The 54,767-nt window shown below is 64.9% G+C and carries 58 protein-coding genes (2 of these 58 cut by a window edge); 20 read left to right on the top strand and 38 right to left on the bottom strand.

The genetic code is table 11. The annotated features are described in order from the left end of the window. Nucleotides 1-597, top strand: partial view of a transglutaminase family protein gene (locus MnOB_RS08195; RefSeq protein WP_077523731.1) — the 3' portion only. Its footprint begins 339 nt before the window's first position; only the last 597 of its 936 coding nucleotides appear in the window; its start codon lies off the left edge, out of view; it ends in the stop codon at nt 595-597. 181 nt (nt 598-778) lie between these two features. After that, entirely contained in the window at nt 779-1,627 is an 849-nt protein-coding gene (locus MnOB_RS08190; RefSeq protein ID WP_077523730.1) for a mechanosensitive ion channel family protein, read from the top strand. Between the two features lie 318 nt (nt 1,628-1,945). On the opposite strand, the gene MnOB_RS08185 is transcribed toward MnOB_RS08190, so the two are convergent. The 4 genes from MnOB_RS08185 to MnOB_RS08170 form a co-directional block, all read right to left on the bottom strand. Then, on the bottom strand, nt 1,946-2,392 hold the full coding sequence (locus MnOB_RS08185; protein WP_077523729.1) for a GNAT family N-acetyltransferase: 447 nt from the start codon (nt 2,390-2,392) through the stop codon (nt 1,946-1,948). Between the two features lie 5 nt (nt 2,393-2,397). Continuing rightward, a complete protein-coding gene (locus MnOB_RS08180) occupies nt 2,398-2,769 on the bottom strand; it encodes a thiol-disulfide oxidoreductase DCC family protein (protein ID WP_077523728.1) in 372 nt (123 codons plus the stop codon). 57 nt (nt 2,770-2,826) lie between these two features. After that, nucleotides 2,827-3,414, bottom strand: coding sequence for an LOG family protein (locus MnOB_RS08175; RefSeq protein ID WP_077523727.1), 588 nt, complete (start codon nt 3,412-3,414; stop codon nt 2,827-2,829). A gap of 203 nt (nt 3,415-3,617) precedes the next feature. Further along, nucleotides 3,618-4,241, bottom strand: a complete 624-nt coding sequence (locus MnOB_RS08170; RefSeq protein WP_077523726.1) for a LysE family transporter — start codon at nt 4,239-4,241, stop codon at nt 3,618-3,620. 124 nt (nt 4,242-4,365) lie between these two features. Between MnOB_RS08170 and azu the strand changes: the two genes are divergently transcribed. Then, nucleotides 4,366-4,815, top strand: coding sequence for an azurin (gene azu / locus MnOB_RS08165; RefSeq protein ID WP_077523725.1), 450 nt, complete (start codon nt 4,366-4,368; stop codon nt 4,813-4,815). A 179-nt stretch (nt 4,816-4,994) separates the two neighbouring features. Here azu and MnOB_RS08160 read toward each other — a convergent pair whose 3' ends face one another. Further along, a complete protein-coding gene (locus MnOB_RS08160) occupies nt 4,995-6,020 on the bottom strand; it encodes a DUF1338 domain-containing protein (RefSeq protein WP_077523724.1) in 1,026 nt (341 codons plus the stop codon). A 268-nt stretch (nt 6,021-6,288) separates the two neighbouring features. Next, entirely contained in the window at nt 6,289-7,182 is an 894-nt protein-coding gene (locus MnOB_RS08155) for a LysR family transcriptional regulator (protein ID WP_077523723.1), read from the bottom strand. A gap of 206 nt (nt 7,183-7,388) precedes the next feature. Here MnOB_RS08155 and amaB point away from each other — a divergent pair, with 206 nt between their 5' ends. From amaB to lhpI, 8 genes are all read left to right on the top strand, one after another. After that, nucleotides 7,389-8,879 (top strand): L-piperidine-6-carboxylate dehydrogenase, encoded by a 1,491-nt coding sequence (gene amaB, locus MnOB_RS08150; RefSeq protein ID WP_077523722.1) that lies wholly within the window; start codon nt 7,389-7,391, stop codon nt 8,877-8,879. A gap of 29 nt (nt 8,880-8,908) precedes the next feature. Beyond that, nucleotides 8,909-10,192 (top strand): L-pipecolate oxidase, encoded by a 1,284-nt coding sequence (gene amaA / locus MnOB_RS08145; RefSeq protein ID WP_077523721.1) that lies wholly within the window; start codon nt 8,909-8,911, stop codon nt 10,190-10,192. Nucleotides 10,193-10,676: 484 nt separating this feature from the next. Beyond that, nucleotides 10,677-11,798 (top strand): branched-chain amino acid ABC transporter substrate-binding protein, encoded by a 1,122-nt coding sequence (locus tag MnOB_RS08140; protein ID WP_077523720.1) that lies wholly within the window; start codon nt 10,677-10,679, stop codon nt 11,796-11,798. A gap of 228 nt (nt 11,799-12,026) precedes the next feature. After that, nucleotides 12,027-12,941: an ABC transporter permease subunit gene (locus MnOB_RS08135; protein ID WP_077523719.1), complete on the top strand. Its 915-nt coding sequence runs from the start codon at nt 12,027-12,029 to the stop codon at nt 12,939-12,941. Between the two features lie 2 nt (nt 12,942-12,943). Then, the gene (gene livM, locus MnOB_RS08130; RefSeq protein WP_077523718.1) at nt 12,944-14,230 is read left to right on the top strand and encodes a high-affinity branched-chain amino acid ABC transporter permease LivM; all 1,287 of its coding nucleotides are present in this window, start codon (nt 12,944-12,946) and stop codon (nt 14,228-14,230) included. Further along, nucleotides 14,227-15,102: an ABC transporter ATP-binding protein gene (locus tag MnOB_RS08125; RefSeq protein WP_077523717.1), complete on the top strand. Its 876-nt coding sequence runs from the start codon at nt 14,227-14,229 to the stop codon at nt 15,100-15,102. The genes livM and MnOB_RS08125 overlap by 4 nt, the downstream gene beginning before the upstream one ends. Beyond that, nucleotides 15,099-15,815, top strand: a complete 717-nt coding sequence (locus MnOB_RS08120) for an ABC transporter ATP-binding protein (protein WP_077523716.1) — start codon at nt 15,099-15,101, stop codon at nt 15,813-15,815. Before MnOB_RS08125 ends, MnOB_RS08120 begins: the two co-directional genes overlap by 4 nt. A gap of 103 nt (nt 15,816-15,918) precedes the next feature. Then, nucleotides 15,919-16,851: a bifunctional Delta(1)-pyrroline-2-carboxylate/Delta(1)-piperideine-2-carboxylate reductase gene (gene lhpI, locus MnOB_RS08115; protein WP_077523715.1), complete on the top strand. Its 933-nt coding sequence runs from the start codon at nt 15,919-15,921 to the stop codon at nt 16,849-16,851. Between the two features lie 113 nt (nt 16,852-16,964). On the opposite strand, the gene MnOB_RS08110 is transcribed toward lhpI, so the two are convergent. Next, nucleotides 16,965-17,288: a putative quinol monooxygenase gene (locus MnOB_RS08110; protein ID WP_077523714.1), complete on the bottom strand. Its 324-nt coding sequence runs from the start codon at nt 17,286-17,288 to the stop codon at nt 16,965-16,967. 491 nt (nt 17,289-17,779) lie between these two features. Between MnOB_RS08110 and MnOB_RS08105 the strand changes: the two genes are divergently transcribed. Then, nucleotides 17,780-18,544, top strand: a complete 765-nt coding sequence (locus tag MnOB_RS08105; protein WP_077523786.1) for an SDR family oxidoreductase — start codon at nt 17,780-17,782, stop codon at nt 18,542-18,544. Here the strand turns inward: MnOB_RS08105 and MnOB_RS08100 are convergent. The 6 genes from MnOB_RS08100 to MnOB_RS08075 all read right to left on the bottom strand — a co-directional run bounded on the left by MnOB_RS08100 (nt 18,525) and on the right by MnOB_RS08075 (nt 22,956). Continuing rightward, the gene (locus MnOB_RS08100) at nt 18,525-19,436 is read right to left on the bottom strand and encodes a glycerophosphodiester phosphodiesterase family protein (RefSeq protein ID WP_077523713.1); all 912 of its coding nucleotides are present in this window, start codon (nt 19,434-19,436) and stop codon (nt 18,525-18,527) included. The two genes, MnOB_RS08105 and MnOB_RS08100, sit on opposite strands and share 20 nt — an antisense overlap. Nucleotides 19,437-19,684: 248 nt before the next feature. Continuing rightward, a complete protein-coding gene (locus MnOB_RS08095; RefSeq protein WP_077523712.1) occupies nt 19,685-20,257 on the bottom strand; it encodes a HupE/UreJ family protein in 573 nt (190 codons plus the stop codon). Nucleotides 20,258-20,352: 95 nt separating this feature from the next. Beyond that, the gene (gene ureG, locus MnOB_RS08090; protein ID WP_077523711.1) at nt 20,353-20,964 is read right to left on the bottom strand and encodes an urease accessory protein UreG; all 612 of its coding nucleotides are present in this window, start codon (nt 20,962-20,964) and stop codon (nt 20,353-20,355) included. A 14-nt stretch (nt 20,965-20,978) separates the two neighbouring features. Next, entirely contained in the window at nt 20,979-21,653 is a 675-nt protein-coding gene (locus MnOB_RS08085) for an urease accessory protein UreF (RefSeq protein WP_077523710.1), read from the bottom strand. Continuing rightward, the gene (gene ureE / locus MnOB_RS08080) at nt 21,650-22,150 is read right to left on the bottom strand and encodes an urease accessory protein UreE (protein ID WP_077523709.1); all 501 of its coding nucleotides are present in this window, start codon (nt 22,148-22,150) and stop codon (nt 21,650-21,652) included. The genes MnOB_RS08085 and ureE overlap by 4 nt, the downstream gene beginning before the upstream one ends. 170 nt (nt 22,151-22,320) lie before the next feature. Beyond that, entirely contained in the window at nt 22,321-22,956 is a 636-nt protein-coding gene (locus tag MnOB_RS08075; RefSeq protein ID WP_077523708.1) for a TetR family transcriptional regulator, read from the bottom strand. Between the two features lie 139 nt (nt 22,957-23,095). On the opposite strand from MnOB_RS08075, the gene MnOB_RS08070 reads away from it, so the two are divergent. Beyond that, nucleotides 23,096-24,199, top strand: coding sequence for a ferredoxin reductase (locus tag MnOB_RS08070; protein WP_077523707.1), 1,104 nt, complete (start codon nt 23,096-23,098; stop codon nt 24,197-24,199). Between the two features lie 8 nt (nt 24,200-24,207). Then, complete coding sequence (locus MnOB_RS08065; protein ID WP_077523706.1) at nt 24,208-25,269, top strand: fatty acid desaturase family protein; 1,062 nt, start codon at nt 24,208-24,210, stop codon at nt 25,267-25,269. A 231-nt stretch (nt 25,270-25,500) separates the two neighbouring features. Here MnOB_RS08065 and MnOB_RS08060 read toward each other — a convergent pair whose 3' ends face one another. Further along, nucleotides 25,501-25,869, bottom strand: coding sequence for a phage infection protein (locus tag MnOB_RS08060; RefSeq protein WP_077523705.1), 369 nt, complete (start codon nt 25,867-25,869; stop codon nt 25,501-25,503). A gap of 283 nt (nt 25,870-26,152) precedes the next feature. On the opposite strand from MnOB_RS08060, the gene MnOB_RS08055 reads away from it, so the two are divergent. Beyond that, a complete protein-coding gene (locus MnOB_RS08055; RefSeq protein ID WP_077523704.1) occupies nt 26,153-28,201 on the top strand; it encodes an AsmA family protein in 2,049 nt (682 codons plus the stop codon). A gap of 46 nt (nt 28,202-28,247) precedes the next feature. On the opposite strand, the gene osmE (MnOB_RS08050) is transcribed toward MnOB_RS08055, so the two are convergent. The 3 genes from osmE (MnOB_RS08050) to MnOB_RS08040 form a co-directional block, all read right to left on the bottom strand. Beyond that, nucleotides 28,248-28,586, bottom strand: coding sequence for an osmotically-inducible lipoprotein OsmE (gene osmE, locus MnOB_RS08050; protein ID WP_077523785.1), 339 nt, complete (start codon nt 28,584-28,586; stop codon nt 28,248-28,250). A 224-nt stretch (nt 28,587-28,810) separates the two neighbouring features. Continuing rightward, on the bottom strand, nt 28,811-29,176 hold the full coding sequence (gene osmE / locus MnOB_RS08045; RefSeq protein ID WP_077523703.1) for an osmotically-inducible lipoprotein OsmE: 366 nt from the start codon (nt 29,174-29,176) through the stop codon (nt 28,811-28,813). A gap of 130 nt (nt 29,177-29,306) precedes the next feature. Continuing rightward, complete coding sequence (locus MnOB_RS08040; protein WP_077523702.1) at nt 29,307-30,572, bottom strand: Hsp70 family protein; 1,266 nt, start codon at nt 30,570-30,572, stop codon at nt 29,307-29,309. Between the two features lie 119 nt (nt 30,573-30,691). On the opposite strand from MnOB_RS08040, the gene MnOB_RS08035 reads away from it, so the two are divergent. Further along, nucleotides 30,692-30,961, top strand: coding sequence for a PsiF family protein (locus MnOB_RS08035; RefSeq protein ID WP_077523701.1), 270 nt, complete (start codon nt 30,692-30,694; stop codon nt 30,959-30,961). 18 nt (nt 30,962-30,979) lie between these two features. Here MnOB_RS08035 and MnOB_RS08030 read toward each other — a convergent pair whose 3' ends face one another. The 3 genes from MnOB_RS08030 to MnOB_RS08020 form a co-directional block, all read right to left on the bottom strand. Then, nucleotides 30,980-31,465 carry a hypothetical protein gene (locus tag MnOB_RS08030; RefSeq protein ID WP_234358219.1) on the bottom strand — a complete coding sequence of 162 codons (486 nt, stop codon included), beginning with the start codon at nt 31,463-31,465 and terminating at the stop codon, nt 30,980-30,982. Between the two features lie 4 nt (nt 31,466-31,469). Further along, nucleotides 31,470-31,823, bottom strand: coding sequence for a DUF6152 family protein (locus tag MnOB_RS08025; protein WP_077523700.1), 354 nt, complete (start codon nt 31,821-31,823; stop codon nt 31,470-31,472). 203 nt (nt 31,824-32,026) lie between these two features. Then, a complete protein-coding gene (locus MnOB_RS08020; RefSeq protein ID WP_077523699.1) occupies nt 32,027-32,473 on the bottom strand; it encodes a YqaA family protein in 447 nt (148 codons plus the stop codon). Nucleotides 32,474-32,664: 191 nt separating this feature from the next. On the opposite strand from MnOB_RS08020, the gene MnOB_RS08015 reads away from it, so the two are divergent. Next, nucleotides 32,665-33,531 (top strand): isocitrate lyase/PEP mutase family protein, encoded by an 867-nt coding sequence (locus tag MnOB_RS08015; RefSeq protein WP_077523698.1) that lies wholly within the window; start codon nt 32,665-32,667, stop codon nt 33,529-33,531. 97 nt (nt 33,532-33,628) lie between these two features. Then, complete coding sequence (locus MnOB_RS08010) at nt 33,629-33,895, top strand: DksA/TraR family C4-type zinc finger protein (protein WP_077523697.1); 267 nt, start codon at nt 33,629-33,631, stop codon at nt 33,893-33,895. A gap of 18 nt (nt 33,896-33,913) precedes the next feature. On the opposite strand, the gene MnOB_RS08005 is transcribed toward MnOB_RS08010, so the two are convergent. From MnOB_RS08005 to MnOB_RS07935, 15 genes are all read right to left on the bottom strand, one after another. Next, on the bottom strand, nt 33,914-34,198 hold the full coding sequence (locus MnOB_RS08005) for a type II toxin-antitoxin system RelE family toxin (protein ID WP_077523696.1): 285 nt from the start codon (nt 34,196-34,198) through the stop codon (nt 33,914-33,916). Continuing rightward, complete coding sequence (locus MnOB_RS08000; protein ID WP_077523695.1) at nt 34,188-34,433, bottom strand: type II toxin-antitoxin system Phd/YefM family antitoxin; 246 nt, start codon at nt 34,431-34,433, stop codon at nt 34,188-34,190. The genes MnOB_RS08005 and MnOB_RS08000 overlap by 11 nt, the downstream gene beginning before the upstream one ends. 94 nt (nt 34,434-34,527) lie before the next feature. After that, nucleotides 34,528-36,228 (bottom strand): urease subunit alpha, encoded by a 1,701-nt coding sequence (gene ureC, locus MnOB_RS07995; protein WP_077523694.1) that lies wholly within the window; start codon nt 36,226-36,228, stop codon nt 34,528-34,530. Between the two features lie 77 nt (nt 36,229-36,305). Next, nucleotides 36,306-36,611, bottom strand: coding sequence for an urease subunit beta (locus tag MnOB_RS07990; RefSeq protein WP_077523693.1), 306 nt, complete (start codon nt 36,609-36,611; stop codon nt 36,306-36,308). Between the two features lie 4 nt (nt 36,612-36,615). Continuing rightward, on the bottom strand, nt 36,616-37,110 hold the full coding sequence (locus MnOB_RS07985; protein ID WP_077523692.1) for a GNAT family N-acetyltransferase: 495 nt from the start codon (nt 37,108-37,110) through the stop codon (nt 36,616-36,618). Between the two features lie 155 nt (nt 37,111-37,265). Next, nucleotides 37,266-37,568, bottom strand: coding sequence for an urease subunit gamma (ureA, locus tag MnOB_RS07980; protein WP_077523691.1), 303 nt, complete (start codon nt 37,566-37,568; stop codon nt 37,266-37,268). After that, complete coding sequence (locus MnOB_RS07975; protein WP_077523690.1) at nt 37,568-38,407, bottom strand: urease accessory protein UreD; 840 nt, start codon at nt 38,405-38,407, stop codon at nt 37,568-37,570. Before MnOB_RS07975 ends, ureA begins: the two co-directional genes overlap by 1 nt. Before the next feature lie 74 nt (nt 38,408-38,481). Beyond that, nucleotides 38,482-39,180 (bottom strand): urea ABC transporter ATP-binding subunit UrtE, encoded by a 699-nt coding sequence (gene urtE / locus MnOB_RS07970; RefSeq protein WP_077523689.1) that lies wholly within the window; start codon nt 39,178-39,180, stop codon nt 38,482-38,484. 95 nt (nt 39,181-39,275) lie between these two features. Beyond that, nucleotides 39,276-40,136 carry an urea ABC transporter ATP-binding protein UrtD gene (gene urtD / locus MnOB_RS07965; protein ID WP_077523688.1) on the bottom strand — a complete coding sequence of 287 codons (861 nt, stop codon included), beginning with the start codon at nt 40,134-40,136 and terminating at the stop codon, nt 39,276-39,278. Further along, the gene (gene urtC, locus MnOB_RS07960; RefSeq protein WP_077523687.1) at nt 40,137-41,225 is read right to left on the bottom strand and encodes an urea ABC transporter permease subunit UrtC; all 1,089 of its coding nucleotides are present in this window, start codon (nt 41,223-41,225) and stop codon (nt 40,137-40,139) included. After that, on the bottom strand, nt 41,225-42,793 hold the full coding sequence (urtB, locus tag MnOB_RS07955) for an urea ABC transporter permease subunit UrtB (protein WP_077523686.1): 1,569 nt from the start codon (nt 42,791-42,793) through the stop codon (nt 41,225-41,227). The genes urtC and urtB overlap by 1 nt, the downstream gene beginning before the upstream one ends. Before the next feature lie 193 nt (nt 42,794-42,986). Beyond that, nucleotides 42,987-44,252, bottom strand: a complete 1,266-nt coding sequence (gene urtA, locus MnOB_RS07950) for an urea ABC transporter substrate-binding protein (protein ID WP_077523685.1) — start codon at nt 44,250-44,252, stop codon at nt 42,987-42,989. Nucleotides 44,253-44,338: 86 nt separating this feature from the next. Continuing rightward, nucleotides 44,339-45,055: a GntR family transcriptional regulator gene (locus MnOB_RS07945; protein WP_077523684.1), complete on the bottom strand. Its 717-nt coding sequence runs from the start codon at nt 45,053-45,055 to the stop codon at nt 44,339-44,341. A 4-nt stretch (nt 45,056-45,059) separates the two neighbouring features. Beyond that, nucleotides 45,060-46,862: an allophanate hydrolase gene (gene atzF / locus MnOB_RS07940; protein ID WP_199824496.1), complete on the bottom strand. Its 1,803-nt coding sequence runs from the start codon at nt 46,860-46,862 to the stop codon at nt 45,060-45,062. A 376-nt stretch (nt 46,863-47,238) separates the two neighbouring features. Further along, nucleotides 47,239-47,835 (bottom strand): MarC family protein, encoded by a 597-nt coding sequence (locus tag MnOB_RS07935; RefSeq protein WP_077523682.1) that lies wholly within the window; start codon nt 47,833-47,835, stop codon nt 47,239-47,241. Between the two features lie 139 nt (nt 47,836-47,974). On the opposite strand from MnOB_RS07935, the gene MnOB_RS07930 reads away from it, so the two are divergent. Next, nucleotides 47,975-48,244, top strand: a complete 270-nt coding sequence (locus tag MnOB_RS07930) for a ubiquitin family protein (protein WP_077523681.1) — start codon at nt 47,975-47,977, stop codon at nt 48,242-48,244. 20 nt (nt 48,245-48,264) lie between these two features. After that, nucleotides 48,265-49,344, top strand: coding sequence for a WD40/YVTN/BNR-like repeat-containing protein (locus MnOB_RS07925; RefSeq protein WP_077523680.1), 1,080 nt, complete (start codon nt 48,265-48,267; stop codon nt 49,342-49,344). A gap of 239 nt (nt 49,345-49,583) precedes the next feature. Here MnOB_RS07925 and MnOB_RS07920 read toward each other — a convergent pair whose 3' ends face one another. From MnOB_RS07920 to purH, 3 genes are all read right to left on the bottom strand, one after another. Then, nucleotides 49,584-52,361: a hybrid sensor histidine kinase/response regulator gene (locus MnOB_RS07920; protein WP_107504044.1), complete on the bottom strand. Its 2,778-nt coding sequence runs from the start codon at nt 52,359-52,361 to the stop codon at nt 49,584-49,586. 111 nt (nt 52,362-52,472) lie between these two features. Further along, complete coding sequence (purD, locus tag MnOB_RS07915; protein ID WP_077523678.1) at nt 52,473-53,762, bottom strand: phosphoribosylamine--glycine ligase; 1,290 nt, start codon at nt 53,760-53,762, stop codon at nt 52,473-52,475. A 226-nt stretch (nt 53,763-53,988) separates the two neighbouring features. Further along, nucleotides 53,989-54,767: the 3' end of a bifunctional phosphoribosylaminoimidazolecarboxamide formyltransferase/IMP cyclohydrolase gene (purH, locus tag MnOB_RS07910; protein WP_077523677.1), read on the bottom strand. The gene runs 829 nt beyond the window's last position; only the last 779 of its 1,608 coding nucleotides appear in the window; its start codon lies beyond the right edge, outside the window; its stop codon occupies nt 53,989-53,991.

The raw sequence follows: 54,767 nt of genomic DNA, 5'->3' as shown, positions 1-54,767 counted from the left end.
CCGGCTACGCTCGGCTTCACCGGCCGCGCCCTGTCGCCCATTGAACTGGACGCCTGTCGCTATCGCGTGGAATCGCCCTATGTGCGCATCAAGCGCCAGTTCGGCGAATTCGCTACGGGCTGTTTCCCGGCCGGCCGGCCCCTGCTACAGGGCACGGCGGCGCTGATGGAGAAGATCTTCAGCGAGTTCGCTTTCGATGCCGAAGCCACCCAGGTGGCGACGCCGCTGACCGAGGTGCTGGAGCGGCGGCGTGGCGTCTGCCAGGACTTCGCGCACCTGATGCTGGCCTGCCTGCGCTCCCGTGGGCTGGCGGCGCGCTACGTCAGCGGCTACCTGCTCACCCAGCCGCCACCCGGCCAGCCACGCCTGATCGGCGCCGACGCCTCGCACGCCTGGGTATCGGTCTACTGCCCGCGCAATGGCTGGGTGGACTTCGACCCCACCAACAACATCCTGCCCAACCTGGAACACATCACCCTGGCCTGGGGCCGCGATTTCTCCGATGTCTCGCCCCTGCGCGGGGTCATTCTCGGTGGCGGCAGCCACGACCCGGAAGTCCGCGTAACCGTCATGCCGCTCTGGGAACTCGCCGTCTGACCCTCTTGCCGCTCTTGTAGGTTGGTCCGAGCGTAGCGAGGCCCAACGTCGTACCCATATCAAGCACCGAATTGTTGGGTTTCGTACCTCTACCCAACCTACGGGGATCTGCCTGCCGAGCACTTTGCCGGCGCCGTGCTAGCTTTTTCGGGGCCACTTCTCTCCTGCAAGGTGCTTTGCCATGGATGAAACAACCATCGTTAATGTGGGTACTGAGAAGGTCAGCGCGTTTATGACCACGGTCATGCAGTACGCCACAACCTTCGGCGTCAAGATTCTCGCGGCCATCGCCTTCTGGGTGGTGGGGCGCTGGCTCATCGGTTTTGCGGTTGGCCTGGTCCAGCGCTCCCTGGAGCGACAGAAAGTGGACCCGACCGTGCTGCGCTATGTCGGGTCGTTCATCACCGTCACCCTGAACGTCCTCCTGGTGGTGGGCATCCTCGGCTTCTTCGGCATCCAGACCACCAGCCTCGCGGCATTGATCGCGGCGGTCGGCCTGGCCATCGGCATGGCCTGGTCGGGGCTGCTGGCCAACCTGGCGGCCGGCGGATTCATCATCGTCCTGCGGCCGTTCAAGGTGGGCGACATGATCAGCGCTGGCGGCGTGACCGGCACGGTGAAGGAGATCGGTCTGTTCGCCACCACGATCAACACGCCGGACAACGTGATGACCCTGGTGGGCAACAACAAGATCTTCAGCGACACCATCCAGAACTTCAGCCACAACGACTTCCGCCGTGTGGAACTCAAGGCCCAGCTCTCCGGCGCCGCCGACTGGCACGCAGCCGCGGCTGTTCTCAAGGCGCGCATCGCCGCCATCCCCAATGTGCTCACCGAGCCGCCGGTGGATGTGGAAATCCTTGAGTTCAACCTGGTGGGACCGGTGCTGGCGGTACGACCTTATTGCCACAACGACAACTACTGGCAGGTGTATTTCGATACCAACCGCACCATCAAAGAAGCCCTGGGTACGGACTTCCCGGCGCCCATGCCGGCGCAGACCATTATCGTGCAACAGCCGCAGGGGTGATCTCGGGCAGGCCTTCGGCCTGCTTGGCGAATGAATTCGCCCCTACAGGTGAAGCACCTGGCCAATCTCCCGCACGAACTGCCCCCTCTCCCTTTGGGAGAGGGTTGGGGTGAGGGGCTGTGCGAGGCAGCGAGCTCGGTGCTGAACCTTTTCGCGAATGAATTCGCCCCCACAGGAAGAGCGCTTAGTTGAGTAGGGTGGATCACGCTTCACCGATCCACCGTCGGAGCAAGGCTTGGCCCAACAGGTGGATGTAAAGAGCGACATCCACCCTACGACACTGGGGTGCAGGTCTGGGTTGGGGAGAGGGAAGCCCGATCAGTCCTTGCGCAGATGCAGGATCGGGAACGGCTTGCCCGAACCATCCACTGGCGAACGGTCGTACTGCACGAATCCCAGGCGCAGGTAGAAACCCACCGCCTGCGGATTCTGTTCGTTCACATCGACCGATCGCGCACCGTGGGCCATCGCATGCTCCATCAGCGTGCGACCAATGCCCTGGCCGCGAAGAGCAGGGTCGACAAAAAGCATTTCCACCTTTTCCCCATCGGTCCCGACGAACCCGGTGATGCTGCCGGCCGCATCACGCAGGCAGGCCAATTGCACCGAGTCTAGGTAGGCATCGCGCACCAGGGGTTTGAAGAACTGGATGTCGTCCTCAGTGAGGAAGTCATGGGTGGCGCGCACGGCGCCTTCCCAGATTTCGATCAGTCGCTGGCGGTCGGCAGGGGAAAGGGTATTCAGGGTTTCGACAGCAGGGGTCATCCATGTCACCAGTGATGCTTGGCTTTGTTCCAGCGGTAGAGCAGGCGGGCGAATAGCTTGTAGCCGAGCTGCGCAAGGCCGTGGATCAGCGGCAGGGAAAAGAGTCGGGCTTTCCAGCGTTCCCCAGGTGAGTGGCGCCAGAGCACGATGAAGGCATCCACGCCCATGCGCTTGATGCCTTGTTCGTCCACCAGGTGAAGGCGCTCGCGGACGTATTCCAGGTTCTCGCCGATTTCGTCCACCGCGCTGTTGTCCTGATGGACATCGGCCCATTCCACCTGGCAGGCGGTGGTCTTGCCTTTCTGGCCTTCGATGCCAGCCTTGCACACCGGGCATGCGCTGTTGAAATAGACCTTGATCCGCTCTTCGCCTGCCATGGGCCGCTCCTGGCCGTGGGTTCGCCCGGACAGTGTAAGGCCGGGACGGGTGCAGGGTCAGTGGGGCTTGCGGTCGACCCATTTGGGCGCGCTGCTCGGGCGCCAGGCTTCCAGGCGGTCGAGCAGGATTTCCGGGTGGCCGCCGACCTGCAGCATGCCGCGGTGCTGGTCGCGAACGAAGCGCTCTTCCACCAGATGGTCGAGGAAGTCGGTGAGCTTGTCGTAGAAGCTGTTCACTTCCAGCAGGCCCAGCGGCTTGCTGTGGTAGCCCAGTTGGCCCCAGGTCCAGATCTCGAACAGCTCTTCCAAGGTACCCAGGCCACCGGGCAGGGCGATGAAGGCGTCGGACAGCTCGGCCATGCGGGCCTTGCGTGCGTGCATGCCGTCCACCACTTCCAGGCGGGTCAGACCCTTGTGGCCGATCTCGGCGTCCATCAGGCTCTGCGGAATCACCCCGATGACTTCGCCACCGGCAGCCAGGGCCGCATCAGCCACGGTGCCCATCAGGCCAACTGCGCCTCCGCCGTAGACCAACGTGATACCGCGCTCGGCCAGGGTGTGGCCCAGCAGGGCGGCTGTTTCACGGTAGATCGGCTTGGCGCCTGGGCTGGCACCGCAGAACACGCAGATGGAACGCAAGGACATGGGGGACTCCTCGGGCGAAAAAAGCGCGCAAGGGTACCGATTTAGTGCCTGAGCTCCAAGCTGTTCGAGCGGTCAGCTTCCGAACGGTCGGCGCTGGAATCAGCCGGCGCGGCCGCCGTAAGCCCCGCGGCATGGGCGGCGAGCAGGCTTTGCAGGAATCTCATGGCGCATCGCCTTCTGGACGAATGGCGCCATGCGACAGATCAAGCCAGCTTCAGCAATTCCGCCGCCGTCATCCCTGACAGGCCCAGCAGGCACAGGCCGCAGGCCAGGTAGGTGAGGCGGTGCCAGAGGGTGGAGGCGGCGCGGCGGAACCAGTCCACCAGGCCGGCGCAGATGAAGCACCAGAGCAGCGACGACAGCATGAAGCCGCCGAAGAACACCGCCAGGTGGGTCGGTGTCGGCTCGGCCACGCCCACTGCGGCCATGGCCCCGCCCATGGCTGCCCAGTAGACGATGTTCTGCGGGTTGGTCAGTGACAGGGCGGCGCCAGAGGCGAAGGCACCGCCGCTGGCCCCTTGCTCTTCGGTCGACGGTTGCGGCGGACGTTGGGCATCCCGCAATGACTGCAGGCCGAGCCAGCCCAGATACAGGGCACTGGCGATGGTCAGGGGGTAACGCACTGTGGCGCTGTCCAGCAGCAGGGCAAGGCCGGTAAGGCCCAGCGCGGCCCAGGTGGCATCGCCCACGAGCGAACCGATCTGCACCATAAGGGCCGGCTTGTAGCCGTCGCGCAGGCCGCGCCGCAGGGTTTCGCTGAAAACCGCGCCGGGGGCCGCGTTGAACACGAATCCGAGAAGCATCGCGGCAATGAAGAAGGACAACATGAGTCTTGAAATTCCTTGTTTCAGACGGGTTGCGGCCTGTTGCCGCACGATATGGGAACTCGTGGATAAATGGTGCAGTCTCCCTTCTTGGGGCATTTCTGCCCTTTCTGCCAAGGAGACTCCCATGATTCGCAAGCTCGTCGTTGCATCCGTGCTGGCCCTGGCCAGTGCACCTCTGCTGGCTGCTGAATGTACCGTGGATGTGCAAGGCACTGACCAGATGACTTTCGATACCAAAGAGATCAAGGTCAGCAAAAGTTGCAAAACCTTCACCGTGAACCTGAAGCACTCCGGCAAGTTGGCCAAGAACGTGATGGGCCACAACTGGGTGCTGAGCAAGACCGCCGATGCCCAGGCCATTGCCACCGAAGGCATGACCGCAGGCCTCGACAAGGACTACATCAAGGCCGAAGACCCCCGCATCATCGCCCACACCAAGATGATCGGCGGTGGCGAGAGCGCCAGCGTGACCTTCGACGTGTCCAAGCTGGCTGCCGGTGAGGGCTACGAGTTCTTCTGCTCGTTCCCGGGGCACGTGTCGATGATGAAGGGCACCCTGGCCCTGGTCGACTGACCTTCAGGTGAATGCAAAAAGGCCGCTCCGTGTAGCGGCCTTTTTTATTGCCTGGGCCGTATGGGCATGCATCTCTGTAGGGGCGAATTCATTCGCCAAGGGCAGCGAAGCTGCCCCCGAAAGACCCAGGGGCAGACCTTCGGCCTGCTTGGCGAATGAATTCGCCCCTACAACTGTTCCTAAGCGCTCTTCCCGGCGGTCATCTTGAAGATGCCCTGGGCATTGCCGCTGTCGAAATTCAGGTCCAGCCGGGCTTCTTCCGGATCGATCTCCCGCTGGATGAACTCCACGAACGACCCCGGCACTTCGCGCTGCACGGCACGTCCGCTGTTGTCGATGAAATCGCGCTGTACCTGCACGGCGCGGTAGGCGGTCTGCATCACCCGGCCGGACGCCGAGACCTCGATGCTGGCCTTCATCGGCCGGCCCTTGGCATTTTGCTCATCCACGACCGACTGCAGATTGGCGACGCGGTCGGTGAGGTGGTTGAACATGTTGCCTTCTGTGGCGATCCAGGCCATCTCCACGCTTTCTTCGCGCAGGATCTGGTAGTCGTTTTCATGCGCCACGCCGTGCTGGCGGTCGAAAGCGCGATAGAGCGCCGGCAACAGGTGCCGAGCCTCGACTTCGCTGCATTGGCGCTGGCGCCAGAGGGTGTCGAGGATGGTCTTGTGACTGGCGTCCAGCGGGTCGCGGCTGTCACCCACCACGCGGCTCACCGCCAACTGGAAGCTCTCGCCGAAGCGGCCCGGATGGAGTTCGGAAACGAAGAACTGGGCGATGTCCTCGGGAAGGTCCATCTGCCGGTAGGCATATCCGGTCATCTTCAGCCGGGTGAGTGGGTAGGTGCGCACATCGGCGAACCCCAGGGGCTCCAGCAACCGGGCGAAGGCCTGGCGGCCACGGGGCAGGGCGCCGTTGTCCGGCCAGTCGACGGTGCGAATGGCGCCGTGATCGAACACCACCTGACGCCCCTTCGCCTGCTGCTCCTCCACATAGGTGCGACCAATCGGCACCGCCTCCACCAGCTTGTGGAACAGGCAGAGATTCAGCGCTTCGGCCAGCCAGGCGCGATGCACGGCGGTCTCGCTGAAGGGTAAAGCGGACAGGCCGGCGGGAACTTCCACATGGGATTCGACCCAGCGGGCGGCGGGTTCGCCGATCACGCTGGCGACCAGGGCAAACAGGCGTTGGTTGGCGGACATGGAGCGATTCCGGGATGAAGTAAAGGTGAGCCTATCCAAGCAGCCCAACGGCGGCGGGGCAAACGAAAAAAACCGGTGGGTTCATTCCGTTTTTTCCTGAAGCCCAGAACGGGATGGATCGCATCACTTGTAGGGGCGAATTCATTCGCCAAGGGGCGCGAAGCGGCCCCAGGGGAATCCGAGTTGGGGCAAGCCTGCGGCCTGCTTGGCGAATGAATTCGCCCCTACGGAAGAGAAGTCCGCATTTGTCCGGTCAGGGCAACGCTCGTCATTCCTGGTCCAACTGCTCCAGCATCCAGCGCACGAAGTCCTTCACCTTCGGCACTTCCGCGGCGTGTTCGGAGTAGGCCAGGTAGTAGGCGTTGCGGCTGGGCATGGGGTGATCCCAGGGGATCACCAGCTTGCCTTCGGCCAGCTCCTCCTCCACCAGAAATCGCGGCAGCAGGGCCACGCCGCAGCCGGCCTGGGCGGCGCGGATGCACATGTAGGACGTGTCGAAGCGCGGCCCGTGGTAGCTGTGCTCGGTGTGCCGGTCCTGGCTCTGGAACCACTCGTGCCAGGCTTCCGGGCGGGTGGCGTTTTGCAGCAACACCAGGTCGGTGAGCTGGGTCGGCTCAGTGAAAGGTTCGTCCGGCATCGCCCCGGGTGCGCAGACCGGCACCACCTCCTCGCTGAACAGGCGAATGCACTCGGCACCGGGCAGGGCGCCATGGCCGAAGTAGAAGGCTACGTCGCAGCGGCCCTGGACCAGGGCGTTGGGCTCAAGCTCATTGCGCAGGTCCAGATGCACGTTCGGGTGGCGCAAGCGCCAGCCCTTGAGCCGAGGGATCAGCCAGCGCGCGCCAAAGGTCGGCGGAGTGGCCACGCGTAGCACTTCGGTATCGCCGCCGTAGGACAGCATGTAGTGGGTGGACATCTCCACCTGGGCGAGGATCTTGCGTACCTCGGTCAGGTACAGCGAGCCCGCCGGGGTCAGTTGCAGGCGTCGGCGTACGCGGCGGAACAGCAGGTGCTGGAGCAGTTCCTCCAGCTGCGCCACCTGCTTGCTCACTGCACTCTGGGTCAGGTTCAGCTCTTCGGAGGCGCGGGTGAAACTGAGGTGCCGCGCCACCGCTTCGAAGCATTGCAGGGCGGTGATCGAGGGCATGTGGCGTTTGAGCATCGCGGATTCTCGGGGCGGGCCGGAACATGAATAAACGGAATGATATGTGTCGGAAAGGTCGTTTGTTGGCAAGCCCTTTTCGCGGCTATTACTGGTGCCATTCCCATCTGGCTCCCAACCTGTAGGAGTCAGCTTGCTGGCGAACGCTTCGCGAGCAAGCTCGCTCCTACAGAGGGCGCTATAAGTTCGTTGAGACAGGAGTTCCCATGGTTGCCGCACTGCTTGACCGCCTCGGTGTCGATTCATCCCTCTACCAGCAAGGCGATCACGCCGTTCATTCGCCCATCGACGGCAGCCGCATCGGCAGCGTACGCCTGGAAGGCCGCGACGAAGTCGAAGCGAAGATCGCCCGCGCTGCCGAAGCCTTCCAGGCCTGGCGCAAGGTGCCGGCGCCGCGTCGTGGCGAGCTGATCCGCCAGTACGGCGAAGTGCTGCGCCAGTACAAGGCCGAGCTGGGCGAACTGGTGTCTTGGGAAGCCGGCAAGATCACCCAGGAAGGCCTGGGTGAAGTGCAGGAAATGATCGATATCTGCGACTTCGCCGTCGGCCTGTCGCGGCAGCTCTACGGTCTGACCATCGCCTCCGAGCGCCCCGGCCACCACATGCGTGAAACCTGGCACCCGCTCGGTGTGGTCGGCGTCATCAGCGCCTTCAACTTCCCGGTCGCCGTGTGGTCGTGGAACACCGCGCTGGCGCTGGTATGTGGCAACCCGGTGGTGTGGAAACCCTCGGAGAAGACCCCGCTCACCGCGCTGGCCTGCCAGGCGCTGTTCGAGCGCGTGGCGAAGAATTTCAGCGAGGCCCCGGCCAACCTCAGCCAGGTGGTGATCGGTGCTCGCGAAGCCGGCGAGGCCCTGGTGGATGACCCGCGCGTGGCACTGGTCAGCGCCACCGGCAGCACCCGCATGGGCCGTGAAGTCGCACCCCGCGTGGCGGCGCGCTTCGCCCGCAGCGTGCTGGAGCTGGGCGGCAACAACGCGATGATCCTCGCTCCCAGCGCCGATCTCGACCTGGCGGTACGCGCCATCCTTTTCAGCGCCGTCGGCACCGCCGGCCAGCGCTGCACCACGCTGCGTCGCCTGATCGCCCATGAATCGGTGAAGGCCGAGATTGTCGAGCGCCTGAAGGCCGCCTATTCCAAGGTGCGCATCGGCCACCCTCTGGAGGGCAACCTGATCGGTCCGCTGATCGACAAGCAAAGCTTCGAGGGCATGCAGCGCGCGCTGGAGCAGGCCCGCGCCGAAGGCGGCAAGGTCTTCGGCGGTGAACGCCAGCTCGAACGGCAATTCCCGAACGCCTACTACGTGTCCCCGGCCATCGTCGAAATGCCCGGCCAGAGTGCCGTCGTCTGCCACGAGACCTTCGCCCCGATCCTCTACGTGGTCGGCTACCGCGACTTCGAAGACGCCATCGCCCTCAACAATGCCGTGCCCCAGGGCCTGTCGTCCTGCGTGTTCACCACCGATGTGCGTGAAGCCGAGCTGTTCCAGTCGGCGGTCGGCAGCGACTGCGGCATCGCCAACGTCAACATCGGCCCGAGCGGCGCGGAAATCGGCGGCGCCTTCGGTGGCGAGAAGGAAACCGGTGGTGGTCGTGAGTCCGGCTCGGATGCCTGGAAGGCCTATATGCGCCGTCAGACCAACACCGTGAACTACTCCCACGAACTGCCGCTGGCCCAGGGCATTACCTTCGACTGAGCGGGTTCCGGCCCTAAGGACTGCTATCCATGACCCTGCGCCAGGAATGCCTCTGGGAGTATCTGACGCCACAACTGCCGGAAAGCTCTGTGCTGCACGGCGAGGTCAAGGTCGATGTCTGCGTGATCGGGGCCGGTTTCACCGGCCTCTCCGCTGCGTTGCACCTGCTGGAGGCGGGCAAGCGTGTCTGCCTGCTGGAGGCTCACACCGCCGGTCATGGCGGTTCCGGGCGCAACGTCGGACTGGTCAATGCGGGGATGTGGATTCCGCCGGATGAGATCGAAGCCGGCCTCGGCCACACGGTCGGCGAGCGCCTCAATCGCACCCTGGGCGCTGCGCCGTCGCTGGTGTTTTCCCTGGTGGACCGCTACGACATCGACTGCCAGCTGCGCCGCGAAGGCACTCTGCACATGGCTCACAATGCTCGCGGCCAGGCCGACCTCGCCAGTCGCTGCGAGCAGTGGCAACGGCGTGGCGCGCCGGTAGAGCTGCTGACCGGCAACGCCTGCCGCGAAGCCACCGGCACCGACAAGATCGCCGCCGCGCTGCTCGACCGCCGCGCCGGCACCCTCAATCCGATGGGGTACACCCGTGGCCTGGCCCGTGCGGTGAAATACCTCGGCGGCCAGCTCTTCGAACATACGCCCGTGCTGCGCCTGGAGCGCCAAGGCGCCAACTGGTGCGTGGTCAGCGAACACGGCGTCGCCATCGCCCCGCAAGTGGTGATCGCCTCCAACGCCTACACCGAAGGCGAGTGGACGGAGCTGCGCCGCCATTTCTTCCCTGGTTTCTATTACCAGGTGGCTTCCACGCCGCTTTCAGGCGAGGCCGCCGCGCGCATCCTGCCGGGCGGACAGGGTTCCTGGGATACCCGTCAGGTGCTCAGCAGCATCCGCCGCGACGCCGACGGCCGCCTGCTGCTCGGCAGCCTGGGCAACGGTTCGCGCAAGCCAGACTGGTTCCTGCGTGCCTGGGCCGATCGGATCCAGCGCCACTACTTCCCGTATCTGGGCAAGGTGGATTGGGAATTCACCTGGACCGGTTGCATCGATTTCACCCCCGACCACCTCATGCGCCTCTACGAGCCGGCGCCCGGCCTGCTCGCCTTCACCGGCTACAACGGTCGCGGCGTGACTACCGGCAGCGTGGTGGGCAAGGCGTTCGCCGACTATCTGCTCAGCGGTGACGAGACGGTCCTGCCGATGCCTTTCCAACCCATGCGCGCGGTGGCGGCGGTGGGGCTGCGCAGTTCGCTGTACGAAGCGGGCTTTTCGCTCTACCACGCGGGTCAGTGCCTGCGCGTGGTGATCTGACAGGTAGGGGCTTGGCGGAGTAGGGTGGACCACGCTTCACCGGTCCACCATGGGCGTTAGGGCCGGCATCGAATGGTGGAGATGAAAAGCGATTTCCACCCTACGAAAAGCTCGGAGTGGTTATTGAACGCGTGACGCGGGTAGCAAAAAAATTCACTGCACGGCTTTCGGAAAGTAGGAACTTTCTTGCAGGATTGGGGGAACGGTAACAGTGCGAGGTGGGAAAATTCGCGCACCAGTGATGTGCAAATAAGTACCGCGAGTCTATTGTTAGCGAATCTGCTGGCACACTGATGCCGTGGGGCTTCCAGGCACGCCTGAAGATAAAACGGCCTTATTTGGAAGTTATTGATTTAAAAGAATAAAAATAAGAAGCGTAGGAGGTGGGACAGCCTTTCAGGGCGCGGAGCAACTACAAGAATTAATGGCACGCCACTTGCTGAACACGAGCGCTAACCCTAAAAAACCTCAGGAGCAAAACTCCATGTCGCAGAAGATTTTCAGAAAAGGCTTTCTGGCTCTGGCGGTTACCACCGCGCTGGGCATTTCTTCCGTTGTACAGGCTGACGTAGTCATTGGCGTTGCCGGGCCGCACACCGGCGCGAACGCCTCGTTCGGGGAACAATACTGGCGCGGCGCTTCCCAGGCCGCCGAAGATCTCAACGCCGCCGGCGGTATCAACGGCGAGAAGATCAAACTGGTGAAAGCCGACGACGCCTGCGAGCCGAAACAGGCCGTAGCCGTTGCCAACCGTCTGGTCGACCAGGACAAGGCCATCGCCGTTGTCGGTCACTTCTGCTCCTCCTCCACCATTCCCGCTTCCGAGGTTTACGACGAGGCCGGCATCATCGCCATGACCCCGGGCTCGACCAACCCGGCAGTGACCGAGCGCGGCCTGTCCGGCATGTTCCGCATGTGCGGCCGTGACGACCAGCAAGGCATCGTCGCCGGCGACTACATCATCGACGTGCTGAAGGCCAAGAAGGTCGCGATCATCCACGACAAGGACACCTACGGTCAGGGCCTGGCCGATGCCACCAAGGCGCAGCTGGCCAAACGCGGCGTGAAGGAAGTCCTGTACGAAGGCCTGACCCGCGGCGAGAAAGACTTCAACGCCCTGGTTACCAAGATTCGCGCCTCCGGCGCCGAGGTCGTCTACTTCGGCGGCCTGCACCCGGAAGCCGGCCCGCTGGTTCGCCAGATGCGTGAACAGGGTCTGACCGCCAAGTTCCTCTCCGGCGACGGTATCGTGACCGACGAACTGGTCACCACCGCCGGCGGCCCGCAATACACCAAGGGTGTGCTGATGACCTTCGGCGCCGATCCGCGCAAGATCGAGGACGGCAAGGCGGTGATCGAGAAGTTCCGCGCTGGCGGCTTCGAGCCGGAAGGCTACACCCTGTACGCCTATGCAACCCTGCAAGCCCTGGCTGCCGGCTTCAACGGCGCCGGTTCCAACGAGCCGGCCAAGGCCTCCGAATGGCTGAAGAGCCATCCGGTACAGACCGTGATGGGCAAGAAGGAATGGGACTCCAAGGGCGACCTGAAAGTCTCCGACTACGTGATCTACGAGTGGGATGACAAAGGTAAATACGCCCAGCAGTAATAGCCGGCGGGATCGCTTCTTCGATCCTGACTGGAAATAGCTCGGCTGACCGGCCAAATGCCACCCGCATCTGGCCGGTCGGTGCATTCCGGGAAACTGCTGAAGTCCTATTCTGCTCGAGCCGGGAGTGATCCACTCCCGATCCGGTAATTCAGTGGTGCCCGTCTGATTCCACTCGCGGGAGCTGGCCGAACCCAAGGCCGGACCCCCAAAAGACGAGACAGAGTGATGGACGGTATTATCCTGCAACAACTGATCAACGGGCTGACCCTCGGGTCGGTCTACGGTCTGATCGCCATCGGTTACACCATGGTTTACGGCATCATCGGCATGATCAACTTCGCCCACGGCGAGGTGTACATGATCTCCGCCTACATCGCCGCGATCACCCTGGCCATCCTGGCCTTCTTCGGACTCGAGTCCTTCCCGCTACTGATCCTTGGCACCCTGCTGTTCACCATCCTGGTGACCGGCGTGTATGGCTTCGTGATCGAGCGCATCGCCTACAAGCCGCTGCGCAACTCCACCCGCCTGGCGCCCCTGATCTCCGCCATCGGCATGTCGCTGATCCTGCAGAACTATGTGCAGCTCAGCCAGGGCGCCCGCCAGCAAGGCGTGCCCACCCTGCTCGACGGCGCGCTGAAGTTCCATATCGGCGATGGTTTCGTGCAGCTCACCTACACCAAGGTGTTCATCCTGGTGGCGGCCTTCCTCGGCATGGCGGTGCTCACCTACATCATCCAGCGCACCAAGCTCGGCCGCATGTGCCGCGCTACCCAGCAGGACCGCAAGATGGCGTCGATCCTCGGCATCAACACTGACCGGGTGATCTCCTACGTGTTTGTCATCGGTGCTGCCATGGCCGCCCTGGCCGGTGTGCTGATCACCATGAACTACGGCACCTTCGACTTCTATGCCGGCTTCATCATCGGCATCAAGGCGTTCACCGCCGCGGTGCTCGGCGGTATCGGCTCGCTGCCCGGCGCCATGCTCGGCGGGATCATCCTCGGCATCGCCGAGGCGCAGTTCTCCGGCATGGTCAACACGGACTACAAGGACGTGTTCAGCTTCTCGCTGCTGGTACTGATCCTGATCTTCCGTCCCCAAGGCCTGCTGGGCCGCCCGCACGTCGCCAAGGTGTAGTCATGACTTCTGCCATTGCCAGGAAACCCCTGGATTTCAAGAAGAGCCTGATCGACGCCGTTATCGCCGGTCTGCTCGCCCTTATCGTCTTCGGCCCCATCATGGGTGTGGTACTCGACGGCTACAGCTTCAACCTGGAGTTCAATCGGGTTGGCGTGATGATGGCCGTGGTGATGCTCGGCCGTTTCTTCCTCAGCCTCTACCTGCAGACCCCACGCGGCGAAGTGCTGATGCAGCGCTTCGAATCCACCGGTTCCGGCGTTCACGTGCGTGATCCCGACTACAAGAGCCGGCTGCGCTGGGTCATCCCACTGCTGATCGTCGCGGCGGTGATCTTCCCGTTCTTCGCCAGCAAATACCTGCTCACCGTGGTCATCCTCGGCCTGATCTACGTGTTGCTGGGCCTGGGCCTGAACATCGTGGTCGGTCTCGCCGGCCTGCTCGACCTCGGCTACGTGGCCTTCTACGCCATCGGTGCCTACGGCCTGGCGCTGGGCTACGAGCACCTGGGACTGGGCTTCTGGTCCGCCTTGCCACTGTCCGCCGTTGCCGCGGCGTTGGCCGGCGCACTGCTGGGCTTCCCGGTGTTGCGCATGCACGGTGACTACCTGGCCATCGTGACCCTGGGCTTCGGCGAGATCATTCGCCTGATCCTCAACAACTGGCTGAGCTTCACCGGTGGCCCGAACGGCATGTCGGTGCCCTCACCGACCTTCTTCGGCCTCGAGTTCGGCCGCCGGGCGAAAGATGGGGGGGTGCCCATCCACGAGTTCCTGGGCTTCACCTACAACCCCAACCTGAAGTTCCTGTTCATCTACGTGGTGCTCTTCCTGGTGGTGCTGCTGGTCCTCTACATCAAGCACCGCCTGACCCGCATGCCGGTGGGGCGCGCCTGGGAAGCGCTGCGCGAGGACGAGATCGCCTGTCGCGCCATGGGCCTGAACCACGTGCTGGTGAAGCTCTCGGCCTTCATGCTGGGCGCCTCCACGGCCGGCCTGGCCGGGGTCTTCTTCGCCAGCTACCAGGGCTTCGTCAACCCCTCGTCCTTCACCTTCTTCGAGTCGGCGCTGATCCTCGCCATCGTCGTGCTCGGGGGCATGGGTTCCACCGTCGGGGTGGTGATCGCCGCCTTCGTCCTCACTGTCGCGCCGGAGCTGCTGCGCACCTTCGCCGACTACCGTGTGCTGCTCTTCGGCGTGCTCATGGTGGTGATGATGATCTGGCGACCGCGCGGGCTGATCCGCATCAGCCGCGTCGGCTTCACCCCGCGTAAAGGAGTAGCCCCATGAGCGACGAAAACATCCTCAGCGTCGAGCACCTGATGATGCACTTCGGCGGCATCAAGGCGCTCAACGATGTCAGCCTGAAGATCAAGCGCGGTTCGATTTCCGCGCTGATCGGCCCCAACGGCGCCGGCAAGACCACCGTGTTCAACTGCCTGACCGGCTTCTACAAGGCCACCGGCGGACGCATCCAGCTCAATACCCGGAGCAGCAGCACCGACGTGATCAAAGTGCTGGGCGAGCCGTTCCAGCCCACCGACTTCTTCAACCCCGCGCAGTTCGCCAGCCGCCTGCGTTACAAGATGTTCGGCGGCACCCACCTGGTGAACCGCGTAGGCCTTGCACGCACCTTCCAGAACATCCGCCTGTTCCGTGAAATGTCGGTGGTGGAGAACCTGCTGGTGGCCCAGCACATGTGGGTGAACCGCAGCCTGCTGGCAGGTGTGTTCAATACGCCGGGCTTCCGCAAATCCGAGGAAGACGCCCTGAACCATGCGTTTTACTGGCTGGAAGTGGTCGACCTGGTGGATTGCGCCAACCGCCTGGCCGGGGAGCTTTCCTATGGCCAGCAACGGCGCCTGGAAATCGCCCGCGCCATGTGCACCCGGCCGCAGCTGATCTGCCTCGACGAACCCGCCGCCGGCCTCAACCCGGCCGAGACCGAAGCGCTCAGCCGGATCATCCGCAAGCTGCGCGACGAACACGACCAGACCGTTCTGCTGATCGAACACGACATGGGCATGGTGATGAGCATTTCCGACCACATCGTGGTGCTGGACCACGGCGAAGTGATTGCCGAAGGCAACCCCCACGACATCCGCCACGATCCCAAGGTGATCGCCGCGTACCTCGGCGCCGAAGAGGAGGAAGTGGCATGAGTGCACCCCTCCTGGAGTTCAAGGATGTCGACGTCTTCTACGGGCCCATCCAGGCCCTGCGCAACGTCAGCCTGCACATCAACGAAGGCGAGACGGTGAGCCTGATCGGTGCCAACGGTGCGGGCAAGTCCACGCTGTTGATGTCGATCTTCGGCCAGCCGCGCGCTGCCAATGGCGCGATCGTCTACCAGGGCACCGATATCACCCACAGGTCGGCGCACTACGTTGCCTCCAACGGTGTCGCGCAGTCGCCGGAAGGGCGCCGGGTGTTCCCCGACATGAGCGTGGAAGAGAACCTGCTGATGGGCACCATCCCCGTCGGCATGGACCATGCGGATGAAGACATGCAGCGCATGTTCGACCTCTTCCCGCGCCTCAAGGAACGACGCAACCAGCGCGCCATGACCATGTCCGGCGGCGAGCAGCAGATGCTCGCCATCGCCCGCGCGCTGATGAGCCGACCCAAGCTGCTGCTGCTCGATGAGCCGTCCCTGGGTCTCGCGCCCATTGTGGTCAAGCAGATCTTCCAGACCCTCAAGGAACTGGCCCAGACCGGCATGACCATCTTCCTCGTCGAGCAGAACGCCAACCATGCGCTCAAACTCTCCGACCGCGCCTATGTGATGGTCACCGGGGAAATCCGCATGAGCGGCACGGGCGAGGAATTGCTGGGTAACCAGGAAGTCCGCAACGCCTACCTCGGCGGTCACTGACCGACGCTGCTCCCTCTCCCTGGATCATCTCCCCTCTCCCTTAAGGGAGAGGGGCCGGGGGAGAGGGATGTTTGCTCACCCTAGCTCTACCAGGGAGTCCGCGATGCAAACCCTGCGCTTCTTCACCAACGCCGATGTCGCTGCGGCGCTGGACTATCCACAACTGATCGAGGCCCTGCGCCACGGCCTGGCCAACGCGGCCGAGGCCCCGGTGCGCGCCTGCCATGCCCTGCCACAAGACGCCACGCTGCTCTGCATGCCGGTCTGGCAGCAGGGGCAGGGTGTCGGCGTGAAGCTGGTAACGGTGTATCCCCACAACGGCGAAAAGGGCCTGCCCTCGGTCGCCGCGCTTTTCACCCTCTTCGACGACGCCACCGGCCGGCCGCTGGCGGTGCTGGAAGCCTCCGAACTCACCGCTCGCCGCACCGCCTGTACCTCGGCCCTGGCCGCCAGCGCGCTGGTCCGGCATGACGCCAGCCGGCTGCTGGTGGTGGGCACGGGCACCCTGGCCGCGCACATGGTTCGCGCGCACTGCGTGGTGCGCCGGTACGAGCGTGTGGATATCTGGGGCCGTCACCCTGAAAAGGCCGCCGAACTGGTGCGCTCCCTCGCCGAGGAGGGTTATCCGGTGCAGGTGGCGCCCGACCTGCAGACCTGCGCCCAGCAGGCGGACTGCATCAGTTGCGTCACCACGTCCACGTCGCCGCTGGTACTCGGGGACTGGTTGCGGCCGGGCACCCATTTGGACCTGGTGGGCGCCTTCCTGCCGACCATGCGGGAAACCGACAGTGCCGCCGTGGCCCGCTCGCGCATCGTCGTCGACACCCGTGCCGGTGCTCTTGAAGAGGCCGGGGACCTGATTTTCGCCATCGCCGAGGGCGCCATCACCGAGCAAGCCATACACGTCGAACTTGCCGACCTGCTGCACGGCCGTGGCCATCGCCAGACCAACAGCGAGATCACCCTGTTCAAGTCCGTGGGCTATGCCCTGGAAGACCTGATTGCGGCGCAGGTGTTGCTGGCAGGTACTGTGTAGCGACATCTCCTTGTAGGGGCGAATTCATTCGCCAAGCAGCCCGAAGGGTTGCCCACGACCCAAGCGGGGGGCAGCTGCGCCGCCCTTGGCGAATGAATTCGCCCCTACAGGTTCTAGAGTTCATCCGCTTGTTCGGTCTGAGGCAGCTTCGCCGCCAGCACCTCGATGCGCTCGATTTGCGGCAGCTCGCTGAGCAACTCGTCCGCGCGCTCCATCAGCTCTTCCGCCACTTTTCCGGCCATGTGCGCCTGCAGCCCGAGATCGTTGGCGAAGGCGTCAAAGATGCCGAAGGTCGTCGGCCCCATTCGCAGGGCGAACCAGGCCGTGGTATCGGGCTCTTCCTGCACCCGTTGCAGGCCGCCCCGAAGGAAATCCTCCACTTCGGCGACCTTGCCTGGCTTGGCTTCCAGACGTACCAGCAACGCGACTTTAACCATGACCCGATCTCCTCTGTGGCTAGGCAGGCAAGTCTAGGCCGATGGAAGAGGGCGCCAGTCCCGCTTGTCCGAAGTGGAGATATCCACCGGCAATGGAGATCACTGCGAACGCCTTGCAGGGGCGAATTCATTCACCCTTGGGAAGTTGATAACAATCTCTGTGCAGCGCTCTGTGGATAACTTGGGAGCAGTTGCTTCCACGCCCCGCAGTCCGTAGCTCTAAAAGCCCTGCTCAGAAATTGTTCAGGTGGGCTTTATGCCGGATGAACAGTGGCTTATACAGTGTCTTGGCGGCTGCGCCCCTGCTATCGAGTTGTCCCCGCCTGCTGTGTGGAAAGCTGTGGATAAGCTTGGGAGTAACAGCTGAGGCCCAGTGCCGGCGAGGGTTACACGAAGGTGATGGTTTTTTCGCCATCAGTTCGTCCCTGTGGATGTCGTAACCTATGCCGGTCTATCGCAACGGGCCCGTGCCCCAGAGCAAGGAGAACAGCATGACTTCCACCGTTTTCATCACCGGCGCCACCTCGGGATTCGGCGAAGCCTGTGCCCGGCGCTTCGCCCAGGCCGGCTGGTCGCTGGTGCTGACCGGCCGCCGCGCCTCACGCCTGCAGGCTCTCAAGGATGAGCTCTCGGCCCTGACCGATGTGCACACCCTGGAGCTGGATGTGCGTGATCGCAAGGCCATGGAAGCCGCCATTGCCGGCCTGCCGGCGAAGTACGAGAAGATCCGTGGCCTGATCAACAACGCCGGCCTGGCGCTGGGGGCCGAGCCCGCGACCCAGTGCAACCTGGATGACTGGGACACCATGGTCGACACCAACATCAAGGGCCTGATGTACAGCACCCGCCTGCTGCTGCCGCACCTGATCGCCCATGGCCGTGGGGCGAGCATCGTCAATCTGGGTTCGGTGGCCGGTAACTGGCCCTATCCCGGCAGCCACGTGTACGGCGCCACCAAGGCCTTCGTTGGCCAGTTTTCGCTGAACCTGCGCAACGACCTGGTGGGCACCGGCGTACGTGTCACCAATATCGAGCCGGGCCTGTGCGAGAGCGAGTTCTCGCTGGTGCGTTTCGGCGGTGACCAGGCCAAGTACGACGCCACCTACGCCGGCGCCGAAGCCATTCAGCCGGAAGACATCGCCGAAACCATCTTCTGGATCATGAACCAGCCGGCCCACGTGAACATCAACAGCCTGGAGCTGATGCCCGTGAGCCAGACCTGGGCGGGTTTCGCGGTCAATCGCTCAGCGAAGTGATGCGCGTCGAGCGCCCCAGCAACTGCAGGGCGCGATCCGGGTAATCGGTGATCAGGCCATTCGCCCCCATGTCCAGCAGGTGGCGCATGGCCGGTTGCTCGTTGATGGTCCACATCTGCACCGCCAGGCCACGCTGCAGGGCGGTGCGCATGAGCCTGTCGCTGGCCACCTGCAGGCCGCCGCTGCTTTCCGGGATTTGCAGGGCCTGGTAGGAGGGACTGACCAGACTGCCAAGGCCGATCCAGTTCAATGCCACCAGCAGGCGCACCGATGTCGGTCCGGCCGACGTGGCGACGCCGGGGCAGACCTCGCGGAAGCGCTTCAGGCTGCGCTCGTAGAAACTTCCCACGAGAACACGCTGGCGCTGCTGGTGTTTGTCCAGCATGGCGCAGAGCTGCTCCTCCATGCCCACGTCCGGCACCTTGATTTCGACGACCTTGGGCTGCTCCGGGAAGCGCTCCAGCACTTCGGCGAAGGTGGGAATGCGAATGCCCTGGCCACGGTAGGGATAGCTCTCGCCGCCGTCGGCACTCCAGCGGTAGCCGGCGTCCAGCGCCTGCACGTCCGCCAGGGAGAGGTCGGCCACCTTGCCGTCGCCGTTGGTGGTGCGATCCACCCGTGCGTCATGCAGGACCACCAGCTCGCCGTCGCGGGTACGGCGCAGGTCCATTTCCAGCATGTCCACCTTGAGTGCAGCCGCGCGCTCGAAGGCGAACAGCGTGTTCTCCGGCCACAGGCCGCGACCGCCACGATGGGCGATGACCAGGGGGTGGTCGCCCAGGCCAGCGAGCACGGCGGGGCGTTCCGCCGGGCGGCTGGTCAGGGCCAGCGCCAGCAAGGCGACGACGAGGAGGAAGAGGGGAGCGAGAAAGAATCGGGCGAAGCGCTTCATGTTGTTCTTATCCGTAAGACGTGGACGGGCGTGCCGAATCAAACGCGGGGACTATGACAAAGAGATGACGGAGAGGCGAGGGGGAGGTGTGCGGGTTGGGATGTGGGTCGATCTTGGGGGAATACCTGTAGGGGCGATTTCAATCGCCAAGCAGGCCGAAGGTCTGCCCTGCGGCCTTGCAGGGGCAGCTGCGCTGCCCTTGGCGAATGAATTCGCCCCTACAAAAGGCGCTTCCTGGCGCGGATGATTCAGCTCGCCAACAACCACACCCCGGCACCCGCGGACACACCACCGGCAATGCGCACCAGCGGCGCGGCGGCGCGCGGCAGGGCGCGAACCAGGCCATAGCCGGCGGCATGCAGGGTGGCGGTGGCGGCGATGAAGCCGACGGCGTAGCCCCACGGGCTGGCCAGGTCCGGTAGCTCGAGGCCGTGGGCGACGCCATGGGCCAACGCGAATAGCGCGGTCAGGCCCATGGCGAGCCACAGCGGCGGCCGCACCGCGACGGCCACCAGCAGGCCGAGGGCGAGTACCGAGCCGGCGATACCGCTTTCCATCAACGGCATTTCCATACCGGCGAAGCCCAGCAAGCCGCCCAGCAACATGGTGCCAACGAAGGTCAGCGGCAGTGCCCAGCGCGCCGAGCCTTGCTGCTGGGCGGCCCAGAGGCCGACAGCGAGCATGGCCAGCAGGTGATCGAGTCCGGTAACCGGGTGGGCCATGCCCGACATCACCCCGGCATGGTCGTGGCCCGCATGAGCGAAGGCGATGGCCGGCGTGAGGAACAGGGCGATGGCGAAGAGCGATTTGCGCAGGTTCATGGTGAAGCTCCTTTCACATGAGAGCGAGAGTGGTGGGACAAGGCCCTCATCCGCACGCGGCCCGCCCCGGCCCCTCTCCCAGTGGGAGAGGGGAGTTAGTTGGTCAGCAGGCCCTGCTTCTCGATGAAGGCGATGATCTCGTCCAGGCCCTGGCCGACCTTCTGGTTGCTGAACACGAAGGGCCGCTCACCGCGCATCTTGCGTGCGTCACGGTCCATCACTTCCAGGGAAGCGCCGACCATGGGCGCCAGGTCCACCTTGTTGATCACCAGCAGGTCGGACTTGCAGATGCCGGGGCCGCCTTTGCGCGGCAGCTTGTCGCCGGCGGAAACGTCGATCACGTAGAGGGTCAGGTCGGAGAGTTCCGGGCTGAAGGTGGCGGACAGGTTGTCGCCGCCGGACTCCACCAGGATCAGGTCCAGGCCGGGGAAGCGGCGATTGAGCTGTTCCACGGCTTCGAGGTTGATCGAAGCGTCCTCGCGGATCGCCGTGTGCGGGCAGCCACCGGTCTCGACACCGATGATGCGTTCCGGCGCCAGGGCCTCGTTGCGCACCAGGAACTGGGCGTCTTCCTGGGTGTAGATGTCGTTGGTCACCACCGCCAGGTTGTAGCGCTCGCGCAGGGCACGGCAGAGGGCCAGGGTCAGGGCGGTCTTGCCGGAACCTACCGGGCCGCCGATACCGACGCGCAAAGGTTGGCTGTTCATGTGCTGTGCATCTCCTAGGAACGGAACAGACGGCTGTATTGGCGCTCGTGCGCCATGCTCGCCAGGGACAGGCCGAAGGCGGCGCTGCCCCAGAGGGTCGGGGGGATTTCACTGGCTTCGCGCTGCGCCCGCTCCAGGCTGGGCAGCAGGGCGGAGGTCAGGCGCTGGGCGGCTTGCTGGCCCAGTGGCAGGGTCTTCATCAGCACTGCCAGCTGGTTTTCCAGCCAGCCCCAGAGCCAGGCGGCGAGGGCGTCTTGCGGCGCGATGGTCCAGGCACGGGCAGCCAGGGCCCAGGCCACGGCCAGGCCGGGTTCTTCCAGTTCGCCCAGCAGTTGGCGTGCGGCGTCGTCCTGCTCGGGGAGGTCATGCAAAAGTTGCTGCAGGGAGTAGCCCATCTGCCGGCTTTCCAGCTGCAGCTCGCGGGTTTCGCGGCTGGCGCGGTGACGCTCGGCGAGGTGCTTCAACTCGTTCCAGTCCTCGCATGCCGCCGCTTCGCAATGGGCCAGCAGCAAGGGCGCCTCGAAGCGTGAAAGGTTGAGCAGCAGTTGATCCCTGATCCAGCGCGCGGCGCTGTCCGGGTCGTGCACCCGTCCCGAGTCCACCGCCAACTCCAGGCCCTGGGAATAGCTGTAGCCACCAATCGGCAGCTGCGGACTGGCAAGTCGCAGGAGCTGCCAGGCTTTGTTCACGTGCGCACACCGAACTGATGCAGGCGTGGCGCGTAGCTGAAGTCGGCTTCCAGCTGATGGGAATGGTGATGGCCACCACCATAGGCGCCGTGTTCAGGCTGGAAGCCGGCCTCGATGTTTTCCACCGTGGCGCCCAGCTGTTCGAGCATCGCCTTCAGCACGTAGTCGTCCAGCAGGCGCAGCCAGCCCTCGCCGATCTGCAGGGCGACGTGGCGATTGCCGAGGTGGTAGGCGGCGCGGGTCAGTTCGAAGGCGCTGGCGCAGGTGACGTGGAGCAGGGCTTCGGGACGGGCGCTGACCTTGACCACTCGGCCGTCCTGGCTGCGTAGGCAATCGCCGCCGCGCAGGGGCGGCTGGCCGCGTTCGAGGAACAGGCCGACGTCTTCGCCCTTCACAGTGAAGCAGCGCAAACGGCTCTTGCTGCGCGCTTCATAGGTCAGCAGCAGCTCTTCGTCCCAGCTCGACTGGGCCTCTATTCGTTCGTGGATGACCAGCATCGGGCGAATCCGGCAGTGTGCATTGCCGGGTGCAGAGCAAGGCCCTTGCCAAGATCGCCGGGCGCCCGTTCAGCGGGGCTTTCGCCAGGTCGTGCCTGCCTGTGGGGCGTAATGGTGGGCCGTGGTGGTGCGAGTTGCACCCGAGTGGTGCGGCTGTGCTGGCGGAACGGTCAGCTTTTCGGCTTGCCCGGCCCGAGCCAGTGTTTGCCGCCGATCATGATGAAGCGCAGCTGCTGGGTGATCTTGGCGGCGGGCAGGAGGTGCGGCGGCAGGTTGTCCGCCGGCGGATCGATCAGTTCCGGGAGCGTGGCGAATACCGTTTTCACCACCAGGTCAGCCACCAGGTCGACGCCTTCGTCGTCCAGCTGCGGCATGCGGTTGATCAGCTTGAGGTCGGCGGCCAGGTCGTCGGTGATGCGCTGGCGCAGGGCGCCGATGGCTTGGCGCACGGGCTGCGAGCCGCCGTATTGCTCGCGGGCGAGGAAGAGGAACTGGCCACGGTTGGCGGCAACCGCATCGAGGAAGATGCGCACCGAGGCTTCGATGATGCCGCCCAGTTCGAACTCGTTCTGGCGTACCACGCGGATGGTGGCGCGGAAGGTCTCGCCAACTTCCTCGACCAGGGCCAGGCCGAGTTCGTCCATATCGTTGAAATGGCGGTAGAAGCCGGTGGGCACGATGCCGGCATTGCGCGCCACTTCCCGCAGGCTCAGGCCGCCGAAGCCACGTCCGCTGTCCATCAGGAGCCGCGCGGCATCCATCAGGGCGTGGCGGGTCTGCTGCTTCTGTTCCGAGCGTTGGGTCATGGGGCGCGGCCGTTGGCGAATGTGCGGCGCACTCTAGCAAAAGGGCTTAGGGGGCGCGAACCTGCTTCAGTGAACAAGTGTTGACTGTAATTCGTTGGTTCGTGCAGCCTAGTGCACAACTGTTCACTAGAGTCTTTCCATGCCCCTCTTGTCCGTTTCCCTGGCGCGCCATCTTGGCCCCGCGCTCGGGCCCTTGCGTGCGCTGGTCGCTGGCGGCTGGCTGCAGGAGTCCGAGCTGGACTGCCTGCTGCGCCGCGTTCATCCGGTCCTGCGCCTGCACCGGGTATTTGCCTGGGTCGAATCCCGACGCTGGGTGGCCGACGACATGCTCGCCCTCGGCCTGCGCACCAATGGCAATGCGCGTGGCTGGCTGCCTGGCCAGCATGTCCGGCTTTACCAGGAACTGGATGGCGTGCGGCATGGACGCAGTTACAGCCTGCTGGCGGTGGAGGCCGACGGGCGCATCGAGGTGGCGGTGAAACGCCAGCCGGGCGGCCGCCTGTCCACCTGGTTGCTGGACCGTTTGGAGGTGGGCAGCGTGCTGGAGCTGGACCCGGCCCAGGGTGAACTGGCCTGGCCGAATGACGCGGCGTCCGTACTGCTGCTGGCCGCCGGCTCGGGCATCACCCCCTTGCTCGGTCTGCTGCGCCAGGCGCTGGCCCGCGGCTTCAGCGCGCCGGTCACACTGCTGCACTACGTGCGCCAGCGCGGCCAGCGCGCCTTCAGCGAGGAGCTGCAAGCATTGATGCGCCGCCATCCCAATCTGCAGGTGCGCTGGGCTATCAGCGGCGAAGCGCCTTTGGCTGATGAGATGGCGGGGCGCTTCCAGGCGGATCATTTGACCGGGTTGCCCGCACACAGCCTGCTGGCGTGCGGGCCGCATGGCTTTGTGGAAGGGGTGCGCGCCTGGTGGCAGGCATCGCCTCGCGACGGCAGCCTGCAGTTGGAGGCCTTTACGCCACCCGCGCAGATCAGCGGGAGCGGCACAGCGATTCGCCTGCGCTTCGCCCGCTCTCATCGGGAGTTGCCGGGCAGCAGCGCCGTCAATCTGCTGGATCAGGCCGAATCCCACGGCTTGCGCCCGCCCCATGGCTGCCGCCAGGGCATCTGCACCGGCTGCACCTGCCAACTGCTGGCCGGCAGCGTGCGTGACTTGCGCACCGGCGCCGTGACGGCCGGGCCCGGGCTGCCTATCCGCCTCTGTGTCAGCGCGCCGCTAGGCGATGTGGAACTGGAACTCTAGGACTCGAGATGCGAAGCGACCGCGAACTCACCCCTGCTGAGCTGGATGCCTTCGGCGCTGAGCTGGACGCCCTGCGCCAGCGCACCCTGGACGATCTCGGCGAAGCCGATGCCTGTTACATCCGCCGAATCCGCGCGGCCGTGCGCTTCTGCTGCTGGAGCGGGCGCGCCTTGCTGCTGTTCGGTTGGTTCCCGCCCACCTGGTTGCTGGGCGTGGCCCTGCTCGGACTGGGCAAAATCCTCGAGAACATGGAATTGGGCCACAACGTCATGCATGGCCAGTACGACTGGATGAACGACCCGGAACTGCGCGGCACTCGCTACGAGTGGGACATCGCCGGGCCTTCGGACTTCTGGCGGCATACCCACAACCACATCCACCACAGCTACACCAACGTGCTCGGCATGGATGATGACGTCGGCTATGGCGTGGTGCGGCTGTTTCCCGAGCAGCGCTGGAAGCCCTTCTACCGCTGGCAACCCGTGTGGGTGACGCTGCAGGCGGTGCTGTTCCAGTACTCGGTGGCCGTGCAGCACCTGCGCCTGGACCAGTACCTCAAGGGCCGCATGAGCGCCGATGAACTGCGACCGCGACTGCGCCAGTTCAATGCCAAGGTACTGCGCCAGTCGGTGAAGGATTACCTGCTGTTCCCCTTGCTGGCGTTGCTGGTCGGGGGGAGTGTGACGGCCGTGCTGGTGGGCAACCTGCTGGCCAACCTGATCCGCAACCTGTGGACCTTCACCGTGATCTTCTGCGGCCACTTCACGGAGCGCGCGGCGGTCTTCCCACCCAGCGTGCTGGAAGGGGAAAGCCGAGGTCACTGGTATCTGCGCCAACTGCGCGGCTCCAGCAATCTGGAAGGAGGGCAGCTGTTCCACATCCTCACCGGCAACCTCAGCCACCAGATCGAACACCACCTGTTCCCCGACCTGCCAGCCCGGCGCTACGCCGAGATGGCCAAGAGGGTGCGGGAGATCGCCGGGCGTTATGGGCAGGTCTACAACAGCGGACGGTTGTCGGTGCAGTTCGGTAGCGTGATTAGGCGAATCTGGAAGTACCGGTTGGCGTGATTTCGCGAATGAATTCGCTCCTACAAGGCGGTGTCCGGCTCGACCTGGGCACGGTCTGCTCCCCTCTCCCTCCGGGAGAGGGGCCGGGGGTGAGGGAGGTTGGGAACCCCCTCGGGAGTTCAAGGGCGAACCTGCGGTCCGTTTGGCGAATGAATTCGCCCCTACAGGGTATGGGTGCCCATTAGCACAAAGCCCGGCATTTGCCGGGCTTTGAGGTTTTGCAGTCTGCGATCAGGCGATACGGTTGGCGCCAATGCGGTCGGAACCACCTTCGGCGACGCGGAGGGCGTTGCTACGATCAGAACCGCCTTCGGCTACGCGGAAGCCCTGAGTGCGATCGGAACCACTTTCAGCGATACGGTTTGCGCCGGTGCGGTCGGCGCCACTTTCAGCGATGCGGTTGGCACCGGTGCGATCAGAACCACCTTCGGCGACGCGGTCCAGGACCATGAAGCTACCTTCGGCGGCAACCGGCTCGACGACCTGGATGTAGGCGCCTTCCTTCGCTTCGCCCAGAACGGACTGGGAGTCGGACGGCAGGGCGAAAGCGCTGGTGCTGAGGGCGGTGATGAACAGGGCGGCGAAGGCTTGGGTTTTCATGATCGTGTGCTCCTCGAAGGGGGCTGGAAACTGGGTACGGAGCCAATCTTACGGATCGGGGTTCGATTAAAAAGTGATCACTCCCGATAGAGAACATCAACGCCGTTAATGTTTGCGACGCCCTTTATAATCAATGCCTTGCATCACTCTCGGGTCGGTTGGCGGGATTGCCGGTGGTCGAAGCGCTGCGTTTCGAGGGAGCATCCCGGCACATCCACGGGTCGATAAGGCATGGACATCACGTCGCCTGCCAAGGGTTGCCGTGAGCAAAGGGGAGAAGTGCATGACGCGAGGTCTTCGCATCGTGGCCAGGACGGTCCTGGCATTGGCGCTGCTGCTGGCGGCATTGCTGGTGCTGGTCGCCACCTTCGATTGGAACCGCATCAAGCCGGCCCTCAACCAGCGGGTGTCCGTCGAACTGGGACGCGAGTTCGCCATCGACGGCAATCTCAGCGTCATCTGGCAGCGCGAAGAAGGTGAGGGGGGCTGGCGCGCCCTGGTGCCCTGGCCGCGTTTCGTGGCCGAGAAGCTGCGTTTAGGGAATCCTGAGTGGGCCAAGGGCGGCGACTTCGTCAGCCTGGAACGGGTGGAGTTCCGCGTCGCGCCACTGCCGTTGCTCTGGCAGCAGCTGAGCATTCCGCGCATCGACCTGGGCAGCCCGCAGGCCAGCGTCAGGCGCCTGGCGGATGGTCGCAACAACTGGACCTTCGAGCTGCCGAAAAAACCGCAGGACGATCAGCAGCAGCCCTCCAGCTGGAGCCTGGACATCGGCACCATTGGCTTCGACAAGGGCCAGGTGAAGGTGGATGACGCGCAGACCGGCACCCGGCTCGACATCCTCGTCGATCCATTGGGCAAGCCGATTCCATTCAGCGAACTGCTGCCGACCAAGGGGGCGAGGCCTGCGACGGCGACCGCCCAGGACTACGCCTTCGGCTGGCAGGCGAAAGGCAGCTACAAGGGCCAGCCGCTGGATGGCAAAGGCAAGGTGGGCGGCCTGCTGGCGCTGCAGAACGCCGACCTGCCCTTCCCGTTGCAGGCCGATATCAAGGCCGGCGATACCCGCATCGCCTTGCTGGGGACCCTGACCGATCCGCGTGAACTTGGCGCCCTCGACCTGCGTCTGCAGCTATCCGGCAAAAGTCTGGCCCAGCTCTATCCGCTGACGGGCGTTACGCTGCCGGAAACCCCGGCCTACTCCACGGATGGCCGGCTGGTGGCGCAACTGCACGAGCCCGGCGGGGCAAGGTTCCACTACCAGGGCTTCAACGGTCGCATCGGCGCCAGCGATATCCATGGCGATCTCACTTACGTCGCCAGCCAGCCTCGGCCCAAGCTTTCAGGCACCCTGACGTCGGAGCAGCTGCGCTTCGCCGATCTCGGCCCGCTGATCGGCGCCGACTCACGGGCGGGGCAGCAGGCACGCGGTGTCGCCACCCGGCAGCCGACGGACAAAGTGCTGCCGGTGGAGGAATTCCGCACCGAACGCTGGCGGGCGATGGATGCCGATGTGAGCTTCACCGGCAAGCGCATCCAGCACAGCGAGAAGCTGCCCTTCACCGACCTCTCCACCCATGTGCTACTCGATGACGGCGTGCTCAGCCTCGCGCCCCTGCGCTTCGGCGTGGCCGGCGGCGACCTGGACACCACCCTCCGTCTCGATGGGCGGCGGACACCGCTGAGTGGCAAGGCCCAGATCAAGGCGCGCCATTTCAAGCTCAAGGAGCTGTTCCCGAATGTCCAGGCCATGCGCAACAGCCTGGGCGAGCTGAACGGCACTGCGGACCTGTCCGGCACCGGCAACTCGGTGGCGGCGCTGCTGGGCACGGCCAATGGCGACGTGCAGATGCTGGTCAACGACGGCACCATCAGTCGCAACCTGATGGAGATCGCCGGGCTCAACGTGGGCAATTACCTGGTGGGGCGGCTGTTCGGCGACGAGGAAGTGAAGATCAATTGTGCGGCGGCGGATCTGGGGCTGAAGGATGGCCTGATGACCCCGCGCCTGTTCGTCTTCGATACCGAGAATGCGCTGGTGCGGATCGACGGCAATGCCAACTTCCGCAATGAGCGCCTGGACCTCAGCGTCAATCCGGATTCCAAGGGGGTGCGGGTGTTCTCGCTGCGCTCGCCGCTCTACGTGCGCGGCACCTTCAAGAATCCCCAGGCCGGGGTGCAGACGGTGTCATTGGTGGTGCGCGGAGCGGGCATGCTGGCGCTGGGGGTGGCGGTGGCCCCGGCAGCTGCCTTGTTGGCGCTGGTGGCTCCGGCGGCTGGAGGCGAGGAGGGAAATGCCTGCCAGCCCCTGTTACAGCAGATGCACAAACGTTAGGCGGACGCCTTGCCAAGGTCTTGCTGGTGCGTCTGCCGGACCGGACTCAAAGCTGGTCGCGCTCCGCCTGCTCGCGCTGGCCGCAGGTCATGAAGCCCTTGTGGCGCACGCGGCCGCTGCTGTCGAAGCTGATGTGGTAGGGCTGCTGGTGGCCCTCTTCATTGAGGATGTAGTTGTTGCAGGAACCCGGGTGCACGCTGCGCTGGACGACGGAAGAGGGGCGCCCGCCAATGATCAGCACCTGCTGTCGGCTCATTCCGGGTTCGACTTCCTCTACCAGGGGCTGGTTGCGGAAGGTGAGATAGTCCGTGGGGTTTTCGATCTTGCTGGCGCAGCCCGCCATCGATGCCAGGGCACAAGCCATGACAAGCGCTTGCTTGTACATCATGGGTCCTCATGGGTTAACGCTATTGAAACACTGCGCTTGGAACATCGAAGACTGGGGAGAGTTCGCCCGAGTTCGCCGGGAGACGAAGCAGGCGATGGACGGCATTCCGCCAGCAGCTGGCGAAATGCCTGGGGGAGGAGCTGAAAGCCGCGCCAGGCGTGACTTTCAGCTTGGGTGATGGCGAACTGCCGGATGCCGCCGTTCGGCAGCGATAAGACCGATCAATAGCCGCCGTCGCCCGCTTGTTTCTCGGCTTTCTCGCGTTCGGCCTGTTCGCGTTGCTGACAGGTCATGAAGCCCTTTTCCTCGACCCGGCCGCTGCCGTCGAAGCTGACATGGTAGGCCTGCTGGTGGCCGTCCTGATTGAGGATGTAATCGTTGCAGATGCCGGCATTGACCTTGCGACGCATAGAAGACGATGGCGGGCCGCCGATGGTGCGCACCTGCGACTCGGTCATGCCCTCGTCCACCTGCTTGACCAGCGGCTGGTCGCGGTAGGTGTAGTAGTCGGTGGGGTTTTCCATCTTGCTGGCGCAACCGACCATCGAGGCCAGGGCGCAGGCCAGCAGCAATGCGTGCTTGCTCATGGCAGAACTTCCCTATCTGGCGCGGGCCCTTCCCGCGATGGGATTGAGCCTAGCAGGGCATTGAAAATCTACCTGCGGCGGGGATCGCGCGGCCCGGCAAGGGATGCCGGACCGGTGGGCAGATGAGCGGTCAGCCGTAGCGTTTCTTCGCTTCGATGGCCAGGCCGCTGCCGATGCTGCCGAACAGGTTGCCTTCCACCTGGCGCGCATTGGGCAGCATCGCCGCCACGCTCTGACGCAGTGCCGGAATGCCGCTGGAGCCGCCGGTGAAGAACAGCGTGTCGACCTCGTCGGCACGCACGCCGGCCTGGGCCAGCAGGCCATCGACGCTGGCACGGATGCGTACCAGCAGGTCGTCGATGGCGCTCTCGAACAGCGCGCGGGTCAGCTGCACATCGAGGCCCGGCTCGATGCGTGCCAGGTCGATGCGGCGGCTTTCGGCCTCGGTCAGCTCGATCTTGCTGTCTTCCACCTGCATGGCCAGCCAGTGGCCGGCGCGCTGCTCGATCAGGCTGAACAGACGGTCGATGCCGGTGGCGTCGACGATGTCGTAGCGCATGTTCTTCAGCGCCAGTTGCGACTTCTGCGCGTACACGGCGTTGATGGTGTGCCAGGTGGCCAGGTTCAGGTGGTAGCTGGTGGGCATCAGCGCGTCGCTCTTCATCCGGCTGCCATAGCCGAACAGCGGCATCACGCCTTGCAGGCTGAGTTGCTTGTCGAAGTCGGTACCGCCGATGTGCACGCCACCGGTGGCGAGGATGTCGTCCTGGCGCTCGGCCAATTCCCGGCGTTCGGGCGAGAGGCGTACCAGCGAGAAGTCCGAGGTACCGCCGCCGATGTCGACGATCAGCACCAGTTCCTCGCGCTCGATGTCGCGCTCGTAGTCGAACGCGGCGGCAATGGGTTCGAACTGGAAGGACACGTCCTTGAAACCGAGCTTCTGCGCCACGGCGACCAGGGTGTTCTGGGCTTCCTGGTCCGCCTCCGGATCGTCATCCACGAAGAATACCGGGCGACCCAGTACCACCTGCTCGAACTCGCGGCCGGCGGATGCCTCGGCGCGCTGCTTGAGCTGGCCGATGAACAGACTGAGGAGGTCCTTGAAGGGCAGGGCGCTGCCCAGCACCGTGGTTTCGCTTTTCAGCAGGGGCGAGCCCAGCAGGCTTTTCAGCGAGCGCATGAGGCGGCCCTCGTAGCCTTCCAGGTACTCGTGCAGGGCCTGACGTCCATAGGCCGGGCGGCGCTCCTCGGTGTTGAAGAACACCACCGAAGGCAGGGTGAACTTGTCGTCCTCCAGGGCGATCAGCGGCTCCGCATCCGGGCGCCACAAGCCGACGGTGGAGTTGGAAGTTCCGAAGTCGATGCCCAGGGCCTGGGCGGAGAGGACGTTGCTCATGTCGCGGGTGTTCCGGAAAAAAACGGCCGCGCAGTTTACGCGAGCGGACTCGGGTTGTCCGGCACAGTTCGTCGCGCTGGCTAGACTCCCACCGTGTGGATAAACAGGGAGACCCTTCCATGAAGAAACTATGCCTGCCCGTGATGCTCATCGCCCTGCTGGCCGCCGGCCAAGGCTTCGCCGCCACCCAGCAGGAAAAGATGAAGACCTGCAACGCCGACGCTTCGGCCAAGGCCCTCAAGGGCGACGAACGCAAAGCCTTCATGAGCAAGTGCTTGAGCATGACTCAGCAGGAGCGCATGACGGCCTGCAACAAGGGCGCTTCGGAAAAGGCCCTGAAAGGCGATGAGCGCAAGGCCTTCATGAGTCAGTGCCTGAAGAAGGACTAGCGCCGGCGAGCGTCAGTGCTAGACGTACGCGAGCAATCGGCCGGCCGACATCACCCCGCACCAGATCAGGATCGACAGCGCCACCTGCAGCCGCCCGCTGGCGGGTGGCTGCTGGTCCCAATCCGCCAGCCGTGCGCTCCACAGGGCACGGAACAGCAAGGCGTTGGCGGCACCCACAGCAACCATCAGCAGCTTGAGTTGCAACAACCAGTTCTTCGTCAACGGCCCCGCGTCGGCGGCGAACAGGCAGAAGCCGGTGAGCAGCAGGAGCAGCAGCCCGGCGATGCCGATCGGCGTCAGGCGGCGCGAGGCTTCCAGCAGCGGCACTTCGCGGGCGAGCCCGAGCAGGCGCAGGTCGAGCAGCAGCATGGAGCCCAGCAGCATCACGAGGCCGAGCAGGTGCAGCAGGTTGGCCGCCGGGTAGAACAGCGTGGACTCGCGCATCAGCGCGCCGAAGGGCGATGCTTCCAGCTGTTCCGCCCAGGGCAGGACGAGTTCTATCACCGCCTCAGCGCAGCTCCACCGAGCGTCCGTCGACGATTACCCGCTCCGCACGGATCTCCGCCGTGCCGTCCTTGCGCGGGTAGCCGACCACCGTCACCGTCTTGCCCGGTGCCAGGTCTTTTTCCGGCAGCCCACGCGACTCCATGCGGCTGAGGGGGGCCAGAACCACGTGCCATTCGCGGCCTTCGTAGTCGATGGTGATGTGAGCGTGGGGATTGCGATAGGAAAGCGTCTTGACCGGTGTCTCGATGGTCAGGGTCTTGTCCGCGTCATAGGAACTCCATCCGTGGTGGGCGAACGCAGCGGTGGCGCCAAGTACCAGGGCGAAGAAGGCGATCAGCAGGGCGAGCTTTCTCATGGGTTGGCCTCCAGGCAGCGACCCGAAAAGCGTAGGCGCTCCAGCGACGCAACGTCGCCGGGGCAGTATCCCGAAACACAATGGCAGCGCTTCGTCGGACCGCGAACCGCTTCGCGAGCGGGTGTAGGGTGGATATCGCTTTTCATATCCACCGACGAGGCCGATCACGCCTCCAATGGTGGATCGGTGAAGCGTGATCCACCCTACTGAAGCCCCATCCAGCCCAGGGTCAGCGCCGCCAGTGCGAGATAACGCCACGCCTTGGCCAGGGTCACCAGTGCCAGGAACGCCCAGAAGGACTCCCGCATCACCCCGGCCACCAGGGTCAGCGGATCGCCGATCACCGGTACCCAGGCCAGCAGCAGCGACCAGCGCCCGTAGCGGTGGTAGAAGGCCTGCGCCCGCTCCATCTGCGCCGGTTTCACCGGGAACCAGCGACGTTCGCGGAAGTGCTCCAGGTAGCGCCCCAGCCACCAGTTCACCAGCGAGCCCAGCACATTGCCGAAGGTCGCCACCGTCACCAGCGCCCAGGCCGGATGGGCCTTGCCCAGCAGCAGCCCGACCAGCACGGCTTCCGACTGCAGGGGTAGCAGGGTGGCGGCGCCGAAGGCAGAGAGGAACAGGCCCAGGTAGGCGGTGAGTGCCAGCACGGCAGCGTCTCGAAAAAGGGGGCGTCAGTGTGGCGGCCGACGAAGTGCCGGACAAGCCGCGTGGCCGTTAAGCGAACTGAAAGACTGATCCGTTAGAATGGGCGCAGTCTGACAATGGAAAAACGGGGGCGCCGACTCCAGAGTTACGGAGCCGGCTTCATCCTGACCCCCCTCTGATCTTTGGTGCCTTTATGCATAGAGCTTCTCATCACGAGTTGCGCACGGCCTTTCGTGCGCTGCTGGACTCGGATTCCTGTTTTCACACCGCTTCGGTGTTCGATCCCATGTCGGCTCGCATCGCCGCTGACCTCGGTTTCGAAGTCGGCATCCTCGGCGGTTCGGTCGCGTCCCTGCAGGTGCTCGCCGCACCTGACTTCGCCCTGATCACCCTCAGCGAGTTCGTCGAACAGGCGACCCGCATAGGTCGCGTCTCGCGCCTGCCGGTAATCGCCGATGCCGACCACGGCTACGGCAACGCCCTCAACGTGATGCGCACCGTGGTCGAACTGGAGCGTGCCGGCATCGCCGCGCTGACCATCGAAGACACCCTGCTGCCGGCCCAGTTCGGCCGCAAGTCCACCGACTTGATCTCGGTGGATGAGGGCGTCGGCAAAATCCGCGCAGCCCTGGAGGCGCGCGTCGATCCGGACCTGGCGATCATCGCCCGCACCCACGCCGGCGTGCTCAGCACCGAAGAAGTGATCAAGCGCACCAAGGCCTATCAGGCTGCCGGTGCCGATGGCATCTGCATGGTCGGCGTGGCCGACTTCGAGCACCTGGAAAAGATCGCCGAACACCTGAGCATCCCGCTGATGCTGGTCACCTACGGCAACCCCAAGCTGCGCGACAACGAACGCCTCGCCCGCCTTGGCGTGCGCATCGTGGTCAATGGACACGCGGCTTACTTCGCCGCCATCAAGGCGACCTACGACTGCCTGCGCGAGCAGCGCCAGGTCGCCACCGGCACCGAACTCACTGCTACCGAACTCACCCACAAGTACACCTTGCCCGAGGACTACATCGTCTGGGCCGAGGAATTCATGAACGTGAAGGAGTAGCGCGACCTCCACTTGTCGCCTGACGACTGCCCCCCTTGCAAAAGGCCGGAAGAAAGCCCAAATCTTCCATTGAGCCTTGAGCAAGCGGGAGGTCAGCATGGCCAGTGGTTGGGCCGGCGATGGTGCCGTCCAGGAACAGATCGACAGCACCATCGAAGATGCCATCCAGCGCGCGCGCAGCCAGTTGCCGAAGGGCGAAAGCCTGACGCACTGCGAAGAGTGCGACGCCCCCATCCCCGAAGCCCGCCGCAAGGCGATCCCCGGCGCGCACCTGTGCGTCGCCTGCCAGACCGAGCACGACAAGGAAAACGCCGCTTTTACCGGGTATAACCGGCGGGGGAGCAAGGATAGTCAGTTGCGCTGAGGCAAGCGCTTTGCCGGTTTACAAGCGACCTTTGGCCTTGTCGTAGACCGCACCACCTTCGCGCTTGCCGACTCCGATCACCACCACTGTGATGCGTTGGTCTTCGACCCGGTACACCAGGCGGTAACCGGCGGTGCGAAGTTTGATCTTGAAGCAGTCGGGCATTCCGTGAAGTGCATCGCCCTGGATCCGCGGCCGTTGCAGCCGCTCTTTCAGCTTCTTCTTGAATTGTTCCCGGACGGTATCGCCGAGCTTGCGCCATTCCTTCAGCGCCGAGGGGAGGAACTCCAGTTCATAGCTCATCGAGGCTGACTTTCACTCCCTTCTCGTGGGCGCGGCTGCGGACGATTTCGGCCAGTGCCTGATCGTCCAGATACTCCATTAGCGCTTCGAAGGTTTCAGCCGGAACCATGTAGGCCATGACCTTGTTGTGGTTGAGAACAGCCACAGGCGCACCCTTGGCGCCGGACACCACGGCCGAGGGATTTTTCTTCAGCTCGGAAACGCTGACGGCAACGTTGGCAAGTACGTTTTGCATGAATTTGGCTCCTGTATTTGGAGCCAAATTCTGGTCTTTTTATGGCTCGGACTCAAGCCGTCGATTGGCCTGTGAGTTGCGCTGCCTTCGTGGCTCAGAACAAGAAATACCGCTGTGCCATCGGCAGCACGTTCGCGGGCTCGCACCAGAGCAGTTGGCCGTCAGCTTTCACCTGGTAGTTCTGCGGGTCGACGTCGATGGTTGGGGTGTAGCCGTTGTGGATCAGGTCCTTCTTCTGTACATCGCGGCAGCCCTTCACCACGCCGATTTTCTTCTGCAATCCCAACTGCTCCGGCACGCCCGCCTCGAATGCGGCCTGGCTGATGAAGGTGATGCTGGTGGCGTGGCGGCTGCCGGCGAAGCTGGCGAACATCGGGCGGTAATGCACGGGCTGCGGGGTGGGGATGGAGGCGTTGGCGTCGCCCATCAGGCTCGCGGCGATGGCGCCGCCCTTGAGGATCAGCGTTGGCTTCACGCCGAAGAAGGCCGGACGCCAGAGCACCAGGTCGGCCCACTTGCCCACTTCCACCGAGCCCACTTCATGGCTGATGCCGTGGGTGATGGCCGGGTTGATGGTGTACTTGGCGATGTAGCGCTTGGCGCGGAAGTTGTCGTTGCCGGGGGCGTCTTCGGGCAGGGCACCGCGCTGCTTCTTCATCTTGTCGGCGCTCTGCCAGGTGCGGGTGATGACTTCGCCTACGCGTCCCATGGCCTGGCTGTCGGAGCTGATCATGCTGAAGGCGCCGAGGTCGTGGAGGATGTCTTCGGCGGCAATGGTCTCGCGACGGATGCGGCTTTCCGCGAAGGCCACGTCCTCGGCGATGCTCGGGTCCAGATGGTGGCAGACCATGAGCATGTCCAGATGCTCGTCGATGGTGTTGCGGGTGAAGGGCCGGGTCGGGTTGGTGGAGCTGGGCAGTACATTGGGGAGGCCGCAGGCCTTGATGATGTCCGGAGCGTGGCCGCCGCCGGCGCCTTCCGTGTGATAGGTGTGGATGGTGCGGCCCTTGAATGCGCCGAGGGTGGTTTCGACGAAGCCCGATTCGTTCAGCGTGTCGGTGTGGATCGCCACCTGTACGTCGTACAGGTCGGCGACCGACAGGCAATTGTCGATGGACGCCGGGGTGGTGCCCCAGTCTTCGTGGAGCTTCAGGCCGATGGCGCCGGCCTTCACCTGCTCGATCAGCGGCTCCGGCAGGCTGGCGTTTCCCTTGCCGGTGAAGCCGATGTTCATCGGGAAGGCGTCGGCGGCCTGGAGCATCCGCGCCATGTGCCAGGGGCCCGAGGTGCAGGTGGTGGCGTTGGTGCCGGTGGCCGGGCCGGTGCCGCCGCCGATCATGGTGGTGACGCCGCTCATGAGCGCCTCTTCGATCTGCTGCGGGCAGATGAAGTGGATGTGGGTGTCGATGCCGCCAGCGGTGAGGATCATCCCTTCGCCGGCGATCACCTCGGTGCTGGCACCCACTGCGATGGTGACGCCGGGCTGGATGTCCGGATTGCCGGCCTTGCCGATGGCCTTGATGCGGCCGTCCTTGAGGCCGACGTCGGCTTTGACGATGCCCCAGTGATCGATGATCAGGGCGTTGGTGATCAGGGTGTCGACCACGTCCGCCGCCAGCAACTGGCCCTGGCCCATGCCATCGCGGATCACCTTGCCGCCGCCGAACTTCACTTCTTCGCCGTAGGTGGTGAAGTCCTTCTCGACTTCGATCCACAGGTCCGTGTCGGCCAGGCGCACCTTGTCGCCGACGGTGGGGCCGAACATGTCGGCGTAGGCTTGTCTGCTGATCTTCATTCGTTCGTCCCGTAGGGTGCGCTGCGCGCACCGAATCGCTGTGCCATTTCCTCGGTGCGCACGGCGCACCCTACTCCTTACAACTCGCCCATCACCCGGCCGGCGAAGCCGAACACGCGGCGTAAACCAGCCAGCTCTACCAGTTCCACCTCGCGGCTCTGGCCCGGCTCGAAGCGCACGGCGGTGCCCGCCGGGATGTTCAGGCGCATGCCGCGTGCGCTGGCGCGGTCGAAGTCGAGCGCGTCGTTGGCTTCGAAGAAGTGGTAGTGCGAGCCGACCTGGATCGGGCGGTCGCCGGTGTTGGCCACGGAGAGGCTCAGGGTGGGGCGGCCGGCGTTGAGTTCGATCTCGCCGTCCTGGATCTGGTATTCGCCGGGGATCATCGCGTCACTCCAGGATCAGTTGCATGAAGGTCAGGTCGAGCCAGCGGTCGAACTTGCGCCCCACCTGGGGCATCTGCCCGGTGGTGACGAAGCCGAGGCGCTCGTGCAGACGGATGGAGGCGGTGTTCTCGCTCTCGATGGCGGCGACCATCACGTGCAGTCCCGCCTGGCGCGCGCGGTCGACCAACGCCTGCATCAACGCGGGGCCGAGGCCCTGGCCGCGCTGGTCGCCGCGCACGTACACCGAATGCTCCACGGTGTGGCGGAAGCCTTCGATGGTGCGCCAGGTGCCATAGCTGGCGTAGCCGAGCACATCGCCCGCTGGGTTCACCGCTACCAGCACCGGGAAGCTCGCGGCTGCGCGGTCGGCCAGCCAGGCTCGGCGATTGGCCAGGTCCACCAGGGTTTCGTTCCAGATCGCCGTGGTGTTCTCCACTGCGTCGTTGTAGATGGCGAGGATGCCGGGCAGGTCAGCATCTGCTGCATCACGAATGTTCATGTTTCCGGTCTCCAGGAAGTCGTTCAAGGTCGTAGCGAGCGCGGCTCAGGCAAGGCGCAAGTCGGCGAGGATGCGGAGTTGACGCCTGTCAATGAGCAATCCGAGCCGACTTGCAACGCGGCATGGGCAAGCGCAGTAGACATTGGAAGATTTCCTCACGCGATGGGCTGGTGGACGGTGACCAGCTTGGTACCGTCCGGGAAAGTGGCTTCGATCTGGATCTCGGGAATCATCTCCGGTACCCCTTCCATTACCTGATCGCGGGAAAGCAGGGTGGTGCCGAAGTGCATCAGCTCGGCCACGGTCTGGCCGTCGCGGGCGCCTTCCAAGAGGGCGGCGGAAATCAACGCCATGGCTTCGGGGTAATTGAGCTTGAGGCCACGAGCCAGTCGCCGTTCGGCCACCAGACCGGCGGTGAAGATCAGCAGTTTGTCTTTTTCTCTTGGGGTCAGGTCCATCAGGTGCTCCAGATACGGGGTGCAACGGCTTCGCGGCCGAGCAAGGCAGGGCGCAACAGGCGCCAGAGGTCGATCAGCCAGGCGCGGGCGTGTAGCGCCTCGGAGGCGAGGCAGCGGGCCACCAGCAAGCCGGGCAGTTGGGTCAGGTCGCCGCGCCCGGCACAGGGGCGTTCGCGGCAGCGTTCGAGCAGTTCGGCATCGATTTCGCCGGTGGCGATCAGGGTCGCGAATACCGGCTGGCCGGCGAGGCCGATGGGGGAGTCGAGGAGGCCGTCGTCACCTTCGACGCGCTGGCGTTCGTGCCAGATCAGCGTGCCGTTGCGGCGAATATCCAGATGCGCCTGGAAATGGCCTTCGGCAAAACGCTCGCCAGCAGCGGGTCGGCCGAGGGCAACGATGTCCCAGTAGAACAGCCGGGCGTCGTCAACCAGTTCGATGCGGGTCGCCAGTTCGGCACGGGCACCGGAGTAGACGATGGTCTCCTGCGGCAGCCATTCCAGTGTGGCGCCGGCCTCGACCTTGAGTTCGACCTCCTGGAACGCCGGGCTGGCGGCGCGGTACCACTTGGCCGCGCCGGGGCTGGTGAGCTGCGCCCAGGCGCCTTCGCCGACGCGTGCACTCAGGTCGAGACGATCACCACCGGCTATGCCGCCGGGCGGGTGGACAATGATGTGCTGGCACACCTGCGGGCCTTCGGCGTGCAGGTGTTTCTGCACCCGCAGCGGACCCTTGTGGCGGCGCTGCACCGGGCGCGTGGTGACACCATCGAGGGCGTAAGCCAGCTCAAGCTCGGCGTGCCAGCTGGGAGTGAAGAGGGCAGGGTTGGCAGGTGCGTTCATGAGTTGATCTTGTAGGGTGGGTTAGCCGCGAAGCGGCGTAACCCACGCGGTGCGAAGGTGTTGTAAGGGGCTCATCATATGGTCACCAGGCCGCGTACGCCTTCGGCTTCCATGTTTGCTCCGCGTCCCTGCTGGATGATTTCGCCCCGGCTCATCACCAGGTACTGGTCGGCCAGTTCGGCGGCGAAGTCGTAGAACTGCTCCACCAGCAGGATGGCCATGTCACCACGCTCGGCAAGCTTCCTGATCACCGCGCCGATCTCCTTGATCACCGAGGGCTGGATGCCTTCGGTGGGCTCGTCGAGGATCAGCAAGCGCGGCTGGCTGGCCAGGGCGCGGCCGATGGCGAGCTGTTGCTGCTGGCCACCGGAGAGGTCACCGCCACGACGATGCTTCATCTCCCGCAGCACGGGGAAGAGTTCGTAGATGGAGTCCGGCACCGCCTTGGCCTCTTTCGCGCTGAAGCGTGACAGCCCCATCAGCAGGTTTTCTTCCACCGTCAGGCGCGGGAAGATTTCGCGACCCTGGGGCACATAGGCGATGCCTGCATGCACCCGCTGGTGCGGCTTGAAACCGGTGATGGCGCGCCCTTCCCAGTTCACCGCACCTTCTTTCGCCGGGATCAGGCCCATCAGGCATTTGAGCAGGGTCGTCTTGCCCACGCCGTTGCGCCCAAGCAGGCAGGTGACTTCGCCGACTTTCACGTCGAACGACAGGCCGCGAAGGATGTGGCTGCCGCCGTAGTACTGGTGGAGTTTGTCGACTTGGAGCATGTGCGTGTCCTTGTGGCTTGCGGCGCGATTCGATGCGCGCGGCGCACCCTACGAGTGACGCCGTGCCAGGTAGGGTGCGCCGTGCGCACCGTCTTTCAGCGGCCCAGGTAGACCTCGATCACCTGTTCGTTGGCCTGCACGTCGGCCAGTGAGCCTTCGGCCAGCACATGGCCCTGGTGCAGTACGGTGACGTGGTCGGCGATGCTGCCGACGAAGCCCATGTCGTGCTCCACCACCATCAGTGAGTGCTGGCCGGCGAGGCCCTTGAACAGCTCGGCGGTGAATTCGGTTTCGGCGTCGGTCATGCCCGCCACCGGCTCGTCGAGCAGCAGCAACTGCGGGTCCTGCATCAGCAGCATGCCGATTTCCAGGAACTGCTTCTGGCCGTGGGAGAGCTGGCCCGCCGGGCGATTGCGCGAGGCCTCCAGGCGGATCACCGCGAGCACTTCGTCGATGCGGTCCTTCTGCTCGCCGGTGAGCTTCGCCCACAGGCTGGCCCACACCGATTTGTCGGTCTTCTGCGCCAGCTCCAGGTTCTCGAACACCGAGAGCGCCTCGAACACAGTGGGTTTCTGGAACTTGCGGCCGATGCCGGCCTGGGCGATTTCCACTTCGCTCATGCGGGTGAGGTCGAGCGTTTCGCCGAACCAGGCTTTGCCGGTATCGGGGCGCGTCTTGCCGGTGATCACGTCCATCAGCGTGGTCTTGCCCGCGCCGTTGGGGCCGATGATGCAGCGCAGTTCACCGACCCCGATGTAGAGGTTGAGGTCGCGAAGCGCCTTGAAGCCGTCGAAGCTGACGCTGATGTCTTCCAGGGTGAGGATGGTGCCGTGGCGCACGTCCAGGCCCTGGCCGGCGACGCGGCCGAGGCCCAGGGAGTCGCGGCTACTGCCGGCGTCGCGGTTGGGATCGAAGGCGGGTTCGAGCATGAGTTCGGGTACCGGGGCTGCACGCATTTACTTTTCTCCCCGTTTGACCAGGCCAATCACACCCTTGGGCAGATAGAGGGTGACCAGGATGAACAGGGCGCCGAGGAAGAACAGCCAGTACTCCGGGAAGGCCACGGTGAACCAGCTCTTCATGCCGTTGACCAGGCCCGCGCCGAGCAGCGGGCCGATCAGCGAGCCGCGACCGCCAAGGGCGACCCAGACGGCCGCTTCGATGGAGTTGGTGGGCGACATCTCGCTGGGGTTGATGATGCCCACCTGGGGCACGTAGAGCGCGCCGGCCAGGCCGCAGAGCACGGCGGACAGCACCCAGATGAACAGCTTGTAGCCGCGCGGGTCGTAGCCGCAGAACATCAGGCGATTCTCGGCATCGCGCAGCGCCGTGAGCACGCGGCCGAACTTGCTCCGGGCCAGGCGCCAGCCGAGCAGCAGGCTGCCCACCAGCAGCGCCACCGTGGCCAGGAACAGCACGGCGCGGGTACCTGGCGCGGTGATGTCGAAGCCGAGGATGCGCTTGAAATCGGTGAAGCCATTGTTGCCGCCGAAACCGGTCTCGTTGCGGAAGAACAGCAGCATGCCGGCGAAGGTCAGCGCCTGGGTCATGATCGAGAAGTACACACCCTTGATCCGCGAGCGGAAGGCGAAGAAGCCGAACACCAGCGCCAGCAGGCCGGGCGCCAGTACCACCAGGCACATGGCCCAGAGGAAGTGCTGGGTGCCGGCCCAGTACCAGGGCAGTTCGGTCCAGGCGAGGAAGCTCATGAAGGCGGGCAGACCGTCGCCGGCCGCTTCGCGCATCAGGTACATGCCCATGGCGTAGCCGCCGAGGGCGAAGAACAGCCCGTGACCGAGGGACAGCAGCCCCGCGTAGCCCCAGACGAGGTCGAGGGCGAGGGCGACGATGGCGTAGCAGAGAATCTTGCCCACCAGCGTCAGGGTGTAGGCCGAGACCTGCAGTGGGTTGTCCGCTGGCAGCAGGTGCAGCAATGGCATGGCCAGAAGCAGGGCCAGCACGACACCGCCGCTGGCCAGCGAGGTGCGCGGGCCGAGGGTGGCCGTGGCGCGGGTGAGCAGGGTCTGGTTGAGTGGTTGAGTCATCAGTCGATCACCCGTCCCTTGAGAGCGAAGAGACCTTGGGGCCGCTTCTGGATGAACAGGATGATCAGCGCGAGGATCAGGATCTTGCCCAGCACGGCGCCGATCGAAGGTTCGAGGATCTTGTTCGCCACGCCCAGGCCGAAGGCGGCCATGACGCTGCCAGCGAGCTGGCCAACGCCGCCCAGCACCACCACCAGGAACGAGTCGATGATGTAGCTCTGGCCGAGGTCGGGGCCGACGTTGCCGATCTGCGAGAGGGCGACGCCGCCAAGGCCGGCGATGCCCGAGCCGAGGCCGAAGGCCATCATGTCCACACGGCCGGTGGGCACGCCGCAGCAGGCGGCCATGTTGCGGTTCTGGGTGACGGCGCGGACGTTGAGGCCCAGGCGGGTCTTGTTCAGCAGCAGCCAGGTCAGGATCACTACGAACAGGGCGAAGCCGATGATCACGATGCGGTTGTAAGGCAGCACCAGGTTGGGCAGCACCTGTATCCCGCCGGAGAGCCAGGCGGGGTTGGCCACTTCGACGTTCTGCGCACCGAAGATCACCCGCACCAGCTGGATCAGGATCAGGCTTATGCCCCAGGTGGCGAGCAGGGTTTCCAGCGGGCGGCCATAGAGGTGGCGGATCACGGTGCGTTCCAGTGTCATGCCGATCAGTGCGGTGACCAGGAAGGCCACTGGCAGCGCCACCAGCGGGTATAGCGCGAGCATCTCCGGCGCCAATCGCTGGAAGCCGAGTTGCACCATGTAGGTGGTGTAGGCGCCGAGCATCAGCATCTCGCCGTGGGCCATGTTGATCACGCCGAGCAGGCCGAAGGTGATGGCCAGGCCGAGGGCTGCCAGCAGCAGGATGGAACCGAGCGATAGGCCGCTGAAGGCCTGGCCGAACAACTCGCCCACCAGCAGGCGGCGCTTGACCTGGGCCAGGCTGGTTTCGGCGGCGGTGCGCACGCCGGCATCGGTTTCCGCGCTCGGATCGAGCAGGGCTTCGAGGCGGGTGCGAGCCAGCGGATCGCCGGTCTCGCCGAGCAGGCGCACGGCGTTGAGGCGGATGGCCGGATCGGGATCGACCAGTTGCAGATTGGCCAGGGCGAGGCTGATGGCGTCGCGCACGCCGGTATCTTCCTCGGCCACCATGCGCTGGTTGAGCAACGGCAGTTGCGCCGGCTTGGCGCTCTTCTGCAATTGCCGGGCGGCCTCCAGGCGTGCGGTGGCTTCGGCGGCGAGCAACTGGTGGCTGGCCTGGGCGGTGATCAGGAGACCGCGCAGGCGATTGTTCAGGCGCAGCTTTTTCGGTGTGCCAGCGGGGGAGGCATCACCTTCGGCGGCGATGAAGGTGCCGTCCTGTTCGATGAAGGCGAGCTTGCTGTCGATGGCGAAGCGGCCTTGTTGCAGGGCGTCCAGCAGCGGCTGGCGCGCGGCGTCGGGCTCGGTGGCCCAGTGTTCCAGCAGCTTCGCCTGCTGCGCCGGGTTGGCAGAGGCAAAGTCGTTGGGGGCGCCGGCCAGGGCTTCGAGGGGGAGCAGCAGGGCCAGGGCGAGGAGGATTCGATAGAGAGCTTTAGACATTGGGTGGTCCTGGTTGATGGGCCTGGCTCTGTGCCAACGGACACAGCCCTCACCCCTAGCCCCTCTCCCGGAGGGAGAGGGGAACCGTCCGGTGTCACGGGAAACGCTCGGTGCCCGGCAGTGCGTCACCCCTCTCCCCTTGAGAGAGGGGCCGGGGGTGAGGGAAGCCAGGTCATGCACGGATTTCTTCGGTTCAGTTCGTCTTCACCGCGTAATCCGGCTTCTTGTCATTGCCAGGAATGAAGGGGCTCCACGGCTGGGCGCGCAGTGGGCCTTCGGTCTGCCAGACCACGGAGAACTGCCCGTCTTCCTGGATTTCGCCGATCATCACTGGCTTGTGCAGGTGGTGGTTGGTCTTGTCCATGGTCAGGGTGTAGCCGGACGGCGCGGCGAAGGATTGGCCGGCCAGGGCTTCGCGGACCTTGTTCACATCGGTGGTGCCGGCTTTCTCCACGGCCTGGGCCCACATGTGGATGCCGACGTAGGTGGCTTCCATCGGGTCGTTGGTCACTGCGGTCTGGTAGTTGGGCAGGTTCTTGGCCTTGGCGTAGGCCTTCCACTGCTCGACGAACTTGCCGTTGACCGGGTTATCCACGGATTCGAAGTAGTTCCAGGCGGCCAGGTGGCCCACCAGTGGCTTGGTGTCGATGCCGCGCAGTTCTTCTTCGCCTACCGAGAAGGCCACCACGGGCACGTCGGTGGCTTCCAGGCCCTGGTTGGCCAGTTCCTTGTAGAAGGGCACGTTGGAGTCGCCGTTGACGGTGGAGATCACCGCCGTCTTGCCGCCGGCGGAGAACTTCTTGATGTTGGCGACGATGGTTTGATAGTCGCTGTGGCCGAAGGGGGTGTAGACCTCTTCGATGTCCTTGTCGGCGATGCCTTTGCTGTGCAGGAAGCTGCGCAGGATCTTGTTGGTGGTGCGCGGGTAGACGTAGTCGGTGCCCAGCAGGAAGAAGCGCTTGGCGCTGCCGCCGTCCTCGCTCATCAGGTACTCGACGGCCGGAATGGCCTGCTGGTTCGGCGCGGCGCCGGTGTAGAAGACGTTGGGGGAGAGTTCTTCACCCTCGTACTGCACCGGGTAGAACAGCAGCCCGTTCAGCTCTTCGAAGACCGGCAGCACGGACTTGCGCGATACCGAGGTCCAGCAACCGAAGACCACATCCACCTTGTCCTTGGTCAGCAGCTGGCGGGCCTTCTCGGCGAACAGCGGCCAGTTGGACGCCGGGTCGACTACCACCGGTTCGAGCTGCTTGCCGTTCACGCCGCCCTTGGCGTTGATCTCTTCGATGGTCATCAGCGCCATGTCTTTCAGCGACGTCTCGGAAATCGCCATGGTGCCGGAGAGGGAGTGCAGGATGCCGACCTTGATGGTCTCGGCCGCCTGGAGAGTCCAGGACATGCCCATGGCGGCGATGGATGCGGAAAGGGTGAACGCCTTGATCAGGCTGCGACGGTGCATGGGTCGATCTCCGTTCTTATCCAAGTTTTTGAAATGACTGCGTTTATGGGTTTGTTATCCGGGCAGTTTTCAAAGGGGCTTCCTCGTCACCCTTGGGCTGGCTGCGGTCTCTGCCGAGCGCTGTGCAACATGTGCAGGGTGATCTTGCGTACTTCGGCCTTGCTGGTTTCGATATGGAGCCTCAGCAATTGCTGTGCCTCTTCGCATCGACGACCGGCAATGGCCTGGAGAATCGCCGCGTGTTCGGCGTAGGTGGCGTCGATGCGAGGCGCCTGGGTGAAGTCCAGGCGGCGGATGATGCGGATCTTTTCGCTGACTTCCCGGTGGATTCGGGCCATCTCGCGGTTGCCGGCCGCTTCCACCAACTGGCAGTGGAAATCCTCGTCCAGGCGCGACACCTCGAAGCCGTCGTCCGGTCGCGGTTGCACCATCCAAGTGCGCCCGAGCTGTTGCAGTGCTGCGGGTTGCTCCTCGGTAGGGCGGGCGCAGTGGCGACGTACCGCCTCCAGTTCGAGGACGATGCGCAGCTCGTACAGCTCCTCGAAATGATCGAAGTCGAAGGCCTTCACTTGCCAACCGCTGCGAAAGCGCACCGCCAGGTAGCCCTCGCGCTCCAGGCGATGCAGGGCCTGGCGCACTGGCGTGCGGCTGGCGGCCATACGCTCGGCCACGTCGCCTTCGCTGAAGCGGTCGCCGGGCAGCAGGCGGAATTCGCTGATGTCCTCCTTGAGCCGGGCGTAGATGCGCCCGGCCAGGCTGTCGGGGCGTTCCGGGCGCGTGCTGCGCGGGCTGGCGAGCTCCATGGCGTCAGCGCACCTGGCTGGCAATGAAGGCGCGCCAACCACCGAAGGCGGTGATGTCGCGGGCGCCTTCCAGTGCGTAGGGCTCGCAGATGAAACCCTTGACCCAGCGTCCATCGGCCAGCTGCAGGTTGCCGATGCCCAGCGGCGGTGGAATTTCCGCAACGAACTCGCCGAAGCGGGCCAGGGGGATGTCCCAGAGTTCGACGATCAGCTCGGCGCCGTCCTGGTTGCGGGCCAGCCCCGGTTTGGGCGGCACGGTGCCGGGAAGGGCGAACAGGCGGTAGTCGCTGGCGGTGCGGGTTTCTTCCACCAGCACTGCATTGCGGCTGGTGAGCTGGAAGTTCAGCGGCATGCCGGTGAGGTGCGCGCCGACTACCGCGACGCGTACACAACCCGGTGCCTGCGCGGCGGCTGGCTGGGTCGGCAGTGCGCGGCTGGTGGCGCCAAGGGGCAGGTCGAGGCTGGTTTGCCAGCGCTTGCCGAAGCTGGCCAGGGCGGCGTCGTGCCAGGCCGGGGCGAGCAGGGTGATGCCGGCGGGCAGGCCATCGGCGCGCATGCCGGCTGGCAGCGCCAGGGCGCTGAGGTCGGCGAAATTGGTGAAGTTGGTGTAGGTGCCGAACTGGGCGTTGAACAGCACCGGTTCCTCGGCCATTTCGGCGATGCGGCGGATGGTCGGAGAAGTGGGCACCACCAGTGCGTCGAAGGGCGCCAGGGCGTCGTTGATGCATCGTGCCAGTTCGGCGCGCAGGTATTCGGCGCGGTAGGCGTCGCAGGCGCTGTAGTTCAGGCCGTTGTCGAGGATGCCGCGCACCACAGGGTCCATTGCCTCGGGCTGGTCGGTGAAGATCGCCCCGGCCGCCACGGTGCGTTCCGCTACCCAGGAGCCCTGGTAGAGCTGTGCGGCCAATTGACGGAAGGGGCTGAAGTCGATCGGGGTGATCTCGGCGCCGAGGGCGCGGAGCTTGTCCAGGGCCGACTCGAATACTGCGCGGGTCTGCTCATCGCCAAAGAACTCCAGCGTGTCCGGCACGGCGAATTTCGGCTGGGCACCGATACCCACGTGGGTGCTGTTGGGATTCTGCCGGGAGTAAGGATCGCGGGCGTCGTAACCTCCACCGATGCGCGCCACCGCCTCGGCGTCGGCCACGGTCAGGGCGAACACCGAGATGCAGTCGAGGGTGCGGCAGGCCGGCACCAGGCCGGTCGTGGATAGCCAGCCCTTGGTGGGCTTCAGGCCGACGATGTTGTTGAAGCCGGCCGGCACGCGGCCGGAACCAGCGGTGTCGGTACCCAGGGCGAAGGGCACTAGGCCACGGGCGACCACCGAGGCGGAGCCGGAGCTGGAGCCGCCGCTGACGTAGTCCGGGTCGAAGGCATTGGGTACGGCGCCATAGGGGGAGCGGGTGCCCACCAGGCCGGTGGCGAACTGGTCGAGGTTGGTCTTGCCGATCAGGATGGCGCCGGCCGCGCGCAGGCGGGCGACTATGGTGGCGTCTTCGGCAGCTTCATAGGCGAAGGCCGGACAGGCGGCGGTGGTGGTCCAGCCGGCGGCGTCGATGTTGTCCTTGATGGCGAAAGGCACGCCGTAGAGGGGCAGGCGTTCCCGCTGGCCTTCGGCGGCGGCCAAAAGGGCGGCGAGTTCGATGAGTTGGGCGTCTAGCCGCTCGGCGCTGGCCAGGCTGATCCAGGCATTGTCGTCCGCGTCGAGGCGCTGGAGCAGGGCGTGCAGCAGGTCGGCGGGTTGCAGCTGGTCGCGGTAGGCCTGTTGCCAGTCGGCGAGGGTGAAGGCGAGAGGGGCGTCGGACATGCTCTGGAGTTCCATCTTGTATCCAAGTTGGAATTCTCCACAGCAAAGCAGGTGCCAGGTTCCGGAAAGGCGCGTGGTTGCTGGCGTCGGGCGCGAAGAGTCGGGTTTGCCCCGGGCATTTGGCGCACCGCGCTGGGGCGCGCGAAGGCGCAAGGGTCATTGGCTGGTGCAATGTGCTGTTCGTAGGAGGGCGGGCGGCGTTCCGCTTGAGCGCAGCGATACCCATCGACCACGGCCCGCATGGGTTTCGTACCTCAACCCATCCTACGGGGGCTACGCCGGAGCGCGCGAATGCGAAGCGGCCGTAGGTTGGTGCGGGCGGCGTTCCGTCAGAGCGCAGCGAAGCCCAACGCAGCGTTGGGCATTGCGCACGGAGCTACAGCACCAGGTAGTTCTTCACCCCGGTGAAGATGATCTGTGCAGCCAGGGCGCAGACGAACAGGCCCATCAGGCGGCTGACGATCTGCAGGCCCTGGTCGCCGAGGATGCGTTCGATGCGGTCGGACAGGTAGAGGATCGCTCCGACGGTGGCGGCAGCGATGGCAATGGCGATAAGGGCGGTGAGTTTGTCGTTCCAGTGCACGTGGCCCGCACCCATCACCAGCATCGCGCCGATGGTGCCGGGGCCGACGGTGAGCGGGATGGTCAACGGCACGATGGTGACGTCCTGCTGCACGTTGTCCGCCTGCACTGCCGGCTTGCCCTGGGCCATGCCGAGCGCGGAGATGAACAGCACGGTGCCGGCGCCGATGCGGAAGGCGTCGATGGTGATGCCGAAGACATTGAAGATGGCCTGGCCGAACAGGTAGAGCAGGGCACTGGCGATCAACGTGCCCAGGGCGACTTTCCAGGCGAGCTTCTTGCGCTCTTTCACCGTGTAGCCTCGGGTCAGGCTGATGAAGCAGGAGAGCACGAAGAAGGGGCTGTAGAGCACCAGCATCTTCAGGTACAGGCTGGAAAGGCTTTCGAGCATGGGGGCATCCGTTCGTGACTGCGAGGGCCGCTGATCAGTGTAGAGGCTGCCCTGCCATTGGGCGCACAACTATAACCGCGCCACCGGGGTCGGCTATACCTTCCCCCACTGGGTCGTTTCGTCGCGCAGGGAGCCGTTGATGGCGCGCATGAGTTTCACCCCCAACCTCCAGCGTCACCTCGACGTTCCTGAACTGGACGTCGCCGCCGCCTCCGTGGCCGAGGCGCTGGAAGCCGCTTTCGTGGCTAACCCGCGTCTGCGCGGCTATCTGCTGGACGACCAGGGCCGCCTGCGTCGGCATGTGGCGATCTTCGTCGACGCCCAGCAGGTCAGCGACCGCCGCCACCTCAGTGATCCCGTGGGGCCGTCCAGCGACATCTTCGTTGTCCAGGCGCTGTCCGGCGGCTGAGTCGTACAAGGAGAAGGACCATGAGCCGATGCATCCATGTGGCGACCCGCAAGGGTCTGCTGCGATTCGAGAAGGAGGGCGATGGCTGGCGTCTCGCGCGCCAGGATTTTCTCGGCGAGCCGGTGAGCATGTTGCTGGCTGACCCGCGCGATGGACGCCTCTACGCGGCCCTGCATCTCGGGCACTTCGGCCCCAAGCTGTGGCGCTCGGCAGATGGCGGGCAGAACTGGGAGGAGATCGCCGCCCCTGCCTTTGCCCAGGCGGACGAGGGTGAGGATGGGCCCTCGGTCGACATGATCTGGTGCCTTGAGCCGGGCGGAGCGGACCAACCCGGAACGCTGTGGGCCGGGACCATCCCAGGCGGGCTGTTCAGGTCCCGCGACCATGGTGCTTCATGGAGCCTGGTGGACAGCCTCTGGAACCGCCCGGAGCGGGCCAACTGGTTCGGCGGCGGCTACGACCAGCCAGGCATCCACTCCATCTGCATCGATCCACGCAACAGCCGGCACCTCACTCTGGCGGTGTCCTGTGGCGGCGTCTGGCACAGCGAGGACGAAGGCGCCAACTGGAGCTACCGCACCCGAGGCATGCGCGCGGCCTATATGCCGCCAGAACGCGCCGAGGAGCCGGACATCCAGGACCCGCATCGCATGGTGGCCTGTCCGGCGGACCCGGAACGGCTTTGGGTGCAGCACCACAACGGCATCTTCGTCAGTGCTGATCGTGGGCTGAACTGGCGGGAAATTCCCCAGGCAGGACCGTCCACATTCGGCTTTGCGGTGGCGGTGCATCCGTCTGACCCGGACAGCGCCTGGTTCGTGCCGGCGGTGAAGGATGAATGCCGCGTACCCGCCGACCAGCGCCTGCGGGTCACCCGTACTCGCGATGGCGGCAAGCATTTCGATGTGCTGGAGCAGGGGCTGCCACAGCAGCTCTGCTACGACCTGGTGTATCGCCACGGGTTGGATGTGGATGGTAGCGGGCAGTGCCTGGCGATGGGCTCCACCACCGGACATCTGTGGATATCCGAGGATCAGGGCGACAGCTGGAAGCTGGTGGCGGGGCATTTGCCGCCGATTTTTGCGGTGAGGTTCGGGTAGGGCAGTCGGCTGCTTGATGGGAGGGCTGCAGGGGAAAGATAGCCAGACCTGGCACGGACAGCCCCCTCTCCCTCTGGGAGAGGGTTGGGGTGAGGGCGGGTGGTTAGTGAAAGATGGGCGAAGGGCAGGCCTACGGCCTGCTTGGCGAATGAATTCGCCCCTACAGGGGGTTGAGTCGCAGGGCGGCGGATAGCCCGTAGGGTGGGCTTCAGCCCACCATCAAGGCCGCTGGGGAACCGTCAGCTGTGCATGGCGTGGCGGTCGCGCATTTCCTTCTCGGCCACCCAGTACTCGATCAGCTCGCGCAGTTGCGACAGTTCCACCGGCTTGGCCATGTGGCCGTCCATGCCGGAGAGGCGGGCGCGTTCCTTGTGTTCGCTGAGGATATGGGCGGTCAGTGCGACCACCGGGGTACGCGGACGCTGCTCCAGGTTTTCCCAGTGGCGCAGCATTTCGGTGGCGGTGAAGCCGTCCAGCACCGGCATCTCGCAATCCATCAGCACCAAGTCGTAGTGCTGGTTCTTCATCGCGCTCAGGGCTTCCTCGCCGTTGCTGGCGGTGTCCGGCTCGAGGTTGAGCTTGCTCAGCATGCCGCGAATGACCTTCGTGGAAATGCTGTTGTCTTCCGCCACCAGGATGCGGAAGTCGGTGGGCACGTGCAGCGGTTCGCTGACCTGGGAACCCGGCAGGGAGATCGAGCCGCCGTCCTTGCGCTGGTTGAGTTCGTCGGCCAGCGTGGTCTTCAGCGTGTAGCCCGCCACCGGCTTGGCGAGGATGCGCTTGATGCCGGCGTTGCGCGCGATGATCTTGCTCGGCGCGTTGCTGATGCCGGTGAGCATGATGATCAGGATGTCGTGGTTGAGGCTCGGGTCTTCCTTGATCTTGGCCGCCAGCTGCATGCCGGTCATGCCGGGCATGTCCTGGTCCAGCAGGACCACATCGAAATACTCGCGCAGGTGCGCCTTGGTGCGCAGCAGGGCCAGGGCCTCCTTGCCGGACGGCACGGCGCTGACCTGCAGGCCCCAGGCGCCGCATTGCTGGACCAGCACCTTGCGGCAGGTGTCGTTGTCGTCCACCACGAGCAGGCGCGCGCCTTCCAGCGGGCTGTCGAGGTCGGCGGTGGGGCGTATCAGGTGCTGGGCGTCGAGCGGCAGGGTGAGCCAGAGGGTGCTGCCTTGTCCTGCCCCGCTCTGGATGCCGAATTCGCCTTCCATCAGACGCACCAACTGGCGGGCGATGACCAGGCCGAGACGGCCGCCAAGTTTGGAGGAAGCGAGGAAATCGCTGCTCTGCACTTCGGCGTTCAGCAGGGCGGTGCGCTCACCGGCCTCCAGCGGACGGCCGCTGTCCTGCACGGCAATGCGCAAGCGCGGTTGGGCGCTGCTGTTGTCCAGGGCCACCACCAGCAGGATTTCGCCCTCATCGGTCTGCTTGAAGGCGTTGTCCAGCAGGCTCAGGAGAATCTGTCGCAGGCGCGTCGGGTCGCCGCTGATCACACGGGGAACCTGGGGCTGCATGAAGCTGATGAGTTCGACCCGCTGCTGCTCGGCCTTCGCGCGGAAGATGTCGAGGCAGTCGTCGATCAGGGCATTGAGGTCGAACTGCACGTCGTCCAGTTCGATCTGCCCGGATTCCAGCTTCGAAATGTCGAGGATTTCGTTGATCAGGGTGAGCAGTTCATTGCCCGAGCTGTGGATGGTCTGCACGTAGTCGCGCTGCTTGGCCGACAGCGGGGTACCGAGGAGCAGCTCGGTCATGCCCAGGACGCCGTTCATCGGCGTGCGGATTTCGTGGCTGATCTTGGCGAGGAATTCGCCCTTGGCCTTGAGTTCGGCTGAGCTGGCGGCGAGGGCGCGGCTGGCGCTGAAGACCTCGTTCTGGATGCGCCGCTGGCGTTCGCTCAGGGCCATGCTTAGGAACACGCCGCTGATCGTGGAGATTGCCAGCAGGGTGTAGGCCAGCCAGTCGGACTGCAGCTGCCAGTAGCCGAACAGGGCGGGCAGGGCACCGAGGATGGCGACGCAGAACACGCCCAGCGCCAGGCTGAACAGCCGGGCCGGGCGATAGCCCTGGCGCCAGTGGTGGATGGCGAACACGAACATGCTGAGGCTGGCGAATGCCGCCATCACATAGACCAACTGGTTGAACTGCAGCTCGGTGACGATCAGCAGCAGGGCGGCGGTGAGGCTGATCAGCACGATCTCGCCCAGCAGCAGGCCGGACAGCGGCGTGCTCGGACAGACCTTGTGGAAGAAGCTGAGGGTGAAGGCCAGGGCGCAGACCATGGCCATCAGCATGGAAATGTTGGCGATCTGCGGTTGTGCACTCTGCCAGTCACCCAGCCAGGGCGAACTGATGCCCAGCAGGCTGACGCCGGTGACGATCAGGCAGCCTTGAGCGGCGGCGAGCCAGAGGCTGACGGCGGAGCGGGAATACGCGTAGCGCACCAGGCTGTAGTACACCAGCATGACCAGGCCGCCGAGCAGCAGGCCAAAGAGCAGCGGGCGGGTGTCGTCCGCCGCCATCAGGGCCGAGGAACGCAGTTCCACGGTCGGGCGCAGGGCATGTTCCGAGGCCATGCGCAGGTAGATGTCCAGCGGTTCCTGTTGCACCGGAAGCGGCAGGAGGAAGTCGCGGCTGGGCAACGGTCGCTCGCTGAAGGGCAGGCGGCTGCCGGTGCGGGTGTGGGCAACCAGCTCGTCGCCCTTGAGGACGTAGAGGTCGAGATAGGCCAGATAAGGCGCGAAGACCCGCAGCAGCTGTTCGTGCTGGCTCGCGGGGAGGCGGTAATGCAACCAGAGCGCGCTGGTGCCGCCGGGAGTGTAGAGCTGGTCGAGGTTGACCGGGGTGAACTGGGAAAGGGCCTGCTGGGTGCGGATTTCCTGCAGCTGCAGGTTGGCGCTCGGATCGAGCAGCATGCTCCACTGCCGCTCCCCGGCCGCTTGGGCGGGCAGCAGATAAAACAGGGCCAGCAGCAGGCTGGCGATCAATCCTGTGGCAATCCTGAGCCGGGGCACGTTCGAGGTCCCTTCGTGGGTGAGTGGCCGGATTATAGTCAAGGCCTTCTCGTGCGGAATATGACCAAGGCGGCCACCGGGCCGCCTTGGTGAGCACTATTTATTGACTTCTTACCCTTCGCCACGTTCCCGGGCAATGGCCCGGTAGCCGATATCCGTGCGATAGAAGCAGCCGTTCCAGCGGATTTTCTCCGCCAGGCGATAGGCCTGCTGCTGGGCATCGGACACGCTGGCGCCGATGGCGGTGGCGCAGAGCACGCGGCCGCCGGCGGTGACGATGTTGCCATCCTTCAGTGCGGTGCCGGCGTGGAACACCTTGCCGTCCAGGGCCGCGGCATCGGCCAGGCCTTCGATGACGTCACCCTTGGCGTAGTCGCCCGGGTAGCCGCCCGCGGCCAGTACCACGCCTACAGTGGGGCGCGGGTCCCAGGTGGCTTCGACCTTGTCCAGGGCCTTGGCCAGGGCGGCTTCCACCAGCAGGACCAGGGAGCTTTCCAGGCGCACCATGATGGGCTGGGTTTCCGGGTCGCCGAAGCGGCAGTTGAATTCGATGACCTTGGGAGCGCCGCTCTTGTCGATCATCAGGCCGGCGTAGAGGAAGCCGGTGTAGACGTTGCCTTCCTCGGCCATGCCGCGCACGGTCGGGTAGATGACATCGTCCATCACGCGCTGATGCACCTCGGCGGTGACCACCGGGGCCGGGGAGTAGGCGCCCATGCCGCCAGTGTTCGGGCCGCTGTCGCCGTCGCCGACGCGCTTGTGGTCCTGGCTGGTGGCCATGGGCAGCACGTTCTGGCCGTCGACCATGACGATGAAGCTGGCTTCTTCGCCGTCGAGGAATTCCTCGATCACCACGCGCGAACCGGCGTCACCGAAGGCATTGCCGGCGAGCATGTCGCGTACGGCGTCTTCGGCCTCGGTCAGGGTCATGGCAACGATCACACCCTTGCCCGCCGCCAGGCCGTCGGCCTTGATGACGATGGGGGCGCCTTTCTCGCGCAGGTAGGCCAGCGCAGGCTCAACCTCGGTGAAGTTCTGGTAGTCGGCGGTGGGGATCTTGTGGCGTGCCAGGAAGTCCTTGGTGAAGGCCTTGGAGCCTTCCAGCTGGGCAGCACCGGCGGTGGGGCCGAAGATGTCCAGGCCGCGCGAGCGGAACAGGTCGACCACGCCTTTCACCAGCGGCGCTTCCGGGCCGACGATGGTCAGCTGCACGTTCTTGGCGGCGAAGTCGGCCAGTTGTTCCAGGGCCAGTACGTCGATGGCGACGTTTTCGCACTTGGCTTCGGTCGCGGTGCCGGCGTTGCCCGGGGCGACGAAGACCTTCTCGACGCGCGGGTCCTGGGCCACTTTCCAGGCCAGGGCGTGTTCACGACCGCCGCTGCCGATGATGAGTACGTTCATTGAATTCTCCTTCAGGAGGCGGGCCTGCGGCCCGTTTGGTGGATAAGAAGAGCGTTATCCACCCTACAAAAGCTACGAATCTTCTACGACGGACTTTAGGGGGCGCGATGGAGCGGGTAGATGCAAGGCGTACGGCCCTTCACCAAGCGGAGTTGCCTTCTGGCAATGAGCATTGGGGAAGGGCCGGACAACGCAGCAGATGCCTGCTTCAGTGCGTCCCTGTCACTCAGTGGCGGAAGTGGCGCATACCGGTGAACACCATGGCGATGCCCGCTTCGTCGGCAGCGGCGATCACTTCGTTGTCACGCATGGAGCCGCCCGGCTGGATCACGGCGGTGATGCCGGCCTTGGCCGCGTTGTCGATGCCGTCGCGGAAGGGGAAGAAGGCGTCGGAAGCCATGACCGCACCTTTCACCTCAAGACCCGCATGCTCGGCCTTGATGGCGGCGATGCGGGCGGAGTTGACGCGGCTCATCTGGCCGGCGCCGACACCGACGGTCTGGCGGTTCTTGGCGTAGACGATGGCGTTGGACTTGACGAACTTGGCCACTTTCCAGGCGAAGATCAGGTCGTGGATTTCCTGCTCGCTCGGGGCGCGCTGGGTCACGATCTTCAGGTCGGAGGCGGAGATCATGCCGATGTCGCGGCTCTGCACCAGCAGACCACCGTTGACGCGCTTGAAGTCCCAGCCAGCAGCGCGATCGGCCGGCCATTCGCCGCATTCCAGCAGGCGGACGTTGGCTTTGGCGGCGACCACTTCGCGGGCGGCGGCGGAGATTTTCGGAGCGATGATCACTTCGACGAACTGGCGCTCGACGATGGCCTTGGCAGTTTCGCCGTCCAGCTCGCGGTTGAAGGCGATGATGCCGCCGAAGGCGGATTCGGTATCGGTGGCGTAGGCCAGGTCGTAGGCCTTGCGGATGCCGCCTTCGTTCTCCGGTACCACGGCGACGCCGCACGGGTTGGCGTGCTTGACGATGACGCAGGCCGGCTTGACGAAGCTCT

The sequence above is a fragment of the Metapseudomonas resinovorans genome (assembly GCF_002003485.1).
In the GTDB taxonomy this organism is placed as follows: Bacteria; Pseudomonadota; Gammaproteobacteria; order Pseudomonadales; family Pseudomonadaceae; genus Metapseudomonas; species Metapseudomonas resinovorans_D.
Note: the sequence above shows the minus strand (reverse complement) of the source record. Positions and strands in the feature narration are given on the sequence as shown.

Excerpts from the sequence above, each read along its gene's own strand:
- urtD (WP_077523688.1), bottom strand. The coding sequence starts at position 40,136 with ATGCGTGCAGCCCCGGTACCCGAACTCATGCTCGAACCCGCCTTCGAT.
- amaA (WP_077523721.1), top strand. The coding sequence starts at position 8,909 with ATGACCCTGCGCCAGGAATGCCTCTGGGAGTATCTGACGCCACAACTG.
- MnOB_RS08040 (WP_077523702.1), bottom strand. The coding sequence starts at position 30,572 with ATGAGCAACGTCCTCTCCGCCCAGGCCCTGGGCATCGACTTCGGAACT.
- MnOB_RS08155 (WP_077523723.1), bottom strand. The coding sequence starts at position 7,182 with ATGCTCAAACGCCACATGCCCTCGATCACCGCCCTGCAATGCTTCGAA.
- atzF (WP_199824496.1), bottom strand. The coding sequence starts at position 46,862 with ATGTCCGACGCCCCTCTCGCCTTCACCCTCGCCGACTGGCAACAGGCC.
- ureC (WP_077523694.1), bottom strand. The coding sequence starts at position 36,228 with ATGAAGATCAGCAGACAAGCCTACGCCGACATGTTCGGCCCCACCGTC.
- lhpI (WP_077523715.1), top strand. The coding sequence starts at position 15,919 with ATGCAAACCCTGCGCTTCTTCACCAACGCCGATGTCGCTGCGGCGCTG.
- osmE (WP_077523703.1), bottom strand. The coding sequence starts at position 29,176 with ATGAGCAAGCACGCATTGCTGCTGGCCTGCGCCCTGGCCTCGATGGTC.
- MnOB_RS08065 (WP_077523706.1), top strand. The coding sequence starts at position 24,208 with ATGCGAAGCGACCGCGAACTCACCCCTGCTGAGCTGGATGCCTTCGGC.
- MnOB_RS08105 (WP_077523786.1), top strand. The coding sequence starts at position 17,780 with ATGACTTCCACCGTTTTCATCACCGGCGCCACCTCGGGATTCGGCGAA.
- azu (WP_077523725.1), top strand. The coding sequence starts at position 4,366 with ATGATTCGCAAGCTCGTCGTTGCATCCGTGCTGGCCCTGGCCAGTGCA.
- MnOB_RS08180 (WP_077523728.1), bottom strand. The coding sequence starts at position 2,769 with ATGGCAGGCGAAGAGCGGATCAAGGTCTATTTCAACAGCGCATGCCCG.
- MnOB_RS08175 (WP_077523727.1), bottom strand. The coding sequence starts at position 3,414 with ATGTCCTTGCGTTCCATCTGCGTGTTCTGCGGTGCCAGCCCAGGCGCC.
- MnOB_RS08095 (WP_077523712.1), bottom strand. The coding sequence starts at position 20,257 with ATGAACCTGCGCAAATCGCTCTTCGCCATCGCCCTGTTCCTCACGCCG.
- MnOB_RS08010 (WP_077523697.1), top strand. The coding sequence starts at position 33,629 with ATGGCCAGTGGTTGGGCCGGCGATGGTGCCGTCCAGGAACAGATCGAC.
- livM (WP_077523718.1), top strand. The coding sequence starts at position 12,944 with ATGACTTCTGCCATTGCCAGGAAACCCCTGGATTTCAAGAAGAGCCTG.
- MnOB_RS08015 (WP_077523698.1), top strand. The coding sequence starts at position 32,665 with ATGCATAGAGCTTCTCATCACGAGTTGCGCACGGCCTTTCGTGCGCTG.
- MnOB_RS08035 (WP_077523701.1), top strand. The coding sequence starts at position 30,692 with ATGAAGAAACTATGCCTGCCCGTGATGCTCATCGCCCTGCTGGCCGCC.
- MnOB_RS08055 (WP_077523704.1), top strand. The coding sequence starts at position 26,153 with ATGACGCGAGGTCTTCGCATCGTGGCCAGGACGGTCCTGGCATTGGCG.
- ureA (WP_077523691.1), bottom strand. The coding sequence starts at position 37,568 with ATGGACCTGACCCCAAGAGAAAAAGACAAACTGCTGATCTTCACCGCC.
- MnOB_RS08120 (WP_077523716.1), top strand. The coding sequence starts at position 15,099 with ATGAGTGCACCCCTCCTGGAGTTCAAGGATGTCGACGTCTTCTACGGG.
- MnOB_RS08185 (WP_077523729.1), bottom strand. The coding sequence starts at position 2,392 with ATGACCCCTGCTGTCGAAACCCTGAATACCCTTTCCCCTGCCGACCGC.
- MnOB_RS07925 (WP_077523680.1), top strand. The coding sequence starts at position 48,265 with ATGAGCCGATGCATCCATGTGGCGACCCGCAAGGGTCTGCTGCGATTC.
- MnOB_RS07990 (WP_077523693.1), bottom strand. The coding sequence starts at position 36,611 with ATGATCCCCGGCGAATACCAGATCCAGGACGGCGAGATCGAACTCAAC.
- MnOB_RS08125 (WP_077523717.1), top strand. The coding sequence starts at position 14,227 with ATGAGCGACGAAAACATCCTCAGCGTCGAGCACCTGATGATGCACTTC.
- ureG (WP_077523711.1), bottom strand. The coding sequence starts at position 20,964 with ATGAACAGCCAACCTTTGCGCGTCGGTATCGGCGGCCCGGTAGGTTCC.
- MnOB_RS08000 (WP_077523695.1), bottom strand. The coding sequence starts at position 34,433 with ATGCAAAACGTACTTGCCAACGTTGCCGTCAGCGTTTCCGAGCTGAAG.
- MnOB_RS08025 (WP_077523700.1), bottom strand. The coding sequence starts at position 31,823 with ATGAGAAAGCTCGCCCTGCTGATCGCCTTCTTCGCCCTGGTACTTGGC.
- urtA (WP_077523685.1), bottom strand. The coding sequence starts at position 44,252 with ATGCACCGTCGCAGCCTGATCAAGGCGTTCACCCTTTCCGCATCCATC.
- ureE (WP_077523709.1), bottom strand. The coding sequence starts at position 22,150 with ATGCTGGTCATCCACGAACGAATAGAGGCCCAGTCGAGCTGGGACGAA.
- MnOB_RS08005 (WP_077523696.1), bottom strand. The coding sequence starts at position 34,198 with ATGAGCTATGAACTGGAGTTCCTCCCCTCGGCGCTGAAGGAATGGCGC.
- MnOB_RS07985 (WP_077523692.1), bottom strand. The coding sequence starts at position 37,110 with ATGAACATTCGTGATGCAGCAGATGCTGACCTGCCCGGCATCCTCGCC.
- MnOB_RS08075 (WP_077523708.1), bottom strand. The coding sequence starts at position 22,956 with ATGACCCAACGCTCGGAACAGAAGCAGCAGACCCGCCACGCCCTGATG.
- MnOB_RS08160 (WP_077523724.1), bottom strand. The coding sequence starts at position 6,020 with ATGTCCGCCAACCAACGCCTGTTTGCCCTGGTCGCCAGCGTGATCGGC.
- MnOB_RS07945 (WP_077523684.1), bottom strand. The coding sequence starts at position 45,055 with ATGGAGCTCGCCAGCCCGCGCAGCACGCGCCCGGAACGCCCCGACAGC.
- MnOB_RS08170 (WP_077523726.1), bottom strand. The coding sequence starts at position 4,241 with ATGTTGTCCTTCTTCATTGCCGCGATGCTTCTCGGATTCGTGTTCAAC.
- amaB (WP_077523722.1), top strand. The coding sequence starts at position 7,389 with ATGGTTGCCGCACTGCTTGACCGCCTCGGTGTCGATTCATCCCTCTAC.
- MnOB_RS08135 (WP_077523719.1), top strand. The coding sequence starts at position 12,027 with ATGGACGGTATTATCCTGCAACAACTGATCAACGGGCTGACCCTCGGG.
- MnOB_RS07935 (WP_077523682.1), bottom strand. The coding sequence starts at position 47,835 with ATGCTCGAAAGCCTTTCCAGCCTGTACCTGAAGATGCTGGTGCTCTAC.
- MnOB_RS08110 (WP_077523714.1), bottom strand. The coding sequence starts at position 17,288 with ATGGTTAAAGTCGCGTTGCTGGTACGTCTGGAAGCCAAGCCAGGCAAG.
- MnOB_RS08070 (WP_077523707.1), top strand. The coding sequence starts at position 23,096 with ATGCCCCTCTTGTCCGTTTCCCTGGCGCGCCATCTTGGCCCCGCGCTC.
- MnOB_RS08190 (WP_077523730.1), top strand. The coding sequence starts at position 779 with ATGGATGAAACAACCATCGTTAATGTGGGTACTGAGAAGGTCAGCGCG.
- urtB (WP_077523686.1), bottom strand. The coding sequence starts at position 42,793 with ATGTCTAAAGCTCTCTATCGAATCCTCCTCGCCCTGGCCCTGCTGCTC.
- MnOB_RS08100 (WP_077523713.1), bottom strand. The coding sequence starts at position 19,436 with ATGAAGCGCTTCGCCCGATTCTTTCTCGCTCCCCTCTTCCTCCTCGTC.
- urtE (WP_077523689.1), bottom strand. The coding sequence starts at position 39,180 with ATGCTCCAAGTCGACAAACTCCACCAGTACTACGGCGGCAGCCACATC.
- MnOB_RS07975 (WP_077523690.1), bottom strand. The coding sequence starts at position 38,407 with ATGAACGCACCTGCCAACCCTGCCCTCTTCACTCCCAGCTGGCACGCC.
- MnOB_RS08060 (WP_077523705.1), bottom strand. The coding sequence starts at position 25,869 with ATGAAAACCCAAGCCTTCGCCGCCCTGTTCATCACCGCCCTCAGCACC.
- purD (WP_077523678.1), bottom strand. The coding sequence starts at position 53,762 with ATGAACGTACTCATCATCGGCAGCGGCGGTCGTGAACACGCCCTGGCC.
- urtC (WP_077523687.1), bottom strand. The coding sequence starts at position 41,225 with ATGACTCAACCACTCAACCAGACCCTGCTCACCCGCGCCACGGCCACC.
- MnOB_RS08140 (WP_077523720.1), top strand. The coding sequence starts at position 10,677 with ATGTCGCAGAAGATTTTCAGAAAAGGCTTTCTGGCTCTGGCGGTTACC.
- MnOB_RS07930 (WP_077523681.1), top strand. The coding sequence starts at position 47,975 with ATGGCGCGCATGAGTTTCACCCCCAACCTCCAGCGTCACCTCGACGTT.
- osmE (WP_077523785.1), bottom strand. The coding sequence starts at position 28,586 with ATGTACAAGCAAGCGCTTGTCATGGCTTGTGCCCTGGCATCGATGGCG.